Annotated in this window: 46 protein-coding genes (2 of these 46 only partly in view); 34 read left to right on the top strand and 12 right to left on the bottom strand. The window is 38.7% G+C overall.

Annotated elements, in window-relative coordinates:
* Window positions 1–188: the 5' end (the start) of a CAP domain-containing protein gene (locus tag CWD91_RS02805; RefSeq protein WP_103439408.1), read on the bottom strand. Its footprint begins 289 nt before the window's first position; the window shows 188 of its 477 coding nt (coding positions 1–188); its start codon is at window positions 186–188; its stop codon lies beyond the left edge, outside the window.
* Window positions 189–538: 350 nt separating this feature from the next.
* Between CWD91_RS02805 and CWD91_RS02810 the strand changes: the two genes are divergently transcribed.
* Both CWD91_RS02810 and CWD91_RS02815 read left to right on the top strand, forming a co-directional pair.
* Complete coding sequence (locus CWD91_RS02810) at window positions 539–6,049, top strand: alpha-2-macroglobulin family protein (RefSeq protein ID WP_103439409.1); 5,511 nt, start codon at window positions 539–541, stop codon at window positions 6,047–6,049.
* Window positions 6,050–6,130: 81 nt separating this feature from the next.
* Window positions 6,131–6,664 (top strand): DUF5004 domain-containing protein, encoded by a 534-nt coding sequence (locus CWD91_RS02815; protein WP_103439410.1) that lies wholly within the window; start codon window positions 6,131–6,133, stop codon window positions 6,662–6,664.
* A gap of 69 nt (window positions 6,665–6,733) precedes the next feature.
* Here CWD91_RS02815 and CWD91_RS02820 read toward each other — a convergent pair whose 3' ends face one another.
* A complete protein-coding gene (locus tag CWD91_RS02820; protein WP_103439411.1) occupies window positions 6,734–7,282 on the bottom strand; it encodes a CvpA family protein in 549 nt (182 codons plus the stop codon).
* 98 nt (window positions 7,283–7,380) lie between these two features.
* Here CWD91_RS02820 and CWD91_RS02825 point away from each other — a divergent pair, with 98 nt between their 5' ends.
* From CWD91_RS02825 to CWD91_RS02840, 4 genes are all read left to right on the top strand, one after another.
* On the top strand, window positions 7,381–7,737 hold the full coding sequence (locus tag CWD91_RS02825; protein ID WP_103439412.1) for a hypothetical protein: 357 nt from the start codon (window positions 7,381–7,383) through the stop codon (window positions 7,735–7,737).
* A gap of 2 nt (window positions 7,738–7,739) precedes the next feature.
* Complete coding sequence (locus tag CWD91_RS02830) at window positions 7,740–8,018, top strand: antibiotic biosynthesis monooxygenase (RefSeq protein ID WP_239985623.1); 279 nt, start codon at window positions 7,740–7,742, stop codon at window positions 8,016–8,018.
* A gap of 9 nt (window positions 8,019–8,027) precedes the next feature.
* Window positions 8,028–10,418: a penicillin-binding protein 1C gene (gene pbpC, locus CWD91_RS02835; protein ID WP_103439413.1), complete on the top strand. Its 2,391-nt coding sequence runs from the start codon at window positions 8,028–8,030 to the stop codon at window positions 10,416–10,418.
* Between the two features lie 96 nt (window positions 10,419–10,514).
* Window positions 10,515–12,182, top strand: a complete 1,668-nt coding sequence (locus CWD91_RS02840) for a glycerol-3-phosphate dehydrogenase/oxidase (protein WP_103439414.1) — start codon at window positions 10,515–10,517, stop codon at window positions 12,180–12,182.
* A gap of 53 nt (window positions 12,183–12,235) precedes the next feature.
* On the opposite strand, the gene CWD91_RS02845 is transcribed toward CWD91_RS02840, so the two are convergent.
* Window positions 12,236–13,237: an NAD(P)H-dependent glycerol-3-phosphate dehydrogenase gene (locus CWD91_RS02845; RefSeq protein WP_103439415.1), complete on the bottom strand. Its 1,002-nt coding sequence runs from the start codon at window positions 13,235–13,237 to the stop codon at window positions 12,236–12,238.
* Between the two features lie 463 nt (window positions 13,238–13,700).
* On the opposite strand from CWD91_RS02845, the gene CWD91_RS02850 reads away from it, so the two are divergent.
* The 3 genes from CWD91_RS02850 (at window position 13,701) to CWD91_RS02860 (ending at window position 17,471) form a co-directional block, all read left to right on the top strand.
* Window positions 13,701–14,627, top strand: coding sequence for a nicotinic acid mononucleotide adenyltransferase (locus CWD91_RS02850; protein ID WP_103439416.1), 927 nt, complete (start codon window positions 13,701–13,703; stop codon window positions 14,625–14,627).
* 211 nt (window positions 14,628–14,838) lie between these two features.
* Window positions 14,839–15,810 (top strand): phytanoyl-CoA dioxygenase family protein, encoded by a 972-nt coding sequence (locus CWD91_RS02855; protein WP_103439417.1) that lies wholly within the window; start codon window positions 14,839–14,841, stop codon window positions 15,808–15,810.
* Between the two features lie 83 nt (window positions 15,811–15,893).
* On the top strand, window positions 15,894–17,471 hold the full coding sequence (locus CWD91_RS02860; RefSeq protein ID WP_103439418.1) for a SulP family inorganic anion transporter: 1,578 nt from the start codon (window positions 15,894–15,896) through the stop codon (window positions 17,469–17,471).
* Between the two features lie 107 nt (window positions 17,472–17,578).
* On the opposite strand, the gene CWD91_RS02865 is transcribed toward CWD91_RS02860, so the two are convergent.
* Together CWD91_RS02865 and CWD91_RS02870 are read right to left on the bottom strand one after the other, a co-directional pair.
* Window positions 17,579–18,058 (bottom strand): c-type cytochrome, encoded by a 480-nt coding sequence (locus CWD91_RS02865; RefSeq protein ID WP_103439419.1) that lies wholly within the window; start codon window positions 18,056–18,058, stop codon window positions 17,579–17,581.
* A gap of 46 nt (window positions 18,059–18,104) precedes the next feature.
* A complete protein-coding gene (locus CWD91_RS02870; RefSeq protein ID WP_103439420.1) occupies window positions 18,105–19,067 on the bottom strand; it encodes a YheT family hydrolase in 963 nt (320 codons plus the stop codon).
* 268 nt (window positions 19,068–19,335) lie between these two features.
* Here CWD91_RS02870 and CWD91_RS02875 point away from each other — a divergent pair, with 268 nt between their 5' ends.
* The 3 genes from CWD91_RS02875 (at window position 19,336) to CWD91_RS02885 (ending at window position 23,523) form a co-directional block, all read left to right on the top strand.
* Entirely contained in the window at window positions 19,336–20,718 is a 1,383-nt protein-coding gene (locus CWD91_RS02875; protein ID WP_103439421.1) for a 3-keto-disaccharide hydrolase, read from the top strand.
* A 27-nt stretch (window positions 20,719–20,745) separates the two neighbouring features.
* Entirely contained in the window at window positions 20,746–22,104 is a 1,359-nt protein-coding gene (locus CWD91_RS02880; RefSeq protein WP_103439422.1) for a Gfo/Idh/MocA family protein, read from the top strand.
* Between the two features lie 369 nt (window positions 22,105–22,473).
* Complete coding sequence (locus CWD91_RS02885) at window positions 22,474–23,523, top strand: substrate-binding domain-containing protein (protein WP_103439423.1); 1,050 nt, start codon at window positions 22,474–22,476, stop codon at window positions 23,521–23,523.
* An 89-nt stretch (window positions 23,524–23,612) separates the two neighbouring features.
* Here CWD91_RS02885 and CWD91_RS02890 read toward each other — a convergent pair whose 3' ends face one another.
* On the bottom strand, window positions 23,613–24,587 hold the full coding sequence (locus CWD91_RS02890) for an NAD(P)H-dependent flavin oxidoreductase (RefSeq protein WP_103439424.1): 975 nt from the start codon (window positions 24,585–24,587) through the stop codon (window positions 23,613–23,615).
* Between the two features lie 137 nt (window positions 24,588–24,724).
* Between CWD91_RS02890 and CWD91_RS02895 the strand changes: the two genes are divergently transcribed.
* A complete protein-coding gene (locus tag CWD91_RS02895; RefSeq protein ID WP_103439425.1) occupies window positions 24,725–25,201 on the top strand; it encodes an acyl-CoA thioesterase in 477 nt (158 codons plus the stop codon).
* On the opposite strand, the gene CWD91_RS02900 is transcribed toward CWD91_RS02895, so the two are convergent.
* Entirely contained in the window at window positions 25,185–26,078 is an 894-nt protein-coding gene (locus CWD91_RS02900; protein WP_103439426.1) for a DMT family transporter, read from the bottom strand. The genes CWD91_RS02895 and CWD91_RS02900 overlap by 17 nt on opposite strands.
* Entirely contained in the window at window positions 26,075–26,428 is a 354-nt protein-coding gene (locus tag CWD91_RS02905; RefSeq protein WP_103439427.1) for an arsenate reductase family protein, read from the bottom strand. Before CWD91_RS02905 ends, CWD91_RS02900 begins: the two co-directional genes overlap by 4 nt.
* Window positions 26,429–26,541: 113 nt before the next feature.
* Between CWD91_RS02905 and CWD91_RS02910 the strand changes: the two genes are divergently transcribed.
* Window positions 26,542–27,006 carry a DinB family protein gene (locus CWD91_RS02910; RefSeq protein WP_103439428.1) on the top strand — a complete coding sequence of 155 codons (465 nt, stop codon included), beginning with the start codon at window positions 26,542–26,544 and terminating at the stop codon, window positions 27,004–27,006.
* Here CWD91_RS02910 and CWD91_RS02915 read toward each other — a convergent pair.
* Window positions 27,003–27,746 (bottom strand): DUF3298 and DUF4163 domain-containing protein, encoded by a 744-nt coding sequence (locus tag CWD91_RS02915; RefSeq protein ID WP_103439429.1) that lies wholly within the window; start codon window positions 27,744–27,746, stop codon window positions 27,003–27,005. The genes CWD91_RS02910 and CWD91_RS02915 overlap by 4 nt on opposite strands.
* A gap of 89 nt (window positions 27,747–27,835) precedes the next feature.
* On the opposite strand from CWD91_RS02915, the gene CWD91_RS02920 reads away from it, so the two are divergent.
* The 4 genes from CWD91_RS02920 to CWD91_RS02935 all read left to right on the top strand — a co-directional run bounded on the left by CWD91_RS02920 (window position 27,836) and on the right by CWD91_RS02935 (window position 33,703).
* Window positions 27,836–28,990, top strand: coding sequence for a cystathionine gamma-synthase (locus CWD91_RS02920; protein ID WP_103439430.1), 1,155 nt, complete (start codon window positions 27,836–27,838; stop codon window positions 28,988–28,990).
* Between the two features lie 104 nt (window positions 28,991–29,094).
* Complete coding sequence (gene gdhA / locus CWD91_RS02925) at window positions 29,095–30,438, top strand: NADP-specific glutamate dehydrogenase (RefSeq protein ID WP_103439431.1); 1,344 nt, start codon at window positions 29,095–29,097, stop codon at window positions 30,436–30,438.
* A gap of 135 nt (window positions 30,439–30,573) precedes the next feature.
* Window positions 30,574–31,293 carry a DNA repair protein RecO gene (gene recO / locus CWD91_RS02930; protein ID WP_103439432.1) on the top strand — a complete coding sequence of 240 codons (720 nt, stop codon included), beginning with the start codon at window positions 30,574–30,576 and terminating at the stop codon, window positions 31,291–31,293.
* Window positions 31,277–33,703, top strand: a complete 2,427-nt coding sequence (locus CWD91_RS02935; protein ID WP_103439433.1) for a TonB-dependent receptor — start codon at window positions 31,277–31,279, stop codon at window positions 33,701–33,703. The genes recO and CWD91_RS02935 overlap by 17 nt, the downstream gene beginning before the upstream one ends.
* 61 nt (window positions 33,704–33,764) lie before the next feature.
* On the opposite strand, the gene CWD91_RS02940 is transcribed toward CWD91_RS02935, so the two are convergent.
* Window positions 33,765–34,118, bottom strand: a complete 354-nt coding sequence (locus CWD91_RS02940; protein ID WP_103439434.1) for a hypothetical protein — start codon at window positions 34,116–34,118, stop codon at window positions 33,765–33,767.
* A 292-nt stretch (window positions 34,119–34,410) separates the two neighbouring features.
* Here CWD91_RS02940 and CWD91_RS02945 point away from each other — a divergent pair, with 292 nt between their 5' ends.
* The 5 genes from CWD91_RS02945 (at window position 34,411) to CWD91_RS02965 (ending at window position 40,612) form a co-directional block, all read left to right on the top strand.
* The gene (locus tag CWD91_RS02945; RefSeq protein WP_103439435.1) at window positions 34,411–35,358 is read left to right on the top strand and encodes a DUF4382 domain-containing protein; all 948 of its coding nucleotides are present in this window, start codon (window positions 34,411–34,413) and stop codon (window positions 35,356–35,358) included.
* 125 nt (window positions 35,359–35,483) lie between these two features.
* Entirely contained in the window at window positions 35,484–38,885 is a 3,402-nt protein-coding gene (ileS, locus tag CWD91_RS02950) for an isoleucine--tRNA ligase (protein WP_103439436.1), read from the top strand.
* Window positions 38,886–38,889: 4 nt separating this feature from the next.
* On the top strand, window positions 38,890–39,273 hold the full coding sequence (locus tag CWD91_RS02955) for a TraR/DksA family transcriptional regulator (RefSeq protein WP_031445713.1): 384 nt from the start codon (window positions 38,890–38,892) through the stop codon (window positions 39,271–39,273).
* A 34-nt stretch (window positions 39,274–39,307) separates the two neighbouring features.
* Window positions 39,308–39,928, top strand: coding sequence for a hypothetical protein (locus CWD91_RS02960; RefSeq protein WP_103439437.1), 621 nt, complete (start codon window positions 39,308–39,310; stop codon window positions 39,926–39,928).
* Between the two features lie 33 nt (window positions 39,929–39,961).
* Window positions 39,962–40,612, top strand: a complete 651-nt coding sequence (locus CWD91_RS02965) for a lipoprotein signal peptidase (protein WP_103439438.1) — start codon at window positions 39,962–39,964, stop codon at window positions 40,610–40,612.
* Here CWD91_RS02965 and CWD91_RS02970 read toward each other — a convergent pair.
* Complete coding sequence (locus CWD91_RS02970; protein ID WP_103439439.1) at window positions 40,584–41,144, bottom strand: 5-formyltetrahydrofolate cyclo-ligase; 561 nt, start codon at window positions 41,142–41,144, stop codon at window positions 40,584–40,586. The genes CWD91_RS02965 and CWD91_RS02970 overlap by 29 nt on opposite strands.
* 575 nt (window positions 41,145–41,719) lie before the next feature.
* Between CWD91_RS02970 and uvrC the strand changes: the two genes are divergently transcribed.
* The 10 genes from uvrC to CWD91_RS03020 all read left to right on the top strand — a co-directional run bounded on the left by uvrC (window position 41,720) and on the right by CWD91_RS03020 (window position 56,308).
* The gene (uvrC, locus tag CWD91_RS02975; RefSeq protein WP_103439878.1) at window positions 41,720–43,507 is read left to right on the top strand and encodes an excinuclease ABC subunit UvrC; all 1,788 of its coding nucleotides are present in this window, start codon (window positions 41,720–41,722) and stop codon (window positions 43,505–43,507) included.
* A gap of 17 nt (window positions 43,508–43,524) precedes the next feature.
* Window positions 43,525–45,783 (top strand): patatin-like phospholipase family protein, encoded by a 2,259-nt coding sequence (locus CWD91_RS02980; protein ID WP_103439440.1) that lies wholly within the window; start codon window positions 43,525–43,527, stop codon window positions 45,781–45,783.
* A gap of 263 nt (window positions 45,784–46,046) precedes the next feature.
* Window positions 46,047–47,189 (top strand): 4-hydroxyphenylpyruvate dioxygenase, encoded by a 1,143-nt coding sequence (hppD, locus tag CWD91_RS02985; protein WP_103439441.1) that lies wholly within the window; start codon window positions 46,047–46,049, stop codon window positions 47,187–47,189.
* Between the two features lie 427 nt (window positions 47,190–47,616).
* On the top strand, window positions 47,617–48,444 hold the full coding sequence (locus tag CWD91_RS02990; RefSeq protein ID WP_103439442.1) for a DUF3108 domain-containing protein: 828 nt from the start codon (window positions 47,617–47,619) through the stop codon (window positions 48,442–48,444).
* Between the two features lies 1 nt (window position 48,445).
* Window positions 48,446–49,405 carry a tryptophan 2,3-dioxygenase family protein gene (locus CWD91_RS02995; protein ID WP_103439443.1) on the top strand — a complete coding sequence of 320 codons (960 nt, stop codon included), beginning with the start codon at window positions 48,446–48,448 and terminating at the stop codon, window positions 49,403–49,405.
* 7 nt (window positions 49,406–49,412) lie between these two features.
* Window positions 49,413–50,678, top strand: a complete 1,266-nt coding sequence (locus CWD91_RS03000; RefSeq protein WP_103439444.1) for a peptidoglycan DD-metalloendopeptidase family protein — start codon at window positions 49,413–49,415, stop codon at window positions 50,676–50,678.
* 4 nt (window positions 50,679–50,682) lie between these two features.
* The gene (gene pgi, locus CWD91_RS03005) at window positions 50,683–52,320 is read left to right on the top strand and encodes a glucose-6-phosphate isomerase (protein ID WP_103439445.1); all 1,638 of its coding nucleotides are present in this window, start codon (window positions 50,683–50,685) and stop codon (window positions 52,318–52,320) included.
* A gap of 171 nt (window positions 52,321–52,491) precedes the next feature.
* Window positions 52,492–55,062 (top strand): TonB-dependent receptor, encoded by a 2,571-nt coding sequence (locus tag CWD91_RS03010; protein WP_103439446.1) that lies wholly within the window; start codon window positions 52,492–52,494, stop codon window positions 55,060–55,062.
* A 91-nt stretch (window positions 55,063–55,153) separates the two neighbouring features.
* Window positions 55,154–55,612 carry a hypothetical protein gene (locus CWD91_RS03015; protein WP_103439447.1) on the top strand — a complete coding sequence of 153 codons (459 nt, stop codon included), beginning with the start codon at window positions 55,154–55,156 and terminating at the stop codon, window positions 55,610–55,612.
* A gap of 102 nt (window positions 55,613–55,714) precedes the next feature.
* The gene (locus CWD91_RS03020; protein ID WP_103439448.1) at window positions 55,715–56,308 is read left to right on the top strand and encodes a 3-keto-disaccharide hydrolase; all 594 of its coding nucleotides are present in this window, start codon (window positions 55,715–55,717) and stop codon (window positions 56,306–56,308) included.
* A 4-nt stretch (window positions 56,309–56,312) separates the two neighbouring features.
* Here the strand turns inward: CWD91_RS03020 and CWD91_RS03025 are convergent, their stop codons facing one another.
* Window positions 56,313–57,356, bottom strand: a complete 1,044-nt coding sequence (locus CWD91_RS03025) for an endonuclease/exonuclease/phosphatase family protein (RefSeq protein WP_103439449.1) — start codon at window positions 57,354–57,356, stop codon at window positions 56,313–56,315.
* Between the two features lie 123 nt (window positions 57,357–57,479).
* On the opposite strand from CWD91_RS03025, the gene CWD91_RS03030 reads away from it, so the two are divergent.
* Window positions 57,480–57,671, top strand: partial view of a TonB-dependent receptor gene (locus tag CWD91_RS03030; RefSeq protein WP_103439450.1) — the start only. Its footprint extends 2,550 nt past the window's final position; 192 of the gene's 2,742 nt are visible here — the first part of the coding sequence; its start codon is at window positions 57,480–57,482; the stop codon falls past the right edge of the window.

Consider the following 57,671-nt stretch of genomic DNA (forward strand, 5'->3'; position numbering starts at 1 on the left):
GCACTATAGTCCAAATCTGTATACCCCAAGGATATACGGTGGTCGTTGACGATACCAAGTAATTCCTGCTCCACTTCAACGGCGTTTTCTGCCACGGGACCAATTGCCGACTCTATAGGCTCTGTGCTACAGGAGACTACTACAAATGTGAACAATAGCATTATAAAATAATGCACTTTCGTTTTCATACAGTGTTCTAATTGTAAGTAGGAAGAAAAGGAAGAATGGGGAATTCTTGTATTCTCGTAATTGGCTTCTCGAGACCAACATTGTAATATTAAAAAAATTATTGAGTAAGGAGCATCATTAAGTGATTTATTCGACGAAATGCATAGTTAACTAAAATCTTGTAATACAAGGATTACTTATAGAACGATTTTCCGCTAGCAATAAATACCAATATGGTTGGCAGTAAGTGGAAAAATTGTCTACAATTGTAATGATATCGCAAATTATCCTATAAGGACCTTTATTCGATTAAAAAATATTCCCCAAAAGGAAAACCTTTTATCTTTACAGTACTAAATCGGTTCCTTTCATGAAATTAATTGTCCGTACCCTATTATTTCTTTTCATTTTTAGTTGCAACTCCAAAAAAGACACTGCCAAAACTCCAATAGATAACTTAAATCTTTATCAGGATTTTATAACAGAAGTGTCCCATGGGATAATTTCTGTAAAAGCTGATGTACGGGTAGTTTTGAATAGGCCCGTTGATTCGTGGGAAAGTGGACAGGTACTGGGTAGCGATTTGTTACAGGTAATTCCAAAGACCAAAGGTAAGGTCGTTGCATTGGATCGAAGAACTATAGCTTTTATACCCGAAGTCAGTTTTCAACAAGATAGCACCTACGGTTTTACTTTGGACCTAGGGGCAATTATTCCCGAGGCCCCAAAGGATTTGCAGCATTTTAATTTCAGCGTAAAAACATTGAAACAACAGTTCAGTGTATATGCCCAGACCGTACAATCCTACTCCAAGGATTACCAATATATTGAGGGGCAACTCAAAAGTGCGGACCAATTGAGTTTAAAAAATGCCAAACAGTTGTTGGTGGTAAAACAGAAAGGGAAAAATGTTCCCGTAAAATTCGATTCCTCCATTGCGGAAGGCACACAATTTCATTTTAAAATTGATAGTATCCAGCGATTTACGGAGGATACGGAATTGGAGGTTGTTTGGGAGGGTAAGGTTTTAAATATAGATAGTTCAGGAAAGAATTTTATAAAGATTCCGGGGAAGAGCAATTTTAGTATTCTGGAAGTCAACGTGGAAACCGGGGATAAGCAAATTATAAACATTAATTTTTCAGATCCTTTAAAAAAAGGACAGAACTTTAAGGGTCTTGTGGTGCTGGAAGGCGATAACAACCCTAAATACAATGTTGTTGGGAATACCTTAAAAGTATATCCTTCCAAGGAGGTGACTGGCACAATTCAGCTCGAGGTATTTGATGGTATAGAAAGTATTGATGGCTACAAGTTAAAAACGAAGCTTGCGGAGATGGTAGCTTTCGAACAAATAAAACCGGAAGTCAGGCTATTATCCAACGGGACAATTTTACCATCCTCCAATAACTTAAAAATAAATTTTGAAGCCGTAAATCTGAAGTCGGTCAACGTAACCGTTCTTAAAATATTTGAAACTAATGTTTTGCAGTTTTTACAAGGAAATAATCTTAACGGGAACTATAACTTAAAAACAGTAGCTAGGCCTATTGCAACAAAGAAATTGGACTTGGAAAGCAACCTTAGTGGTAATAGTGGGAAATGGTCGGCACATGCCCTAGATTTAAAATCGCTCATTACTCCCGAAGCAGGTGCCATGTACAGGGTAGAGCTTAGTTTTAAGCCATCGTATAGCCTTTTTAAATGTGAAGACACCAATTTTGACCAGGAAACAACATCTGACGATGATTTTGATCAAGAATCAGAAAACAGCTCATGGGACGGAGTAGAATCCTATTACGAAGACTACTATTTTAATTACGATTGGAACCAACGTGATAATCCCTGCCATACCACCTATTATTACGATAAAACAGTTGGGGCCAATATTTTGGCTTCGGACTTAGGAGTAACCGTAAAACAAGGGGTTAACAAAAGCTATTTTGTAGCGGTCAATGATATTTTGAGTACCAATCCCATAGCTGGAGCCAAGGTAACCTTCTACAATTATCAGCAACAGGTTATTGGGCAGGTCATAACCGAGGTGGATGGCACCTCTATCTTTGACTCGGATAATATGGCATACTTTGCGATTGCGGAGAGCAATGGTCAAAAAACCTACGTTAAACTAAATGACGGCAATGCCTTGTCCGTAAGTAAGTTTAATGTTGATGGCGTTGCTCTGCAAAAGGGAATCAAAGGTTTTATTTTCGGTGAAAGAGGAGTTTGGCGACCAGGGGATAAGCTTTTTGTTTCTTTTCTATTGAACGATAATGCCAATAAACTTCCAGCAGGACATCCGGTAAAGTTGGAATTAATGGACCCCTACAACAAAGTGGTTCTTCGCGAAGTAAAGAACACTTCCCTGAACAATTTTTACAATTTTGTTTTAAGGACAGATGAAAATGCACCTACCGGTAATTGGCTGGCCAAGGTTTCTGTAGGCGGGGCATCCTTTACCAAAACCGTTAAGATAGAAACGATCAAACCTAATCGATTGAAGATTAAAACTGAGTTTGAAGATGAGGTGTTGTCCGGTGGTAAACCTATCAAAGGTTCGTTGCAGGTAGCTTGGCTCCATGGGGCACCGGCAAAAAACCTCAAAGCTGATATTACGGCAAAGTTTAATGTACAGACAACAACTTTTAAGAATTTTCCAAGTTATGTATTTGATGACCCAACAAGGGCCTTTTCCACTGAAGACCAAGTAGTTTTTAATAGCGCTGTTAATGCCGATGGCAAGGCGTCCTTTTCGCTTAGTCCACAAATAAATAGTCTGGCTCCAGGAATGCTAACAACGGCATTTATGACCAAAGTATATGAAAATGGGGGTGATTTCAGTACAGACGTCTTCACAAAACAGTTTTCGCCATTCAAAACTTATATAGGCTTAAATGTGCCCAAAGGTGATAAGATTAGGGGAATGTTGCTTACAGATCAATCCCATAAATTTGAAGTTGTTTCGGTGGATGAAAAGGGCAATGCCAAAGCGGCCAATAATCTAAAGGTTACCATATATAAAGTTAACTGGAGATGGTGGTGGGAGACTTCATCGGACAATCTATCCAATTTTAGCAACAGTGAGTATCAGGAAAAGGTATTTGAACAAAACATCAGCACTAATACAAGTGGTAAGGCTTCCTTTAATTTTGAATTAAAATATCCTGAATGGGGCCGATATTTGGTTAGGGTGGAGGATCCAATGGGTGGACATGCCACTGGTAAAACAATCTATGTGGATTGGCCGGGATGGGCAGGGAAGTCAATGAAAAATGACCCTTCTGCCGCTACAATGTTAATGTTCTCCACGGACAAGGAAGATTATAAAGTTGGAGAAACGGCCACCGTTACCTTTCCAGGTTCCGTAGGCGGCAGGGCATTGGTTACCATTGAAAATGGCAGTGAGGTACTCCATTCACTCTGGGTGGAATCGGAAAAAGGGGAAACAAAATTTGAAATCCCGATAACTGAGTTGTATACCCCAAATGTTTACATTAACATTAGTCTTTTGCAGCCTCATGCCTCAACTTTAAACGATTCCCCAATTCGGATGTATGGGGTAGTTCCTATATCGGTGGAAGATCCTACAACCAAACTGCTCCCGGAAATATCTATGCCGGATGTTTTGAGGCCGGAAGAAAATATAACGGTCAAGGTAAATGAGAAAAAAGGTAGGGCCATGACCTATAGTATTGCCATAGTGGATGAAGGATTGCTAGATCTAACTCGTTATAAAACTCCAAATCCTTGGGATTCTTTTTATGCACGTGAGGCTTTGGGGGTAAAGAGTTGGGATGTGTACGATGATGTAATAGGAGCCTATGGGGGAAGAATAAATCAGGTCTTCGCTATTGGTGGGGATGGGGAATTGGCCGGAGCTAAAAATAAAAAGGCAAATCGTTTTGAACCCATGGTGGTTTATCTAGGTCCATTTGTCCTAAAGGAGGGGGAAACAAAATCACATAAAATAGACATACCCAAATATGTTGGATCTGTACGCACTATGGTCATAGCAGGAAATTCTGGAGATGCTGCTTATGGTGTCGCAGAAAAATCAACGCCTGTGCGCAAGCCCCTGATGGTATTGGCGTCCTTGCCAAGGAAAATTACCCCAGGGGAGAGTGTAACACTGCCCGTTACTGTCTTTGCCATGGAAAATAAAGTAAAAGAAGTGACTCTGAAAATTAAACCAGATCCGTCCTTTAGCATAGAAGGTAATGCCATACAAAGCGTTTCATTTTCCCAGCCAGATGAAAAAATGGCTTATTTTCAATTGAAGGTAGCCGACTATAGTGGTGTAGGTAGGGTAGTGGTCGAAGCTTCAGGGAATGGTGAAAGGGCCTCTTTTGAAATACCTATAGATGTGGTTAACCCAAATCCTTTAACCACAGTGACCGAGGAGGTTGTTTTGGAGGGCAATAGTAACAGGACCCTAGATTTTAAAACTTTTGGGATTACAGGAAGTAACCAGGCAGAGGTTGAACTTTCTACCCTTCCACCATTGAATTTTAATGGAAGGATGCAATATTTAATCCAATATCCACATGGATGTTTGGAGCAGACCACCTCCACTGCCTTTCCCCAATTGTTTATGGCAGATATCTTTGATATTAGTTCGACTAGGAAAAAGGAGATTCAACAAAATGTGGAAAATGCCATAAAAAGAATTGGCAGTTATCAAATGCCTAGCGGTGGATTCTCCTATTGGCCAGGACAAAATAATGCCGATGATTGGAGTTCTTCCTATGTGGGTCACTTTTTATTGGAAGCGGAGAAAAAGGGATACGTTATGCCTTTAGGGTTTAAGTCGAATTGGATAACTTATCAGCAAAATATAGCTCGACAATGGCGGGCAGGGGCTTCCTTTTCAGATTTGGCGCAGGCATATCGCTTATATACCCTGGCCCTTTCCGGAAATGCTGATATTGCTTCAATGAATAGACTAAGGGAAACTCCCAATTTGTCCGCTAATGGGAAATTCCGCCTTGCGGCCACATATGCACTTATTGGTCAAGAGAGTGTTGCCCAACAGTTGATCAAATCTTCAAATCTTGATTTTGTGGCCACTAAAAATGATTATTATACCTATGGGTCCCCTGAACGGAACAGGGCCATGGCTTTGGAAACTTATGTGCTTTTAAAGGATAAGATGAAAGCTCAGGAAATGGCCAAGAACTTGGCGCAGCGATTAAGCAACGATGAATGGATGAGCACCCAAAGTACTTCCTATTGTCTTTTGGCCTTGGCTAAGTTTGCCAATTTAGTTGGAGGTAAGGGGATTAAGGCCAGTATATCGCTTAATGGAGGAGATAGTACTGTTGATACACAAAAAACCTTGGCCAATATAGGATTGGCAATTAAAACTGGGACCAATTCCATCAACATAAAAAATGAGGGTGCCAATTTGATTTACGTCAGCATCATTAATAGTGGTATACTTCCTGTTGGAGAGGAGAAGGAGATACAACGAAATTTAATCGCCAATGTGGTTTTTAAAGGACGGAATGGCACTAAATTGGACGCTTCCTCCATAATGCAGGGTACGGATTTTGTTGCTGAGGTATCACTTACCAATACCAAGGCAGAATTGATCAAAAATGTGGCATTGTCAGAAATATTCCCCAGTGGTTGGGAAATAGTAAATACACGATTCACAGATTTTGGGGATTTTGCTGAAAATGAGGTGACCTATACGGATTTACGGGATGATAGGGCGAATTTTTATTTTGATATGAAAAAGAACGAAACAAAAATATTTAGGGTATTGTTGAATGCATCTTATTTGGGTAGGTATTATCTGCCCGGGATACAAGCTGAAGCCATGTACGACAATGATTACGTTGTACGCACTAAGGGTCAATGGGTAGAGGTTGTGCAGTAGTTGTATTCATAGGAGACAAAAATAAATATCAATATCGCGCAACCATTTTGTCTTTTTTGCATTCTTATTAAAAAAATAGAAATGATGAAAAAAGGATTTTGTTTTATGCTCATTGTAACTATGGCACTGAGCACTTTATTTGTGGGTTGTAGTACGGATAATACCATTGAATGTCCTGCTGATTTTGAGGGAGCACTGGCCGAGGAGGAAAACAGTTTAATCGGAACTTGGCAGCTAACGGCAATACTTGCGGAAAAAGAAGTGGATATAACCAATGATAACGAAGAAAACCCCAAAAAAGATATTTTTGTTCAATATTCGGCCTGCGAGAAGGATTCCGACTATACCTTCGGTCCAGGTCGGGCCTATGAATTTTCACAAGGGGAAAATGCTTCAACTTGCAGTAATAAAATTAAAATTGCAGGGACTTGGAAGCTTTCGAGTGGTACTCTAGGTTTAATTGGCAATTGTTCGGCCCAGAATTTGAATATTGTTTTCAATACCGATAAATCGGCTTTTTCCGTTACTTCCAATTATAATATTACAGATGTTAAAGGATTAACCATACAAACGGATGTAAAATTCACCTATACCAAAGTGGGTGCAACCCAATAATTGGTTTTAAGGTAGAGAACTATACCATCCTATGGTCACCACATTTTTTTGTATCATAGGATGTTATATTTATCCACCAACCTTAATATAGGTGTCTTGTTCCTTATTCTTAGGTGGTTCTACTTCAAGCGCTTTGTTTTCCTTAAGTACCTTGCTAAAAACAAAGGCACCAATTTCCATTACAGGGCTATAAAGTTTGGACTCGTCAATTAATTCTTGCTTAACAAACCCCAATTGGTTATTGCTTCTGTCGAAAAAAATCAATAATGCACCGAGTATGACCGCTACTTTGAGAGCACCGAAAATTCCTCCCGCTATTTTGTTTAGCAATCCCAGCATGGCAAAATCAGCGATCTTAGTCAACAATTTCCCAGCCATATTCACTACCAGGACAATAATGATAAAGGTGATCAAAAACGAAGCAGTGTTCATATATCGTTCGTTCCACTCCATATTTTTAGAAAGATATTCCCCTACAATATAGGAAAAGTGAATGGCACCATATAAACCGGTCACAAGGGCTACTAGAGATGCCAATTCAACGAATAGACCATTTCTAATTCCTTTGTATAGACCGTAAAGCAATAATAGTCCTAAAATAATATCCAATACACCCATTCCGAAAAGTCTTTTGACAAATATAAAACTTTGATTTGTACCTTTGGATAATTCTACAAAGCTTGGATAACTTAGTCCGGCATTAGAACTAAATTACTATGTCTAGAGATACACAATTAAAAGATAGATGGGAGATTTTGGTTAAGAAACTATCGTCACAATTTGCAGATAGCGATCCCTTGGAATTGGATGCAATTATATATTTGGTGGGTGTTCAGGAATTGGGACAGATTCATAAAACCTACAAGAAAGATGAAAAGTTAAATCTAATGCATATTGCAATATGTAGGTTGTTGGAACCCTATGGGTATTATGAGTTCGATTTTTTTGATGAAGATGGCTGGCCACATTATACCATTAAGGAAGAATTGCCACCCCTAAAGGCTGGTGAACAATCCGTATTGATGAAAGAGGCCTTGGTAAGCTACTTTTTGGAAAGGGATTACATTTCTTAAATATGGAACCTCCAAAACCCTGTTATGCCATAATTTTTACTTCGACCAGAATGGAAGATGATCACAGTTATGATGGAATTGCCGAGCAGATGGAGTTATTGGATAAAAGGCTGGGGTTTCTAGGCTTTGAAAGTGCCAGAGCCCAAATAGGGGTCACCTCAAGATATTGGGATAATTTGGGGGCTATTACAGATCCGAAAAGAATTGCGAATAATTTATTTGCCCAAAAAAAGGGAGGGAAGAGTGGTGCAAATGGCATAAAGTCCGAATTTGTTCGGTAGAAAGGGAATATGAATTTGGGAACGGATAAGAATCCAGTTAAGCGAGTTACAGTTTTAAAATGGCTGAAAGGGCTAATCGGAAAGCATCCTAAAAAGTTACTGATTCTTATACTGTTATTGACGGCCTATTATTTCTGTTTGCCCAGACAACTATTCAACACCCCACAGGCAACTGTTGTTGAGAGTAGATCAGGAAAGCTTTTGGGAGCGCTTATTGCCGAGGATGGGCAATGGAGGTTTCCTGTTGTTGATAGCGTACCCTATAAATTTGAGACTTGTATTTTAAATTTTGAGGACGCCCATTTTTATCATCATCCTGGTTTTAATCCTGTTTCCATAAGTAAGGCGTTCATAGCAAATATTCTTGCCGGGGAAACGGTGAGGGGTGGGAGTACACTTACCCAGCAAGTGATTCGATTGTCCCGTAACCATAAAAAACGGTCTTATTGGGAAAAAGTCAAGGAATTGGTTTTGGCCACTAGGCTGGAATTTCGCTATTCCAAAAAAGACATTTTAAAATTGTATGCAAGCCATGCCCCTTTTGGCGGAAATGTGGTTGGACTGGAGGTAGCGGCTTGGCGTTATTTTGGCATGCAACCAAGTCAGTTATCATGGGCGGAAGCAGCTACTTTGGCCGTACTGCCCAATGCCCCAAGCTTGATATATCCTGGAAAAAATCAAATTAAATTACGGAATAAGAGAAACAAACTACTTCAAAAATTGTTACTAAACCATCATATTGATAGCACTACGTACCAATTATCGCTGCTGGAAGAATTGCCTAATAAGCCATTTTCACTACCTGATACAGCACCTCATTTAGTACAGTATTTGGCAAAAAAAGGCAAAGGGAAAAGAATTTTGACCCATTTGGATGAAAATCTTCAGACCAATATAAATGCTATTGTGAAAAAGCATTATAATACCTTGAAACAGAATCAGGTCTATAATGCGGCTGTACTGGTAATGGACGTACAAACCCGCAAGGTACTTGCATATATAGGCAACACACCAACGGATAATGAACATGAGAAGGATGTGGATATGGTGCAGGCCAATCGCAGTACTGGCAGTGTTTTAAAACCGTTATTGTTTACTGCCATGATGGATGCGGGAGAATTGTTGCCCAACATGCTGGTACCTGATGTTCCTACCCAAATAGCGGGTTATACACCTGAAAATTTCAATGAAAGTTATAGTGGTGCCATACAGGCAGACAAGGCATTGGCAAAGTCACTCAATATTCCGGCTGTACGCTTGTTGCAATCCTATGGTCTTGAAAAATTTAGGGATCAGTTAGATCTATTTAACCTAAGGGGGCTTAACAGGTCTGCCGATCATTACGGACTTATACTGATACTTGGAGGAGCAGAAACTAATCTATGGGATTTGTGCAAGACTTATGCCTCCTTGGCATCAACGGTAAACCATTTTAACGAAACTTCCAGTGAGTATTACACAAAAGAATTTGTAGAGCCAATAATAAGTGCGGATTCAATAGCCGATTTTGGGGCGAAATCCACCGTAAAAACTATTTTTGATGCGGCCAGTATCTACCTCACTTTTGAGGCGATGAAAAAAGTTAACCGACCTGAGGGAAGCGAATCTTGGGAGTTTTTTGATTCCTCCAAGCAGATAGCATGGAAAACAGGTACAAGTTTTGGTAATAAGGATGCATGGGCCATTGGAATTACCAAAGACCATGTGGTAGGGGTATGGACTGGCAATGCGGATGGAGAAGGAAGACCAAATGTTTCTGGACTCACTAGTGCGGCCCCAATTTTATTCGATGTTTTTAATGTTTTGCCACAATCTGCCTGGTTTCAAAAACCTGAGGATGAGTTTACCGAAATTAGAGTATGCTCCAAAAGCGGTTTCTTGGCTACCGAAATATGCCCCAGTGAGGTTATCTCTATCCCCAACAAACAAAATTATGTAAAAGCCTGTGCCTATCATCAACTGGTACATTTAGATCCTCAAAAACAGTATAGGGTTAATTCCTCTTGCGCGAGCCTGTCCGAAATGCGGAGCGAGTCTTGGTTCGTGCTACCTCCATTAATGGAATTCTACTATAAAAAGAGTCATCCAACCTATAAATCTCTGCCGGTTTTCTTAGAGGGTTGCAAAGAAACCAACACTGCGGTTATGGAGTTTATTTATCCAAGGAACGGAAGTAGAATAACACTGCCCAAAAATTTTGAAGGAAAAAAGAACGAATTAATAGTGAAGTTGGCCCATTCAAAACCTGAAACTCCTGTGTATTGGTATTTGGATGAGAAATTTGTTGGGGAAACCACAAACTTTCATGAAAAAGGATTGATACCTGAACCGGGAAATCATAGGATTATCGCTGTGGATGCTTTGGGCAATGAAGTTGTTATAACGATAACGTTGGAGTAACATTTGTCCTTTGATTTAGGAGTATAATCAGTTACCTTTAAGGGCATTAGTTGAAGTAAGATAAATCCACCTCATAACTAACCGATATATATTAAGATGACAAAAAATATTCGATTTTCTAATTTGGACAGAAAAAAAACCGTTGCCAAACTAACGGAAGAATCATTTGATCTTGTTGTGATCGGTGGCGGAATTACGGGAGGAGGGATTGCCTTGGATGCTGCATCCAGAGGTCTAAAGGTGGCCTTGGTTGAAAAAAATGATTTTGCATCAGGAACCAGTAGCAAGTCAACAAAATTGATACACGGTGGCCTGCGTTATCTAAAGCAATTTGATTTCTGGCTGGTAAAAGAGGTTGGTTCCGAAAGGGCCATAGTTCATAAATTGGCGCCACATTTGGTGTTGCCAGAGAAAATGTTATTGCCCTTAATAGAAAATGGATCTTATGGCAAATGGCTCACCTCCATAGGTTTAAAAGTCTATGATATTTTGGCACAGGTTACAGGGGATGACAAACGTAAAATGCTGGAGAAAAAAGAAGCCCTGAAATTGGAGCCTTTGTTGCCCAAAAAAATATTGAAGGGAGCAGGGTATTATGCGGAATATAGGACGGATGATGCGAGACTGACCATGGAGACCATTAAGACTAGTTTGCACCATGGAGCCATAGCTATTAACTACGTTGAAGTGAAGGACTTTATTTATGATGAGGGCATAGTGGCAGGGGTAAAAGTGAAAGACACAGTCTCGGATACGGAATTTTCAATAAAGTCGAAATATGTAATTAGCGCCGCAGGGCCTTGGGTAGATGAACTCAGGGGGATTAATAATTCAAAAAAGGGAAAGCGTCTACATCTTACCAAAGGAGTGCATTTGGTTTTTCCCTACGATAAATTGCCTATAAAGCAATCGGTGTATTTTGATATTCCGGATGGTAGAATGATGTTTGCAATTCCAAGGGGCAAGATTACCTATATAGGTACAACGGATACAAATTTCAACGAGAATAAGGACGACGTAAAAACGGATGTCGCCGATGCCATTTATTTAATATCTGCCGTGAATAATATGTTTCCAAAGATTAATTTGGAAATGGAAGATATTATATCTTCTTGGGCAGGACTACGCCCGCTCATACACGAAGAAGGCAAATCCGCCTCTGAATTATCACGAAAGGATGAGATTTTTACTTCAGAATCTGGGCTTATCAGTATTGCCGGGGGCAAGCTTACGGGTTATCGTAAAATGGCGGAGAGAGTGGTGAACAGGGTCGGAAAAAAATTGGAGGAGGATTATGGGAGTTTAGTAAAACCTTCAGATACCGAGCATATTCCATTATGTGGTAACGAATTTAAAAAGTATAAATACGTCAAGAAATATATTGCAGAAATTCATGAGAGATTAACCCCTGAAGGATTTTCACAATATGATGCCTGGTATTTGGTTACCAATTACGGGAAACAAACTGAAACTATTTTGGAATACTATGCCAAACAAAAAGATGATGATCATGAATTGGGCATGGCCAAAGCCGAATTAAAGTTTACCATTGAAAATGAAATGGTGCAAACTCCCATGGATTTCTTTATTCGAAGGACTGGAAGGTTATACTTTGATATTGACAGTATTAGAAAATTGATGGAACCCATATTGGCCGAATTCAAAACTATATTTAAACTGGAGGATGAGATCATTAACTCCTATAGGGCAACCTTGGAGGAAGAATTGGAAGAGCACTCCAATTTTTCACTGGACAGAATTTAGAGAGTGCCATTATATTAATATTCGCTTGATCGTACAGAGGTAACATTTATAAGTTAATCCAGTTTTTCGGTCAGGTCCTTGAATACTTTTTTCGGACTTTTATTTTCATAAAGGACCTCGTAAACAGCGTTTAAAATAGGAGTTTTCGATTTTTTCTTGTGTTTTGAAACTATTAAATGGGCACTATTGGTGGCATAATAGCCTTCGGCCACCATTTTCATTTCCATCATGGCGCTTTTTACGGTATACCCTTTGCCTATCATATTGCCAAACATACGGTTACGGCTAAAAACGGAGTAGCCGGTTACCAAAAGATCTCCTAAATAGGCAGAATCATTTATGTTGCGTTTCATTTTATGTACCCGTTTTATAAACCGTTTCATTTCTCTGATGGAGTTGCTCATGAGTACACTTTGAAAATTATCACCGTAGCCCAATCCGTGAGCGATACCTGCAGCAATGGCATAAATATTCTTAAGCATGGCTGCATATTCCGTCCCGATAATATCGTCGGATATTTTAGTTTTTATATAATCGCTGCTCAAGTGTTTGGCCACCAATTTGGCTTTTTCGGTATCTGCGCAGGCAATGGTTAAATAGGACAATCGTTCCAAAGCAACTTCTTCGGCATGGCAAGGCCCGGTAATGACCCCTATGTTTTCGAAGGGAATATTATAATTAACATGAAAATGTTCCCCAACAATTAAACTGGTTTCCGGTACAATGCCTTTAATGGCCGAAAAAATTATTTTGTCCTTAATGTCAACCGTCAGTTGCTTCAATTCGTTTTCCAAGAAAGCAGAGGGAATAGCAAATATTAGTACATCGGCATCGGTAACGGCTTCGTTAATGTCGTTTGTAAGGTTTAATTGCTCTGTATGAAACTCTACAGAACTGAGGTAATTGGGATTGTGTTTTTGTGTTCTAATGTGTTCAATGGCATCCGTATTTCGCATATACCAATTTACCACATCGGCATTCTCTGTCAACATCTTAACAATGGCAGTTGCCCAGCTACCACCTCCCAACATAGCAAATTTTACATTGTTTTTCATCTATTTTAAAATTTTGTATTAACCTGGAAATGAACTTAATAAAAATTATCTGCCATAATCAACCAATTCTCTTTCGCATAAAACATTAAACAATTAGGTTGGTAAGCTAATAAATAATTTTTTTTATCAATTCATTCTTTACATCTTCTTGTTGTATTTTTTGTGCCATAATTTAGGCGTCAGATTACTAAAAAAGTATCCATGGCCTGTATATTTTCTTTAACAATTTGGAAGAGTGTATTGTTTAATAAAATCCATGGCAATGTAGGACTGTTTTTTGGAGATTCAAAACAAGAATTCGAGACAAGTGGCATTATGATTTAAGTTTTGCTGTGCAGTCAGATATTCAGCTCCTTAGGTATTGTTATATTTTGGCATAAGGCAATGAATTGATTATCAACAAGTAGCATTACTGGCACAATGATTGTTTTTACAGTATATAGTAACAGCAATCTTTAAAAAAATGAGAACTATTAAACTACTACTCACGTCTTTAACCCTTGGCATTCTAGCAAGCGGTTGTTACACGGAAGTTATTATCGAGGATGAATATATAGAGGACCCTATTTTAAATATTAATGCAGTATTACAATCCTATGACCTTTGGTACGTGGATATAAATGAGACCACTGGCAATGGGGAAGTTCCTTTTTTGCAAGGAGCGTTTACCGTCTCCTTTATTGGTAAAACTTTTTATGCCAATAACAATTTAGTGGGAATTGGAAAAACAGGGAACGGCCTTGGATTGGATGTTGGCTATTTCAATATAGTCAATGAAAGTTTGCAAATAAACCATGTTGTTGACGGTTATTGGAATTTGGAGGTATTTGTAGTTGATAATAATACCATTGAATTATATGATGTCAATAGCCGAACATCGTATTTTTTGGAGGGTTATCAAATAAATAACTTTGATTACAACATGGTATTTTATGACAATTTACAATACCTACTTCAGGAATATGATATTTGGGAAAAGATAGCCACAAGTGAAGAGGGAGTCGTAAACGATTTTGATTCGGAAAATTACCTGCAGTTCTATAATGAAGGAAATAAAACTATGTTTAATTCCTCCGTAGACCCCAACGGGATGCATTTCAACGATATTTTATGGGATTATCAAGGGGAGTATTCCCTGTTTAATGTTTATAACGATGAAACGCTTAAAACTTTAACACTGGATTATGAATTCATGGACAATGATTACTTTGAGTTGTACGTTATTAATGATAGTACAATAGAGCTCTATCATTCCTCTAGTGGAACGGTTTATAAGTTTAGGGGAAAGGGACTTATTACCTATTTGAAATCTGGAAAATCCCAATTGGATAAGAAAAGGGAGAAAACCGAGTTGGGGACCATGAAAGTGGCCAGAAAAAGAAAGATATAATTATTGACGTAAGGTTTTACGGTACCGATATAAAGAAGTTTTTGGTTGGTTATTTAGTTAAAGACCGCCTTGGAGTAATTACCCAGGGCGGTTTTTTGTTTGCCATAATTAAAGAGTTATTCCGCCAATAATTGGCTGTTCAACAAAAGGGCTATTTTCAATTTAATTTCTTAAATTAAGGTGTTGTTCGTGGCTATAAAAAATCCAGCGTATGAGATCCAAATATAATAAGGTAACCAACAAAAACCCACATGCAGAGATTCCGGGGAATCCTTCCACTTCCACTACCAGTAAAATAGTCTTGAACGACCGAAGTAACGGAATACCATTGCGAATCCTGAGTGAGGAGGATTGGCAATTTTGGTTGTACAACGGGTATATTGTGGTCAAAAATGCTATTACTAAGTCCCAAGCACAGGAAACCGCCCACTTTTTATGGGAATTTGAAGAGAAAGACCCCAAGAATCCCAACAGTTGGTATACGCCTCCAAGGGCAGAAATGCAAATGAAGGAATTAACGGGTACAGGAATGGTGGAGGTGTATAACCATCAGTATCTATGGAACAATAGGCAACAGGAAAAAATTTACGATGCTTTTGTGGATATTTGGGGGACGGAAAAACTTTGGGTAACAATCGATAGGGCCAACCTAAATTTCCCTATTCGGCCAGGATTCGAGCAAAAGGGGTTTATACATTGGGACTACGACCCGGAAACCAGACCTCAGAATGTACAGGGCGTATTAGCTTTGGCAGACCAGACCGATGAAAATATGGGTGGATTTCAATGTATTCCCTGGCTCTACCGGAATTATGATTCATGGAAACTTGATCAGCCGGAGGATAGGGACCGTTTTAAACCAGATGTTAGCGATTTACAAGATAAAATCGTAAAGGTGAAGATGGAAACGGGCGATCTTTTAATTTTTAATAGTACACAACCGCATGGGATAAGGCCAAATCATTCAAAAAACAAAGTGCGAATTGCCCAATATATCTCAATGATGCCGGCTGAAGAGGATAATGTGCCCCTTAAAACTTGGCGCATCAATTCTTGGAAAAATAGATTGGCACCAGAGGGATATGCTTTTCCAGGTGACCCCAGAAATTGGGAACAGACCAAGTACAAATCGGCCAAATTAAATGATTTGGGCAAGAAATTATTAGGGCTTCAATCTTGGTAATTTGTTGTAAATGTCACATTTAGGCATATCGAAGCCTATAAAACAAGAAAATCCCCTACTTTTGCGCCCTTAAAAACAAAGACGTGAAGAAGTATTTGAATCTATTCGATTTTAAGCAGAAAGTAGATTATAAGACGGAGATTTTATCCGGTTTAACCGTAGCCCTAGCTTTGGTTCCTGAAGCAATAGCTTTTGCCTTGATCCCTGGGTTTTCACCACTAACAGGATTATATGCAGCCTTTGTATTGGCCTTGGTAACTTCTATTTTAGGGGGTAGGCCAGGAATGATTTCCGGTGCTACAGGGGCCGTGGCAGTTATATTTATCGGGCTAATATTGGAATTAAAGAATACCTTTCCCGGTATCACTCCGGAAACCATTTTGAATTATGTTTTTGCCACCGTTATCATTGCAGGGCTTTTACAAATTATGGCAGGAGTTTTAAGATTGGGTAAATTCATACGCCTGGTTCCACATCCTGTAATGTTTGGGTTTGTAAACGGACTGGCCATTATTATTTTTATGGCCCAGTTCCCCAATTTCTATGTGAAGGGCACCACGGATCTGTTATCCGGTTCGGCATTTTGGACTATGCTGGGTTTAACGCTTTTAACCATGTTGATCATTTGGGGCCTTCCAAAATTAACCAAGGCCGTGCCCTCTTCCTTATTGGCAATCGTAGTGGTATCTGGCTTGGTTTTAGGTTTTGGTATAGAAACACTCACAGTGGCCGATACCATGGCTGAAGGGCAGAGTATTAGTGGCGGATTTCCACCTTTATCCATTCCGAATATTCCTTTTACCCTGGAAACCTTTAAAATAATCTTTCCTTTTGCGGCTATTGTTGCAGGAGTTGGTTTAATAGAGAGTTTGCTTACCTTGAATATTATAGACGAAATTACCGACACGCGCGGAAGTGGCAACAAAGAGTGCATAGCTCAAGGAACTGCAAATATTTTCTCAGGATTTCTATCCGGTATGGGCGGATGTGCTATGATCGGACAAAGTTTGATCAATACTTCAGCTGGCGCTAGAGCCCGTTTATCGGGGATTACGGCTGCCGTAATGTTATTGGTATTTATAATGTTTGGATCTAAATTAATTGAACAATTGCCAATGGCCGCTTTGGTTGGACTTATGTTTATGGTGGCAATTGGAACATTTGAGTGGGCAAGTTTTAAGACTTTTAGAAAAATGCCTTCTTCCGATGTGGTAGTAATGGTTTTGGTTACCTTGATTACAGCCATTACCCATAATTTGGCCATCGCCGTTTTGTTTGGGGTAATTATTTCTGCATTGGCCTATTCTTGGGAAAATGCCAAACGAATTAGGGCTAGAAAGACCATCGATGAAAATGGGGTAAAACATTACGAAATATACGGGCCATTGTTTTTTGGTTCTACTACCGCTTTTGCTGAGAAGTTTGACATACAGAACGATCCCAAAGAGGTGATTATCGATTTTAAGGAAAGTAGGGTGGCAGATATGTCGGGAATTGAGGCCTTGAACAAATTAACCGAACGTTACGCCAAGGTGGGTAAAAAAGTGCATCTAAAACATTTAAGTCGTGACTGTATAAGGTTGTTGGAGAATGCCGACGAAATTATAGATGTTAATGTAATTGAGGATCCGACCTATAAAGTTGTAGTGGATAAGGTGTAGAATTATCCTCAATCTGTATTACACTTAGCAATATTACACAAAAAGAAAAGCGTTTATAGCAACCCAAAAGTTGCTGCAAACGCTTTTTGATATTTAGTAGTTGAGTACTATAAAGTCCTTAAATACTCCGCTACCGCACGGGCATCATCTTCGGAAAGATTCTGGTTTAGCATAATCGCATTGTTATATTCCTTTAACAAGGCTTTGGCTATAGGATCTTCCTTGAGCATACCATCAGGGTTTAGAATCATATTCATTACCCATTCTGGACTTCTTCTCTCAAAAACACCTTTTAAGGCAGGACCAATTAAACGTTGCTCCGCCATATGGCAAGCCACGCAAATAGTGCTAAATGTTTTTTGCCCTTTTGCAGCCAGTTCGGTATCTATTGCATCAGCAAATTTTACGGATTTAATAGGTCCAACACCTTTATTGTCCATATCTACTGGTACTCCTTCACTTACGGGCTCCGCTTTAACTTCTTTTTTGGCTCGGTTCATTTCAAAACCTTCCTTCTTTTCTTCTTTTTTTTCACCGCAGCTAAGAATCAATCCAGCTATGGCCAAAGGGATAAATAATTTTTTCATCGTTAGTTATAATATATTATTTCACGAATATAGCAAATAGATTATTTTAATGTAATTCTTCAACGAATTTTAATGCTCTTTTTTCAGTATAAGTGATATTTTTTTGGTCATAAAACCCTACATGACCCCCGTACAATGGCTGTTCAAATTGTACGGATTTATTTTGCTCGGCTTCCTTGGACGGGTAACATTCTTCACCCAAAAAGGAATCATTTTTGGCGTTGATAATTAATGTAGGGGTCGTAATCGCAGGGATAAATTGTAGAGAGCTCGACTTTTGGTAATAATCAATGGCATTTTTAAATCCATGTGCCCTGCTGGTATAAATGTCATCAAAATCTTTTAAGGTGTTTATTTTTGCAATATCCGCATTGCTTATCATCTTTGGGAACAGCAATTGTTTTGCCCGCAGTTTGGCTATAAGGCGCTTTTTAAAACGTTGGGCATACATTATATTTTTCGGTTTTAAAAGTTCTATCAAGGAACTGTGTAAATTAACGGGGACAGATACGGCGATCGCCCCTTTTATTTCTTCGGGAAGCGATCTTCCTTCTCCCAAGTACTTTAAGGCCATATTGCCACCTAAGCTAAATCCTTTTATATATATACGGTTATATTTTTTTTCTTTTAGAATGTGGTTTATTACTGCTTCCAAATCTTCAGTTGCTCCGGAATGATAGGATCTGTAAAGTCGATTGGTTTCACCACTACATCCTCTGTAATTAACAGCACAGGCATCTATGCCAGAGGCATTCATCAGCTTGGCGCTACCTGTAATATAAGGGCGTTGGGCATTGCCTTCCAAACCGTGCAAAAGTATGACTACCTCAGAGGATGGGCGGTCCGTATAGCTCCAATCCAAGTCCATAAAATCCCCATCGCCAAGTTCTACCCGTTCGCGTTCTTGGTTAAGGCCAATTACCTTGCGTATCATCCCTGAATAAATAGTGGAGAAATGACCACTTCTAAATGGAAATGGGGGGTTGTAATTAGAGGGAATTATAGGCATTTGGGATGTTCTATAAATGAATATTGATTTTTAAAAGGGTATAACAATGTAAGATAATCCGTCAAGTTTTAAAAATGATAATGGCTGGTCTTTATACGGAAGGTATTATGTTGCTCTAAAGTATTGAATTTGTCATTAATTATCATTTAATTCTATTCTATTCACGATTAATGTAAGCAATTTATACATATTAGTTAATTTGTCAGTTGGAGTTTCAGCATATTTTTATATTTTCGTTAACGTTAACGAAAATTAATTATCTAAAATTATGGCTAATAGAAAATCAACCAACCTGTGCTTGGTATTGCTACTTCATTTTACGTTCTTCTTTACCTCCGCCCAGGATGGTTGGGAAACGCTATTCAATGGAAAGGACTTTTCCAATTTTGAACAATTGAATGGGAATGCAAAATATAAGATTGAAAAAGGGGAAATGATCGGTACTTCCAGATTGAACACCCCCAATAGTTTTATGGCTACAAAAAAGGCCTATGGCGATTTCATTCTGGAATTTGATGTATTTGTAGAAAATGGGCTTAATTCAGGAGTACAATTTAGAAGTTTGAGTCTTGCCGAATACATGGACGGAAGGGTACATGGATACCAATGTGAAATTGAAACCAGTGACAGGAAATGGGCAGGTGGGGTCTATGATGAGGCCAGAAGAGGTTGGCTTTATCCCCTTTCCAGAAACATCAAAGGGCAAAATGCTTTTAAGCCCGGCGAATGGAACTATTACAGAATAGAGGCCATTGGTCAAAACATTAGGACCTGGGTGAATGGAATCCAATGCGCCAACCTAGTGGATGATCATACTGCAAAGGGATTTATTGCATTTCAGGTGCATTCCATCCATGACGAAAGTTTGGAAGGCAAAATAGTAAAATGGAAGAATATTAGGATCAAGACCTCCGATTTGGAGAAGGAGCGTAATCAGGTAGCCGCATATGCCCCTGAAATAAGCTATTTGCAAAATCAGCTCACCTCGGATGAGATTAGAAAGGGCTGGAGATTATTATGGGACGGCAAAACATCGGAAGGATGGCGAGGTGCCAAACTGAATGCGTTTCCGGAGAAAGGCTGGAATATGGAAGACGGCGCGCTAAGTGTGCTGTCATCTGATGGGGCCGAATCCAGGAACGGTGGGGACATTGTAACCACATCGGCTTTTAGCAATTTTGAGTTAAGTATTGATTTTAAGTTGACAAAAGGAGCCAATAGCGGCATTAAATATTTTGTTGACCCAGGTCTTAATATGGGTGAAGGTTCGGCCATAGGTCTGGAGTTTCAGGTGTTGGATGATAAGGAACATCCAGATGCTAAAATGGGAAAAAATGGCAATAGGACTGTAGGGTCTTTATACGATTTGATTCGGGCAGAGAACTTTGAAAATTCCAGAGGGAAGAACTTTAATGGGGTAGATAAGTGGAACAATGCCCGTATCGTTGTTAGGGGCGGCCATGTTGAACATTGGCTTAATAATGTGAAGGTGGTTGAATACGACCGGTTTAGCCAGACATTCAAAGCCCTTGTGGAAAAAAGTAAATACGAGAAGTGGGAAAATTTTGGTACGATTCCGGCCGGTAGGATCCTTTTGCAGGACCATGGTGACCATGTTTCCTTTAGAAGTATAAAAGTTCGGGAGTTTTAAATTTGGTTTAATTTTAAAATATTGATTATGAGCGAAGGACGCAGAAATTTTATCAAAAAAACGGCATTGGCCTCGGGTGGTATCGTCTTGGGCGTTAATTCCATGAGTGCCAAAAGCTATAATAAGATCATAGGTGCCAACGATCGGGTAAGGGTAGGCATTGCAGGGTTTTCCAATAGGGCCAAAGGGGCGTTGATTCCGGCATTTTTAGGGCATCACAAGAAACAGAACTTCGAAATTGTAGGGGTTTCTGACATCTGGAACCGTAGAAGGGACGAAGGAGCCGCTTACCTGAAGGAGAAAACCGGGGAGAAGATGAAGGTTTGGAGAAACCATGATGAAATGTATGAGGAAAATAAAATAGATGCGGTCATAATTTCCACTCCAGATTTCCAACATGCCCTGCACACAGTACAAGCTGCCAATGCCAAAAAGGATATATACGTGGAAAAACCATTTGCCGAAACCATGGACGATGCAAGGGTAGGCAAAAAAGCAGTTCAGGAATCGGGAATCGTGTTTCAAATTGGTTCCCAAAGACGAAGTGGCAGTAACTACCATGCGGCCAACGACTATATTAAATCCGGTAAATTTGGGGATATAGTAATGGTTGAAATGAGTTGGAACGTTAACCAGCCGGATAGATGGCGCTTGCCTCAATTGACCAGTGAAATTAAGGAGTCGGATACCGACTGGAAACGTTATCTAATGAACAGACCTTATGAGGTCTGGGATCCTAGAAAGTATTTGGAATATAGATTGTTTTGGCCTTTTTCTTCTGGGATTCCCGGACAATGGATGTCCCATCAGATTGATACGGTACACTGGTTTACAGGATTGAACCATCCAAGAAGTGTTGCCGCCAATGGTGGAATTTATCTATGGAAAGATGGAAGAAAGAATTACGATACCATGACGGCAGTATTTGATTACGGCCCATTGGACGATATGTCCAAAGGTTTCCAAGTGGTATATTCCTCAAGGTTTACAAATTCTGCAGGGGGAACCAAGGAAATCTATTATTCCAATGGCGGAGAATTAAACCTGGATACCAATAAGGTTAGTCCAAACGGAGGATTGAAGGCTTCCCATGCCAATAAAATGGGCATGGAGGCGAATCAATTACAGGAATTTGATTTGTCAGAAAGTGCAACACAGGTCGTTACCTCTGCCGATACGGGCGCTGATAATATGACTTCATTGCATATGCTGAATTGGATGGAATGTGTAAGGAGTAGAAAGGAAACTAATGGACCAATTGACGCGGCCTACAATCATTCTATTGCCAACATTATGACCACAGCAGCCCTTAGGACAGGATTGAAAGCCACTTTCGATGATAAGGCTCAAGATGTTTTTGCAGGAGACAAAGTGTTCAAGTATTAATAACAAGATCTGGAATAGTAAAAAAAATAAATATGGGTCCTTTTGATCAATGTCCAGAAATTTTCATGTAATGGAAATATCAGAAAGGTCCATTTTATGAGGATATCCTTTAAGTTGGACCAGGTCAGTTTGTAAACGGATAAAGAAGATAGTATTTTTATGGTATTAAATGTTAGTGATTTGTGGCCGGTTAAATGGATTGGTGTGCAAGACCGAAACTGTTATACTTCCTAATATTAGGCACCTTCGTTGATGGAAATGAAAATACACTTAGGTAAAATACTTTTGGGCAGGCATTGGATAGATACAAATCGTAATTTTACCGTTATTTTTTGCACTTTTATTATTAATCTCTGATATCCCCTGTATATGGATAACCTTATTGGAATTAAGCAAATTGCCAAGTTGGCCAATGTTTCCATTGGAACCGTAGATAGGGTGTTGCATAATAGGGACGGAGTTTCTAAGGCAACGCGTGAAAAGATTAAGGCTATAATAAAGGAAACGGGATATAAGAAAAATACAGTTGCCAGCCGACTTAATTTGGCGGCACGTAAGAAATTGAAAATTGCCGTACTCATACCTGAGGTTTCAAAGAATTGGAGCTATTGGGATCTTCCTAAAAAAGGTATAGACAAGGCGGTGGAGGAATTGAGTGAAATGGGCATATTGGTTACCTACTATTACTTTACGGATCCCTTTTCCTTTATAAAAATGGGCGATGTCATTTTGAACAAAAAATATGACGCCTTGGTTACCGTTCCGTTTTTTATGGTTGAAAGCAATAATCTTTTGAGTAAGGCCAAAGACAATAATATTCCCATAGTTTTTTTGGATACCGAAGTAAAACTGGATTATCCATCATTTTTTATTCGCCAGGATTCAAATATTGCAGGTAAAGTGGCCGGTAGGCTCTTGCATGGGCTTGTTGGTAACGAAGGACTTTATTTTGTTGTCAATATTGTGACCGAAAGGGGCTTACATGCCAATAATCAACAAAGGGAAAATGGTTTCAGGGAATTTTTTAGGACAAATTTCAAGGATAGTCAAATTTCCATAATGACCATTAACCATCCTGTGGATAGACCTTTTGAAATCAATGCCGAAATAGAAAGTTGGTTTAAAGATCAGAGGCCAAAGGGCATTTTTGTTACCAATGCAAGGTCTTACCTAATACCTGATATTCTTAAGGCCAATAATGTTTCCAATGTGTCGGTAGTTGGTTTCGATTTACACGAAGACAACATTAAATGTCTAAAGAACAAGGAAATAAATTTTTTGATAAATCAAAAACCGGAATTCCAAGGCTATACAGCCATTAAGGGGATGTTCAAATATCTTACCGAACAGGATTCTTCGGATTTGAATATGGATGTTCCAGTTGAAATCATTGTGCCGGAAAATTGCATATCCAATTAGACCAAATCACTTGGTATGATTTGGGTTGACCAAAAGAATGGTTTTAGGATTATTCATATGAATAATAAAATCAATTGTTGAAACAATTCTCACTTTGGATAGATTTCCAGGATCTTTATCTGTTCTTCAATGGCCGATTTAAATTCAGATTTGAGGTTTGCCACCAAGGCTGAAACCGGTTCAACGTTATCTATGGTTGTGACTCCCTGACCAGCCGACCATATTGTTTTCCAAGCTTTGGCTTCCGTGTTCAACTCCTTGCCAAAATCTATCTTCCTGTCTTTTTTTAAATCTTCTTCCGTGATTCCGGCTGCCTTTAAACTAGCGCCCAAAAAGTTGGCGTGTACTCCGGATATTGCCGAGGTATAGACCACATCGCTTGCTCCGGAGTCGATGATCATTTTACGATATTCCTCAGGCGCCCTGCTCTCTTTGGTATTTATAAAGCGAGTGCCCATATAGGCTAAATCCGCCCCCATTTGTAATGCTGAGGCTATATCCCTTCCCGTGCTGATACAGCCAGAAAGCAATATAGTTTTGTTGTAAAATTTCTTTATCTCGGCAATTAAGGACATTGGGTTTATAGTGCCGGCGTGTCCTCCAGCACCAGCGGCAACCAAAATTAATCCGTCCACTCCGGCTTCTGCCGCTTTTTCCGCATGTCTTTTTTTAATAATATCATGAAATACAAGTCCACCATAGCTATGGATGGCATCGACCACCTGGGCCACAGCGCCCAAGGAGGTAATAATTAAAGGAACTTTATGTTTTATGCAAATTTTTAAATCGGCTTCCAATCGTGGATTGGTTGGGTGGACAATTAGATTTACGCCATAAGGCGCGGCCTTTTTTCCAGTTTCCGCTTCATATCTCTTTAATTCGGTTTTAATCTCCATCAACCATTCCTCAAAGCCTTCAGTGGTACGTTGATTTAATGCAGGGAAAGTCCCCACTATTCCATTCTTGCAGCATTCAATGACCAATTGTGGGCCAGATATCAGAAACATGGGCGCTGCTACCGCAGGAAGTGAAAGATCTGTTATAAAGGCTGCTTTGTTGCTCATTTCGGTAAAGGATTTAAAGAATTAAAAATAATCGGATACGCCAAAATTGGAAACAAAAATATCTATTGTTTATAAAAAATAGTACTTTTGAAATTATTATGCATGCATAATAATTTCAAAAGTACAAAAATAAAAGAATGTATATAAAAGAATTTGAAATTCGCTGGAGCGACGTGGATGCCAATCGTCATATGGCTAATTCAGCCTATTTAAATTTCATGAGCCATACAAGGATGTCCTTCTTATTGGAACTTGGATTTAACCAAAAGACCATGTCACAGAACAATATTGGACCAGTGGTTTTCCATGAACATGTCTATTATTTTAAGGAAGCCTTTTTAGGAAAGCCTGTAAAGGTTTCCTTGGATCTGGTGGGTTTGAGTGCTGATGGTATGTTCTTTGAATTTCATCATAATTTTTACGATGGAAATGGAAAAAATTTTGCCCACTGTCAGATTATGGGAGCATGGATCGATCTTAAGAAAAGAAGTTTGACAGGTTTAGGAACGGAGTTGTTGGAGGCCTTTAACAAGGTTCCGAAGGGAGACGGGTTTAAAGTACTTACCAAGGAGGATACCCGTAAGTTTTCTGTACGCCCTAAGGACTTGGCCTAACTTGTTTACTTACCAGGTACACCCCGATCAATACCAAAACTATTGCAAGTAATTTAATTAAAGTTAGGTTGTCTTTTCCAGCAGCAATGGCAAAGATGATGCCTATCAATGGTTGTAGGTACATAAAAACACCTACGGTAGAAGCTTTTAATTGGGTCAAGGCAAAAACATTGAACAAATAGGTTAAAAAGGTTGTCCCAACGATTACAAAGGCGATGGCTCCAATAGCTTCCACAGGAAGCTGGCCCCATTGTATCTCCGTAAATTCGGAATATGTTATTGGAAGTGTTATGATAAGCCCTATTCCGAACATCCATTTCATGAGGGTAAAGGGATGATATTTTTCCAGTAATTTCTTTACCAAAATAAGGTATAGTCCGTAGGAAGTGGCATTGACAATAAATAGCAGGTTTCCCAAAGGTATATTGGTGGCATCCTGTCTAATTTCAGCCCCGAATAAAATCAAAGCCAATGCCCCTACTAGACCCAAGAAAACACCAATGCCCCTCTGAACGGTAATTTTTTCCTTGATAAACAGTGCTGATAAAACTACAACTAGAATGGGTGTAATGGTGATGAGCACGGCGCTATTTATAGGCGTGGAAAGGTCTAAGCCTTTAAAGAACGATAGCATATTGATGCCCATACCGAAGAAGGCACACACAAACAATCTGCCCCAATCCCGTCGTTCCAATTTTTCCTTAGGGCCAAAAAATGAAATTCCCCAAAAGAGCAATGTCGCCCCAAAAAGCCTAAGGAAAATAAATCCGAAGGGTTTAACAAAGGTAGGCATAACACCCTTGGCGATAGTGTGGTTTATGCCGTATATGGTAGTGGCCCCCAAGGCAGCCAAGATGGCCAGGGTTCGTCTGCTCACGAATTCAATTTTGCTTTGGCGGCAGCCACAACAGCTTTGCTATTACCAACAAAAATATGATCGTCGATGAGGATAACCGGTCGTTTCAAAAAGGTATAATGTTCTAGAATTAACGCTTTAAAGTCGGATTCCGTTAAGTTTTGTTCCTTCAGATTTCGCTCTTTATAAAGTCGGGCACGCTTGCTGAACAAGCTCTCATAACCTCCGGACAAATTAGCCATATTTTCCAATTGTTCCGGTGTAATGGCTTCGGTTTTTATGTCTTGAAGTGTAAAATCGTTGAGGGGTTCCAATTCTTTCAAAATCCTTTGGCAGGTATCACAAGTACTCAGGTGAAATATCTTTTTCATTTTTGTAAATCTGTTCCTCTGTATATTATTTAGACTACAAAGAAACCCAATTACATTGAATTGTACTATTTTTAGCGACAATTGTAAAAATTAATAACAGAAAACATACAGCCTTGGAAAACGCATTCAACATTACCCTGCAGAACAGGAAAATACTTTATAAATTTTTAAAAGAAACTCCAAAAGAGTTATTGCTGCAAATTCCTAATGGATTCCGTAACAACATATGGTGGAATATTGCACATGTGGTGGTTACCCAACAACTTTTGATCTACAAGCTTAGCGGGCAACCTATGCGTTTGGATGATGCCCTGGTAGAAAAGTTTAAAAAGGGTACCGTGCCCGATGGCACAGCAACTGATGAAGAATTGCAACTAGTGGAAGAATTATTATTGCCTACCATAACATGGATGCAGGAAGACTATGAGAAAGGAATATTTATAGGGTATAATGAATACACAACCAGCGCAAACGTTACATTAAGCACGGTTGAAGATGCCGTTATGTTCAATATTTTTCATGAAGGTATACACCTTGGATCTATTTTAGCACTTTTAAAGGTTGTGGCTAAAGATTAAGATGGAACTTTAATTTTTAAATAGGGTTTTATTTCCTCCAATGACAATGTTAATGTTATTGGGCCGTCCGCATATGAGGCCACCTCATACTGCTCATAGAGCAGTTGTAAGCCTTCCTGTGTAAAACCAATATTTTGGGGAAGGTAAAATTCGTCGTTCTCAAACATAAAGCCTGTGGCATTGACCGATCCTGTGGCCGGAATCTTTTCTTGCTCCCTAAATTTGCCCTCAGCAAAATTTTGAAATTCCAAGGGATCCTTAAACATTTCCAAAGTTTCCAATTCCAACCCTTTTGCCTTGTCAAAATTTAAGAATCGGGTCGAGGAAAAACCATGGGCCCCACCTGTAAAGGAGTAGGAATTAATTTGAACCGTCAATATATTTTTGTCTTCATAGGTCACTTTTCCTTCAATATCCGCTTCCCATCCCACCGGTTCATCAGGATAGATTTTTTTTAATTCCAAATATCCATTTTTAAAAGATAAAATGGCCTCTTCAATGTTGGTAGCCTCAATTTCATCATCGTATATAAGCATGGCAATCACCTCTTCTTGGAGTGAGTTATTTATAGTAGCGCTTATTGGACTTTCATCCAATGCCTTAGGAATACGGATACTTGCCTTTGGGCAATTGCTGCAATTTTCTGAAGTAAATTCAATGGGTTCAAAGGTAATCCGTTCGTCATTTTTACAATTCCATAAAAATAAAACGATAAATATAAGGGTCAATTTAATCTTCATAAAAGCAGTGTTATTAGTACGGTGTAAAGCTACAAGATCATTGTAATCCCCGAAAGATAAAGGTACATTTGTGTATAGATATTTACATCATGGGTAAAAAAGAATTAAAATTCAATAGCAAAACTATTCATGGAGGACAGTTCCCGGACGAGGCATATGGAGCGGTAATGCCCCCGATCTACCAAACTTCGACTTACGCTCAGAGTACACCAGGAGGTCATAAGGGGTATGAGTATTCCAGAAGTGCCAATCCAACGAGGACGGCCTTGGAGAATTCCTTGGCCAGTATTGAAAATGGAAAATATGGTTTGGCTTTTGGCAGTGGATTGGCGGCCATTGATGCTGTAATTAAGCTATTGAATCCAGGGGACGAGGTTATTTCTACAAGTGATCTTTATGGAGGTAGCTATCGTATTTTTAAGAAGATATTTGAAAAATACGGTATCGTTTTCCACTTTGTTGGAATGCAGGATACCAATGAAATAAGCAAATACATTAATCTAAGGACCAAACTAATTTGGGTAGAGACCCCTACCAACCCAATGATGAATATCATTGATATAAAAAAGGTTTCCCAACTAGCCAAAGAACATAAAATACTTTTGGCGGTGGACAATACCTTTGCAACGCCGTATTTACAGCTTCCATTAGATTTGGGCGCCGACATTGTAATGCATTCAGCCACTAAATACCTAGGTGGGCATAGCGATGTAGTCTTAGGGGCCTTGGTTGTAAAAGATAAGGCCCTGGCGGACGAATTGTATTTTATACAAAATGCAAGCGGTGCCATTTGTGGGCCAATGGATAGCTTTTTGGTACTAAGAGGAATAAAAACCCTGCATGTAAGGATGCAACGCCATTGCGAAAATGGCAAGGCAGTGGCCGAATTCTTGGCAAATCACCCGAAAATTGAAAAAGTATATTGGCCAGGATTTCCAACTCACCCCAATTATGAAGTAGCAAAAGGTCAAATGAAAGATTTTGGAGGAATGATTTCCTTTGTCCCAAAGGGGAGTAATTATGACGATGCCATAAAAATTGTTGAAAAATTACAAATTTTTACACTTGCCGAATCCTTAGGGGGAGTAGAGAGTTTGGCAGGTCATCCGGCGAGCATGACCCATGCCAGTATACCTAAGAAAGAAAGGGAAAAAAGTGGGGTAGTAGATGCTTTAATAAGACTTAGTGTAGGTATTGAGGATAAGGATGATTTAATTGATGACCTGCGACAGGCTATTGAATAAATAATTTATCAAATTTTTAAAAAAATAGGGTTTAAATTATAGAAATAATATAATTTTGCCTTCAAACTCAATATTTATCAACAATTAGCAATTAATCAGATTTTATGGAAGACAAAATAGATGCCTTTATGGAGGAGGTAAAAGGTCGCAATAGCCACGAGCCAGAATTCATACAAGCTGTGCAAGAAGTAGCAGAAACAGTTATACCCTACATTAGTAATCATCAGATTTATAATGGAAAGAATATTTTATTAAGGATGGTGGAACCGGAAAGGTTAATTTCATTTAGGGTTTCATGGGTGGATGATGATGGTGAAATACATGTAAACAGGGGTTATAGAATTCAAATGAATTCGGCTATTGGCCCATATAAGGGAGGACTTAGGTTCCATCCTACCGTAAACGCAAGTGTTTTAAAATTCTTGGCTTTTGAACAGGTTTTTAAAAATAGCTTAACCACGCTGCCAATGGGCGGTGGAAAGGGAGGGTCAGATTTTGATCCGAAAGGAAAATCGGATGATGAGGTAATGCGTTTTTGCCATGCCTTTATGACGGAACTTTGTAGGCACATTGGACCCAACACGGACGTACCTGCCGGCGATATTGGCGTTGGCGCAAGAGAGATAGGTTTTCTGTTCGGGATGTATAAAAAAATCAGAAATGAGTTTACCGGGGTGTTAACCGGTAAAGGTCTTTCATGGGGTGGGTCTAAAATAAGACCCGAGGCTACAGGTTATGGCACCGTATACTTCGCCCAAAGCATGTTGCAATCCAAAAAGAAGGATGTTAAGGGTAAAACCGTCGTAATCTCAGGTTCTGGAAACGTGGCGCAATATGCTGCCGAAAAAGTAATCCAATTGGGAGGAAAAGTAGTTACGCTTTCCGATTCCAGTGGCTATATTTACGATAAGGCAGGTATTGATGCGGAAAGGCTGGCCTTCGTAATGGATATTAAAAACAATAAGCGGGGAAGAATATCAGATTATATTAAAAAGTATAAATCTGCGGAATTCCACGAAGGTAAGACACCTTGGAATGTTCCCTGTGAAATCGCCTTACCTTGCGCCACACAAAATGAGTTGGACGGCAAAGATGCCAAGATGTTGCTAAAAAATGGTTGTATTTGTGTTGCCGAAGGAGCTAATATGCCTTCTACCCCAGAAGCAATTCACGCTTTCCACGAAGCAAAAATACTATTCGCCCCGGGAAAGGCATCCAATGCAGGGGGTGTGGCCACTTCTGGTTTGGAAATGTCACAGAATTCACTTCGTATAAGTTGGACTAGGGAAGAGGTAGATGAGCGATTGCAAAAAATAATGAAGGATATTCATGATTCTTGCATAGAATATGGAATGGACGAAGATGGCTATTGCAATTATGTAAAAGGTGCAAATATTGCCGGTTTCGTTAAAGTTGCTGATGCCATGTTGGCACAGGGAGTTATATAACGTTTTACAAGTCGGTATTAACTCCTGGAATCTTAACAGGATAGATTGGATTTTAAAGCAGTTTCCGAGACCCGTAAGGTTTTTAAAGCCTTACGGGTCTCTTTGTACTATCTTTGTTCCAAGATTTAGATCAGAATGCAGGTTACCACTAAAGCCATTGTTTTAACGTCAATTAAATATGGGGATACCAGTTTAATCGTTAAAATATTTACCTTATCGGACGGAATAAAATCTTATCTGTTGAGAGGCGTACTTGCCTCAAAAAAGGGGAAGCTAAAAACGGCCTATTTTCAGCCTTTGCTACAATTGGATTTGGTAGCCTCCCATAAGAACAAGGGAACCTTGGAAAGGGTTATTGAAGCTAGGGTTTGTTATCACTATCAGACCCTGCACACCGATATTTCCAAAAATGCCATTACTTTTTTTTTGGCAGAAATGCTGGGCAACAGCATACATGAGGAAGAGCGCAATGAAGGCCTGTTCAACTTTATTGAGGCTTCCCTGCAGTGGTTGGACACCCACGATGAATTTGCTAATTTTCACCTCTACTTTTTATTGTCCTTGACCAAGTATTTTGGGTTTTATCCGGACACCAATAATAAGGATTTATTATACTTTGATCTTTTGGAAGGGGAGTTTGTAAAAAGCCCATCCCTAAATCCCATCCTTAGCGGGGAGAATTTAAAATACTTTAAGGCGCTTTTGGGCATAAATTTTGATACCATACATACTATTAAACTTAACAAAAAGAACCGTCAGGAGCTCTTAAAATCCCTTGTCCTTTATTTTGAATTACATTTGCAGGGATTTAGAAAACCAAAGTCATTGGCAGTTTTAAATGAAGTTTTTAGCTAATATGCAAAAGATAGTTTTCATAATTGTTCTCTTTTTATATCAGGGGCTAATGGGACAGGATATTGTTATTTTGGACGAGGTGGATCATCAACCAATTCCCAATGTAATAGTTTACAATTGGGATAAATCCAAGACAACCCTTTCCGACTTTGATGGCAAATGTGACCTTTCCAAATTTGATCGTGGCGAACGGATTACTTTTACTCACATTGGTTACCAAAATTATAGAAGTACAAAGGCTCATGTACTAAGAAAAGGAAAACTCTATTTGGTATTGAATGCCGAGCAGTTGGATGAAGTAGTGATGTCCATTTCGAAGTGGGAACAACAGAAAAAGGATATACCTCAGAAAATAGCGCTAATAAACGCCAAAACTATCGATTTCACTGCTCCTCAAACTTCGGCTGATCTACTTGAAAACAGTGGAAAAGTATTTGTGCAGAAAAGCCAACTTGGAGGCGGAAGCCCAATGATCAGGGGATTTGCGACAAATAGACTTTTGCTTTCCGTTGATGGGGTTCGCATGAACAATGCTATATTTAGGGGGGGTAACATACAAAATGTAATTTCCATTGATCCCTTTTCAATTAAAAGTACAGAAGTAATTTTTGGGCCTGGTTCTGTAATCTATGGTTCCGATGCCATAGGTGGAGTTATGAATTTTTATACTTTTAATCCACAATTTTCCAAGACGGATAGTTTATATTTTTCCGGCAAGGCAAACTATAGGTATTCCTCAGCTAATAACGAGAATACCTTTCATTTCGATTTCAATTTGGGCAAAAAGGAATGGGCTTTTTTGAGCAGTGTAACCTATAACGACTTTGACGATCTTAAAATGGGTTCCCATGGTCCTACATCCTACTTAAGAAATAATTATGTGGTAAGGGAGAACGGACAGGATGAGCTTCGGAAAAATAAAAATTCCCAAAAACAGCTGCCCACAGGATATGATCAAATTAATTTAATGCAAAAAGTGGTTTTTAAACCGAATAATAATTGGAATATTAACTTAAGTGCCTATTATTCCGAAACCTCTGATTACTCCAGATATGACAGACTTATCAGGCCATCCAGTGACGGTCTTGGCCTACGCTCTGCGGAGTGGTTTTATGGGCCTCAAAAATGGTTCATGGGGAACCTTCAATTTTATAAAAATGGTAAGGGAAAATTTTATGATGGGCTAAAAATATCTACCGCTTATCAATATTTTGAGGAAAGTAGGAACGACAGGGGTTTTCAGAACCCCATAAGGTATATGACCAAGGAGAATGTAGATGCTATTTCCACGAACATCGATTTTGAAAACAAACGTATAGGAAATCTTAGACTTTACTATGGAGCGGAGTACGTAATTAATAAAATTGGCTCCAGTGGAAATCAGTTGAACGTAGAGACCCTTGATTTGTCGCCTTCAGCATCAAGATATCCTGACAATTCTACTTGGCAGACCCTTGCAGGCTATATAAGCGGTGAGTTAAGGGCCAAGCCCAACTTTACGTTCTTATCTGGACTGCGTTACAGTCATGTATGGATTGATGCCGTTTTTGACCAGACTTATTATGCCTTCCCTTTTAATGATGCCGATCTAAGCACAGGGGCATTAACCGGGAGTATAGGCTTTAGTTGGTTTCCAAAAGCGGATTTGCAGGTGACTTTCAATGGGTCTACCGGGTTTAGAGCCCCAAATATTGATGATGTAGGTAAGATATTTGATTCCGAACCGGGGTCTGTGGTCGTTCCAAATCCCAAATTGGAACCCGAATATGCCTATAATTTAGATGTGGGAATCCAGAAAAATTTCAATGATAAATTAATGCTAAAGGGAGCTACCTTTTATACTTATTTGGTAGATGCCCTGGTCCGAAGGGATTTTCAATTTAATGGAAACAATGAAATAGATTATAACGGCGAGTTAAGTAAAGTCCAAGCCATACAGAACGCGGCTAAAGCTTATGTATACGGTTTTGAATTTGGATTGGATGCCTTTTTAACGGAAAGCCTTTCAGTGAATTCGAATCTTACCCTTACCAAAGGTATAGAGGAAGAGCAGGATGGCACGGATACTTCTGGTAGACATGTGGCTCCCACCTTTGGGGATTTTCATATAATATGGAAGATTCAAAAATTGAAAACCGACCTCTTTGTCAACTTTAATGGAGAAATCAGCTATGATGACATGGCAATGTCAGAAAAAACCAAGGACTATATATATGCGGTCGATCCAAATGGTTCTCCCTACTCACCGTCATGGTACACTTTAAACCTTCGTTCACAATATCAATTTTCGCAGGCTTTAAAGGTTACTGTAAATCTTGAAAATATTACCGATCAGAGGTATCGTTCCTATTCTTCCGGAATCGTTGCCCCAGGAATTAATTTGGTTTTGGGATTGGGATATACCTTTTAAATAAATAAAAGCTCGGTATTTTAATACCGAGCTTAAGTTTAAAGGTAAATAGGAATATCCATTATTCCTCGATTTCCTCTTTTACTTCCTTGGCAGCAGCCTTAGTTTTGTCAGCAGCCTTATTAGCGGCATCTTTTACGTCGTCACTAACTTTCTTGGCGGCGTCCCCTGCCTTATCCAAAGCTTCGGAACCAGCTTCTTTCATATCCTCGCCCATTTCTTTGGCGGCATCCATGGCTTTGGTTGCAACTCCTTTGGCATCCTCACCAACTTTTTTCATATCCTCACCCACATCTTTTAACGCTTCATTTGTTTCTTCCATAGCATCCTTGGCTTCATCCTTGGTCTCTCTACAGGAAATAAATGAAATGCTCAGGGCAATCATCAAAATAGAACTTAAAATTAATTTTTTCATGTGCTTAGTTTTTAGAGTTCAAATAGCTCGTGACATATATACGATAGAATTGGTGTTTCAGCCTATATGGGAGCTATAGGGAAATTAGGAGAAGGGATAAATTGTAATAGCTAAATATTGGGATTTTCAGAATTTCTGATGTCAAAACCGTAAATAAAATGTAAGAAAATTAATCATTTAGACTTCTGTGAATCAGGAGTCTAAATGGAAATGGATTTTTACTGTATTTTTTTTTGGTAGGGTAATAGTGGCCTTAAGTGTTATATAGGCAAATGTTTAAAACTAAATTATTATGAAGAATTATTTAAAGATTTCAGGATTTGCTTTAATAGCGTTGGTAGGGATGATGTCATGTGATAAAAACGATGATTCTGCAATGGAGGGGGAATCGTATAATACAACTTTTGAAGTCACGGATGCACCCATAGATAACGCTGAAGTAGAGGCTGTTTTTGTTACCATTGCCAATGTTTCGGTAGACGGAAAGTCATTGGAAGGTTTTAATGCAACAACTATAAACTTAGCGGCATTGGTCAATGGTAAGACAGAAGCTTTAGGCAACTTGGACTTGCAGGCTAAATCGTATACAAGTATCGTTTTCGAATTGGATTTTGATAAGGATGTGAATGGTGATGCCCCAGGTTGTTACGTGGAAAAGGCTAACGGAGAAAAAGATGCCTTGGTTGCCTCATCCAACAAAATTACTGTAAATGATTCCTTTGAGGTGCTGGCAAATGCCACCAATGTTATCGTAGTGGATTTTGACCTTAGAAAAACCATTAAGGAAGAGAAGGACGGATTGTCAAGTGACTTTAATTTTGTAACCATGGGCGAGCTTTCGACAGGGATTAGAACTGTAAATGCAGAATTGACAGGCAAAATTTCAGGAAGTGTGAACGACGCTAACAACACGTCAGACAAGATTATTGTTTACGCCTATGAAAAAGGTACTTTCAATGCCGATGTTGAAACCAAGGGAAAAGGGGACAGTGGAGTAACTTTTGCCAATGCAGTAACCAGTGCGGAAGCAAAAGGTCTTAACGGTTCCTATAGTTTGGATTTCTTGGAAGAAGGGGAGTACGAATTAATTTTTGCTTCTTATAAGGAAGGTGAGGGTAATGGCTTTTCTTTCAACGCTTTGTTGAATGTGGAGTCGACCACAGGGATTAATTTGGATGCTATCACGATAAGTTCGACCATCCAAATAAGTGCAAATGTTACCGTAACCGGGACAAAATAATTTGATCTATTAATATAAATTATAAAAAGCCCCTTTTCGAGGGGCTTTTTGCTTGTAACAGAATCATTTTACGCTAAAAATCATTAGTTTTGCAAACTTAAAATGTAGCATTAGAAGCTGTTATTATGAAGTTTGCAGAATACAAGGGTTTAGATTTACCGAAAGTTGCGGAGGAGGTATTACACTATTGGAAAGAGAACAATGTTTTTGAGAAAAGTGTAAGCAGTAGGGAAGGCAAAGATAGTTTTGTTTTTTACGAAGGACCACCTTCAGCAAATGGATTGCCTGGTATTCACCATGTAATGGCACGAACCATAAAAGATATTTTTCCGCGCTATAAGACCATGAAAGGTTTTCAAGTGAAGCGCAAGGCCGGATGGGATACCCATGGACTTCCAATAGAGTTGGGGGTTGAAAAGGAATTGGGTATCACTAAAGAAGATATTGGCACCAAAATATCCGTTGAAGAATACAACGCTGCCTGTAAGAAGGCGGTAATGCGGTATACCGATGTTTGGAACGCCATGACCGAAAGAGTTGGCTATTGGGTAGACATGGAGGATCCCTATATTACCTACAAATCCAAGTATATGGAATCTGTTTGGTGGTTACTTAAACAGATATATGAAAAGGGGCTTATTTATAAGGGGTATACCATTCAACCCTATTCCCCAAAGGCGGGTACTGGATTAAGTTCCCACGAGCTAAATCAGCCGGGCACCTATCAAGATGTTACGGATACTACTGTAGTGGCTCAGTTTAAGACCATTAAAGAAACGCTTCCACAAAATTTTGGGGACGCCAAAGGTGATGTGTTCTTTCTGGCATGGACGACGACTCCATGGACATTACCATCGAATACAGCACTTACTGTGGGTTCCAAGATCGAATATGTTCTTGTAAAAACCTTCAATCAATATACTTTTGAACCAATGCACGTTGTGCTTGCCAAATCCTTGGTGGGAAAACAATTTAGCGGTAAGTTTTTTGAAGTGGAAAGTGATACCGATTTTGAGAATTATACTTCCACGGACAAGAAAATTCCTTATCAAATTATTACCAGCACAAAAGGACAGGACCTGGTAGGGGTTAAATATGAACAACTACTTAATTATGTACTTCCGTACCAAAATCCAGAAAATGCCTTTAGGATCATAACAGGTGATTTTGTTACCACAGAAGATGGTACCGGTATTGTACATACCGCACCTACTTTTGGGGCAGATGATGCCTTGGTGGCAAAATTGGCGGAACCTGAAATACCACCCATGTTGGTTATGGATGAAAATAACAATCCAGTTCCTTTGGTAGATCTTCAGGGGAGATTTAGACCCGAAATGGGAGAGTTTGCCGGTAAATATGTAAAGAACGAGTACTACGACGATGGTGAGGCTCCGGAGCGGTCGGTGGATGTAGAGATTGCCATTAAGCTGAAAGAAGAAAACAGGGCCTTTAAGGTGGAAAAATACGTTCACAGTTATCCTAACTGCTGGCGAACGGATAAGCCTATACTTTATTACCCCTTGGACTCCTGGTTTATTAAGGTTACCGATGTAAAAGATAGGATGTTCCAATTAAATCAATCAATCAATTGGAAACCTAAAGCTACTGGGGAAGGAAGATTTGGCAATTGGTTGGCAAATGCCAATGATTGGAATCTTTCACGCTCACGTTATTGGGGAATTCCGTTGCCTATATGGCGCACTGATGATGGTAAGGAAGAGCTGATGATAGGTTCTGTTGCCGAACTAAAGGAGGAAATGAAAAAGGCGGTGTCTGCAGGAGTTTTGGAGGATGATATCTTTGATGAATTTGTTGTAGGCGATATGACTGAGGGCAATTACGATAAAATAGACCTACACAAGAATATCGTAGATCAAATAATTTTGGTGTCTGCCTCTGGAAAACCAATGAGGAGGGAAAGCGATTTGATAGATGTTTGGTTCGATAGTGGTTCTATGCCCTATGCCCAATGGCACTACCCTTTTGAGAATAAGGATTTAATTGATGAAGGAAAGACTTTCCCCGCCGATTTTATAGCCGAAGGTGTAGATCAAACCCGAGGTTGGTTTTATACATTGCATGCCATATCCACTATGGTATTCGATTCAGTTGCCTATAAAAATGTAGTTTCCAATGGTCTGGTATTGGATAAGGAAGGTAAGAAAATGTCCAAACGCCTTGGCAATGCGGCAGATCCTTTTGAAACTATGGATGAATTTGGGGCCGATGCCACTCGTTGGTATATGATATCCAACGCAAACCCATGGGACAATCTCAAGTTTGATCTAGAGGGCATTGCAGAGGTAAAAAGAAAGTTTTTTGGTACCTTGTACAACACCTATTCATTTTTTGCGCTGTATACCAATATAGATGGCTTTAATTATAGCGAAGATGAAATACCATTAAATGAAAGACCGGAAATAGATCAATGGATTTTATCCGAACTACATTCCTTGATCAAAGTTGTGGATGAGGCATATGGTGAATATGAACCCACTAGGGCCACTAGGGCCATATCGGATTATGTTCAGGAGAACCTTAGTAATTGGTATGTGCGGTTGAGTAGAAGGCGTTTCTGGAAAGGTGACTATCAAAAAGATAAAATATCGGCCTACCAAACGCTGTATACTTGTTTAACCACTGTGGCAAAACTTTCCGCACCGGTTGCGCCATTTTATATGGATAGATTATACAAAGATTTAACGATTACAACGCAGAAAGAGCCTTTTGAAAGTGTACATTTGGCCGATTTTCCCATATATGATGCCTCATTGGTAAATAGGGAATTGGAAAGTAAAATGGCAAAGGCCCAGACCATATCATCCTTGGTCTTGTCCATTCGCCAGAAGGAGAAGATCAAAGTGCGCCAACCATTGCAAAAAATTATGATTCCGGTATTGGACCATAGACAAAGGTTGGAAATTGAAGCTGTTGCCGATTTGATAAAGTCCGAAGTGAACGTGAAGGAGATAGAATTGTTGGATGACGCTTCTGGAATTTTGGTAAAACAAATTAAGCCAAATTTTAAAACCTTGGGGCCAAAGTTTGGAAAGGATATGAAGTTGATTGCCAGTGCCATAGCCCAGTTAAATCAGGATGATATCCAAAAAATTGAACAGGAAAGCGAAATTTTACTCCATTTTGATAATAAAAGTATTACTTTACAGTTACAGGATGTAGAAGTTTCCTCTCAAGATATAGAAGGTTGGTTGGTAGCAAGTTCAGGACCACTTACGGTAGCCCTGGATATTTCTATCAATGAGGATCTAAGAAAGGAAGGTATTGCTAGGGAACTAGTCAATAGAATTCAAAACCTGAGAAAGGAATCAGGATTTGAAGTGACAGATAAAATAGATATTAAATTATTGAAAAATGGATTTGTCCAGGAAGCGGTAGAAAGTAATATTGCATATATTAAAACCGAAACCTTGGCAGCAGAACTTAACTTTGAAGAGAGCTTGGATATGGGAATAGAAATAGCTTTCGATGAAGTTAATACCAGATTGTTTATAGTAAAACACTAAGATTATGGCCGAAGAATTAAAAGTAAGGTACGCGGATAAGGATTTAAACGAGTTTAAAGTCCTGATCGAAGAGAAAATTGAAAAAGCAAAAAGTCACTTGGAACTTTTAAAGAGTTCTTATATGAATGATGGTAACAACGGTACGGATGATACTTCACCAACGTTCAAGGCTTTTGAGGAAGGCTCTGAAACAATGAGCAAGGAAGCAAATACCCAATTGGCCATTCGTCAGGAGAAATTTATTAGAGATCTAAAAAACGCCTTGTTGCGCATAGAGAACAAAACCTATGGCATATGCCGTGTTACAGGAAAGCTGATCAGTAAAGAGCGACTTAAGTTAGTACCGCATGCAACGCTGAGCATTGAAGCAAAAAATATGCAATCCTAAAATTTAAAAACGCCTAACAGGGCGTTTTTTTATTATGAGACTAATTGTAGTTCTTGTCTTCCTATTGGGTACTTGTTTTTTATCTGCCCAAAAAATGGTTGTTAAAACCATTGAGGATTCCAGTTTTCCGTATATTCAGATCGATACCAAGAATTGTTATTCCGTTGTTTTGGAAACAGTGGATATTCCCAAGATAACCGTGGTGGGGACATTGGATGGCGAGTATGTACAAAATTTATTGGTAAATGTAAACCAAGAAGGAAGTACAGTATTGGTCAGTGCGGGATTTCAGCCCAATTTTATTTTGCCAAACGACAAGTTAAGTGCACATAAGGTGGTCTCCGTCTCACTAAAAATTTCAATCCCAAAATACCTCAATGTCCTGTTGCACGGTACCAGTAGCAATGTTAAGGTAACCGGGGAATATTCAGGTCTAAAGATCACCTTGTCCGATGGCGGATGCACCTTTGAGGGAGGGGGAGAAAATGTTTCCATAACGACCCAAAGTGGAAATATTAATCTTATTACCAAAAATGCACGTATTATGGTATCTACAAAATATGGCCAAATTAATCGGGAACCAATGTCTTCTGGAGATGATCATTTTACGCTTAATTCTGTGAGCGGAAATATCAACATAAGGAAAACCGAATAATATGTTTATTTTTGCCGAACCTATTTTCAAGAAATGAGTTTAAAAAAATCCCTAATTATCATAGTAGTAATTCTGGCCATCGACCAGATAAGTAAAGTTTATATTAAAACTCACTTTGTTTTAGGTGAATCGGTGGATGTTTTTAGTTGGTTCAAGATTTTGTTTATAGAGAACGAAGGTGCTGCATGGGGGACTAAACTTAGTGATTTACTGCCGATATCCGATGTTGTAGGGAAACTGGTACTGACCATATTTCGATTGTTCGCTATTGTCGGAATTGGATATTGGTTGTTTGATACGATAAAAAAGAATTCTTCCAAAACCTTAATCCTGGCCGTATCGCTCATATTCGCCGGGGCATTGGGCAATATTTTGGATTCTGTATTTTACGGAATGATCTTTAACGATAGCTATTCCCAAGTGGCGACAGCCTTCTCTTCGGAACCTTATGGCAGTATATTTCACGGAAAGGTAGTGGATATGCTTTATTTTCCCATGATAGACTCAGTGTGGCCGGAGTGGGTGCCCATGGTGGGCGGAAATAATTTTCGTTTTTTCGAACCTGTCTTTAATATTGCTGATACGGCGATAAGTACTGGAGTGGGGATTTTAATTGTTTTTAATAAAAAAGCTTTTGGGGAAAGTTCCGAGGAAGTTAAAACGAATATATCCGATCAGGAGTAACGCAATAGTTTAAGGGTATATCGTACGGATTTATATCCGTTATCTTTTCCTCTGCCTCAAAAAGGGAAAGGCCTACCTTAATAACATCGGTTCTGCACTTTTGCAATAGCACATCGTAAAAACCCTTTCCATAACCAACTCTGTGGCCCTCAAGGTCAAAAGCCATTAAAGGGAGAAATACGACTTCTATTTTCTCAGGAGGCACTTCAATTCCATCCACTGGTTCCGGGATGTTCAAGTGATTTTTTTTGATAGGGGTATTATCGGTAAGTAAAAAGTTGATTAGATTTTGGTCATCCAACATTTTAGGAAGTAGAATGTTTTTGTCCTTACCCTGCAAAATAGACATTATATAGCTGGTGTCGACTTCTTTTTTTTCAGTAATGGAAAGGAATAAATGATAGTAGGAATAATTCCAAATAGGTAATTTAAGTAGCTGGTTGGCCAATGATAAACTTAAATCTGATATTAATTGTGGAGTAAGATTTTTACGGCGTTCAGAGTAGATTAAACGCAAATCTTTTTTCAACATATCTGGGGGTTATACTTTAGGCTTTCGGGGGATAGATACGTCAGGATAACTATTCCTTGGAAGCCACTGCATAATAAATTTTGAAAAAAAGCATAAGTATTAAGTATGTTCCCAAAGTTATTATATAGTTGTCCATGCGTTAAATAATTTTAATTTGTCTAAATATAGGTAAAAAAATAATAAATCATCCACCAAGGGTATCATTTTATCGATGAAATACATGTTTTTTAACAATTATTTTGGTTTTTGAATTATTAGCCATGCTAATTTTTTAACTTTTTAAAGTTAATTACCTGAAAAACAATTAGTTGCAAAATAGTGTACGATAACGATTATTTTGGGTCAAAGTGCATTTAATCGATAATAATTTTTGCCTTGTCGAGTTTAATTGGATTTTTTATAAAAAGTAGATCTGTAATTTCAGAATTGTGTATCCCGGGGTTACATTAATTATCTCCCAATTTATTCTATGAAATTCTGATGAAGGGAGTTAAAAAGCTATAATTTTTGTGTCCTTTGGGAAAAACACAGTAATTTTCCTAAGTCAAGTAAAAAAGAAAACCTCCTTAAAATACATGTCCCAAATTCCTATAGAAGTTCAATTGAGTTCGCTTCCTACCAATCCCGGGGTATATCAATTTTATGACATGGAAGATAAGATTCTATATGTGGGCAAAGCTAAGAACTTAAAAAAAAGGGTTAGCTCATATTTTAGTAAGAATCACGAGATAGGAAAAACCCGGGTACTTGTAAAGAAAATAAGGTCTATTAGACATATCGTGGTACCTACCGAGTCCGATGCGCTATTATTGGAAAATAATCTAATAAAGAAATACCGACCAAGGTATAATGTATTGCTTAAGGACGATAAAACATTTCCATGGGTTTGCATCAAAAATGAAAAGTTTCCCAGAATCTTTCCTACCAGAAAATTTATCAAGGATGGGTCGGAATATTTTGGGCCGTATACCAGCATGAAAACCGTTCATACGCTATTGGACCTGATCAAAAGTGTATATCCTTTACGCACATGTAACTATGATCTTTCTTCAGAAAAAGTAGCGGCAGGTAAGTATAAGGTTTGTTTGGAGTATCATTTGGGAAATTGTAAGGGTCCCTGTGAAGGTTTCCAGTTGGAGGAGGATTACAATAGGCAGATACAGGAGATACGGGAAATCATTAAAGGTAATTTTAAATCATCCCTTCACTATTTCAAAACGCAGATGACTTCTTTGGCACAGGATATGAAGTTTGAGGAAGCTCAATTAATAAAGGATAAGATAGAAGTTTTGGAAAATTATCAAGTAAAGACCACTATAGTAAATCCTAAGATCAATAATGTTGATGTGTTTACTATTATTTCCGATGAGGTTTTTGCCTACGTTAATTTCCTGCAACTTTCCCATGGTTCTATCATACGTTCCCATACCATGGAAATAAAAAAGAAATTGGATGAAACGGATAGTGATTTGCTACAATTGGCGATAGTAGAAATTAGACAGCGATTCAATTCACAATCAAATGAGATATATGTCCCTTTCGCTGTTGCCTTGGAAGCGCATCTAAAAGTCATTGTTCCCAAATTGGGAGATAAAAAAAAGATATTGGAACTTTCAGAACGCAATGCCAAATTTTTTAGACAGGACAGGTTTAAGCAAATAATGATTATAGATCCGGACAGACATACCAATAGAATAATGGGGCAAATGAAAAAGGATTTGCGACTGTCTGCGGAACCAAGATATATTGAGTGTTTTGATAATTCCAACATCCAAGGAAGCAATCCGGTTGCGGCCTGTGTAGTTTTTAAGGACGGGAAACCTTCCAAAAAGGAGTATAGGCATTATAATATTAAAACTGTTGAAGGCCCAGATGACTTTGCTTCAATGGAGGAGGTTGTTTATAGGCGTTATAAGCGACTATTGGAGGAGCAACAGCCTTTGCCCCAACTTATTGTCATAGATGGAGGAAAGGGTCAACTGTCATCCGCGCTAAAAAGTTTGGATATGTTGGGATTAAGAGGAAAGATAGCCATAATAGGAATTGCGAAAAGATTGGAGGAAATTTACTTCCCAGAAGATCCTATTCCTTTATATTTGGATAAAAAGTCCGAATCGTTGAAAATAATTCAACAACTGCGAAATGAAGCCCACAGATTTGGGATTACGTTTCACAGAAACAAACGAAGCAAGGCAGCCATTAATTCAGAATTGGAAAGCATAGAAGGCATAGGGGAAAAAACTGTGGAGGAATTGCTGAAAAATTATAAATCGGTTAAAAGGATAAAGGAAGCCAGTTTGGAGAATTTGGCCCAAACCATTGGAATGTCAAAAGCCAAGAAAATCTACGAAAATTTTCATTAAAGAGCTATCTTAACTACATGCTAAAGTCACTGTACATATTTTGTTTACTAATTTTTCCACAACTATTCCATGCACAGGTACAGACGGAAAGGAAGGATGTGAAAGTAGGACTGGTCCTGAGTGGTGGTGGAGCAAAAGGTTTGGCCCATATTGGAGCCTTAAAAGTAATTGAAGAGGCTGGGGTAAAAATTGACTATATAGCGGGTACCAGTATGGGGGCCATTGTTGGTGCACTATACGCATCAGGGTATTCCGCCAAGGAGTTGGATTCCATTTTCAAAAGCACGGATTTCCAGGCATTAATACAGGACAATGTGCCCAGAAGCGCCAAAACATTTTATGAGAAAGAGGATTCGGAAAGATATGCGTTGACACTTCCGTTCAACAATTTTAAAATCACCATTCCACAGGCCATATCGGGAGGGCAAAGTATCTATAACGAGTTTGTAAGATTATTATACCATGTCAAGGACATTAATGATTTTAGTAAACTTCAAATCCCATTTGTATGCGTTGCCACAGATGTAGAAACTGGGGACGAGGTACTGTTAAATAAAGGGTATTTGCCTGAGGCCATTTTGGCCAGCGGTACATTTCCGTCACTTTTTAGACCCGTGGAGATAAACGGGAGAGTATTGATAGATGGTGGAGTGGTAAATAATTATCCAATCGGGGAATTAAAGAAAATGGGCGCCGATATTATTATAGGTGTAGATGTACAGCATGGATTGTCGGACAGGGAATCTTTGTTGAGCGCTACGGAAATTCTGCTACAGATCAACAATTATAGAACGGTACGTGACATGGAAAAAAAATCGGCCCAAACCGATATTTATATCACCCCTGATATCAAAGGCTACTCTGTGATAGATTTTGACATGGGAAAAATAATAATAGATAAAGGGGAGGAAGCAGCCAAATTACATATTCCGGAATTGCTGAAGGTTGCCTCGCAGCACTATGCACAAAGACCAAAGGTATCGGCGGCGAATATAAAAGATACCTTATTGATCAATGATCTGGTGATAAACGGGAACTATAACTATTCCAGGGCCTATATCAAGGGTAAATTAAGATTTAATGTAGACGACAAGGTTACCTTTGAGAAACTTCAACAGGGTATAAACAATTTGTCCGCTACTGGGAACTTCAGGTCCATTAAGTACGAATTGCTCAACAACGGTCCTGGGGTAGGTTTGTTGTTGAATGTCAGAGAGAATCCAGATAAAATGTTCATTCGTTTAGGGGTGCATTTTGATGATCTCTACAAAAGTGCAGGAATAATAAACCTAACCCGAAAGAATTTTCTAATGGATGATGATGTGGCCTCAGTCGATTTGATTATTGGTGACAATCTTAGGTACAATTTGGAATATTATGTGGATAAAGGTTTTTATTGGAGTTTCGGGATTAATTCCAGGTTCGATGATTTTAATAAGGAAATCGATTTTGATTTGATAAAATCCAATTTTGATGTCGAAAATAATTCCAATATTAGAAAAATAAACTTAAGCGCAACGGATTTAACCAATCAAGTTTATGTGCAAACTGTTATTGAGGAAGAATTTTCTTTTACACTTGGTTTGGAACATAAATTATTGAAATTTAGCACTAAAACTTTAGGGCAGTTGGATACCATTTCCAACCCGATTACCACGGGAAATAACAGAACTTATTTTGAGAAAAGCCACTATTACAGTTCCTATGGGCAACTTACCTATGACACATATGATGATGTTTATTTTCCTACCAAGGGTTTGTTTTTTGATGGAGACTTTCATTTTTATGTGCTATCCTCCGATTTTAACGATAATTTTAAGGAGTTTTCCATCGGTAAAGCCAGAATGGGAGGGGCATTTTCCCTGGCAAGAAATTTATACTTAAATCTGGAAACCGAGGGAGGTTTTAAATGGGGCATATCACCTGTTACATCTCTAGATTTTGTGTTAGGCGGTTATGGAAACCATTTAATAAACAATTTTACCCCGTTTTACGGATATGATTTTTTAAGTTTAGTGGGAAACAGCTATGTTAAAGCGTATGCCAGAATCGATTATGAGTTTGTTTCCAAGAACCATATGTTGTTTGCAGCAAATTTTGCCAATGTGGGCGATGACCTGTTTAGAACGGCAGATTGGTTTAAAGCACCGGAGTATTCCGGTTATGCACTTGGCTATGGCCTTGAATCTTTTATAGGGCCCATTCAGGTATTCTATTCCTATTCCCCGGAAATTAAGCAGAATCACATCTTTTTTAGTATTGGTTATTGGTTTTAGGAGTTGCTTAGACAGCCATTTAGGGAAATTAAAAAGGAATGCCCTTAACAGTTAATGCCAAGATTTATTACGATATTTGTTAAACAGGATTTTGATCATGCTGCAATTTAGGATTGATATTACTGCCCATCTTAGGGCCATGTGGTGATTTGCCGCAACATATTGGTTATCTGAGCATTGGCTCGTAGGATAACGGCAACTTTCATTTTTTTAGCTGAGGATTTGGCTACGTACGTTACAATTCAATTCAAAAATTTATTACTATGGCAACAACGGATAAATCATCTTTAAAATTAACAAAGGAAAACTTGGAGGCTGAAGATTTTCTTCCGCTTTTGGGTACCGATTTTGTAGAACTATATGTGGGAAATGCCAAGCAGGCCGCTTATTACTATATGGCGGCATGGGGTTTTCAGCCCTTGGCTTATTCCGGTTTGGAAACGGGGCTCAAAGATCGGGTTTCCTACGTAGTACAACAAGATAAAATAAGATTGGTATTAACCTCTCCCTTAAAATCTGGAGGGGATATCAATAGACATATAGACGCGCATGGAGATGGAGTAAAGGTTATAGCATTGTGGGTAGATGATGCTAGGGAGAGTTATGTGGAAACAATGAAACGTGGGGCAGAAAGTTATTTTGAGCCCAGGGCCAAAAGAGATGCTGATGGAGAGGTCGTCCTATCCGGAATCCATACCTATGGAGAAACGGTACATGTCTTTGTGGAGCGCAAAAACTATAAGGGCACTTTCATGCCTGGATATCGGCCATGGAAGCCCTTTTATAAACCAACGGATGTAGGACTTAAGTATATAGACCATATGGTGGGCAATGTGGGCTGGAACGAAATGAACAAATGGTGCCAGTTCTACGCAAAGGTTATGGGATTTGCCCAGTTGGTCTCCTTTGACGATAAGGATATTTCAACGGAGTATACGGCTCTAATGAGCAAAGTAATGAGTAATGGTAACGGAAGAATTAAATTTCCAATAAATGAACCTGCGGACGGAAGAAAAAAATCACAAATAGAAGAGTATATAGAATTTTATAATGGAGCCGGGGTACAGCATATGGCAATGGCCACGGACAATATTATAGAAACGGTTACCGCGCTTAAGAATAGAGGGGTGGAGTTCCTTACCGTACCCTCCAGTTATTATGAAGATGTGTTGGATAGGGTGGGCACTATAGATGAGGATTTAGTGCCCTTGAGTGAGCTTGGGATACTTATAGATAGGGATGATGAGGGGTATTTGCTGCAGATCTTTACCAAGCCCATTTTGGATAGGCCTACCATGTTTATCGAAATAATTCAGAGGAAGGGTGCAAAATCCTTTGGAAAGGGAAATTTTAAGGCATTGTTTGAAGCAATAGAGCGGGAACAAGAGTCGCGAGGAACGTTATAAAAAGGGCTTTTTCTTAACTTTTTGCCAATTTTGGGCAGCTAATTATTAAATAGTGTTAATAGAATCGTTAAAGTAAGTTAAATCTTATTTTTAAAGTAAATCTTGTATTAAATTTGTTCTTGTAAGGGGTGGTTCCCTTACAACTTTAAGTATTGGTTTTTCATAATTTAAAGTTTGGTTGGTTATTTAGGAAAAGCCCAGTTTTGCGACTGGGCTTTTTTTTGTGGGTTTATTTTTGGAACAAATTTTGTTTAAGTAATATCAAATAAAAGAATAGTAAAATCGTTTTTATTAATTTTACAACACTAAAGAGGTGTTATTTAGACTTTTGCAAAATATCAACCTTGCCAATTACGTTAAATATATCCTCTTATGTTGATGGGCGAAAAGTATTTCTTGCCCTTTTGTAATAGATCAAATTAAACAGATGAAAAAGATTTGCATTGTACTGGTTTTAATTTTTGGATTTACTATTAATTCCCAAGTTCAGCAGCTGGAAAATGAGGGGGGGGCACATATGCCTGAAGATTCAGAAAGTACGTCTGCTTTTAAAATAGGAGAATGGTTAAAATTTAGAATCCATTATGGATTTCTGAATGCCAGTTACGCTACACTACAGGTAAAATCCCATAATTTGGACGGAGTTCCTGTCTATCATGTGGTAGGCAACGGTAAAACAACTGGTTTCGCCAGTATATTTTTTAAGGTGGACGACACCTATGAAAGCTATTTTGATAAGCGGGATGGAAGGCCTTATAAATTTATTAGAAAAATTGATGAAGGTGGATATACCAAAGATATTGAAGTAAATTTTGACCACAACAAGGATATTGCGGTGCTAAACGATAAAAAAAAGGATAAAAAGTTTAATTTTACCATCCAAGAGGGCATACAGGATTTAGTTTCGGCCTTTTATTTTCTCCGAAACAACTACAAAGTTGAAGAATTGGTTGAAGGAGAGTCCATCGAATTAAACTTGCTTTATGATGATGACGGAGTATTTAAGTTTAAGCTTAAATATTTGGGAATGGAGGTTTTAAAGACAAAATATGGCAAGGTCGAATGTTTAAGGTTTAGGCCGTATGTGCAATCTGGAAGGGTATTCAAGGAACAGGAAAGTTTGTCGCTTTGGGTATCCAATGATAATAATAGAATTCCTGTTAGAATACAGGCCGATTTGAGTGTTGGGTCTATAAAGGCCGATTTGGATGGCTACAACGGACTCAAACATCAATTTAAAATAATAATGGATTAAAATGAATAAAGAGCATATTGATTCCCAGATTTCCAAACTAGAAGAAAAATACAAGGATTCTGGGCAAGACCTAAGCTCTTATTTGGATGGCCTTCTATATCAGCGCTATCTCACCTATTGGGATTACATTCATTTGGATACCTTGTTAAGTATCCAAGTGCCCAGGACACATTTCCCGGACGAGGAGATATTTATAATGTACCATCAGATTACCGAATTGTATTTTAAGCTTATCCTCCACGAACAAAAGCAAATAGTGGATGATAAGACCCAGGATGTGGATTTTTTTATTGAAAAAGCTAACCGTATCAATAGTTACTACCAAGTTTTGATCTCTTCGTTTAGTGTTATGATCAAGGGGATGCAACGCGAGCAATTTATGCAGTACAGAATGGCATTGCTCCCGGCAAGTGGATTTCAATCTGCCCAATATAGGATGATTGAGCTGTATGCAACACCATTGGAGAACCTGGTGTACTTCTCGGAAAGGCATAATTTTTCATCCAAAAATAGCATTGAGGATTTATACGAACATATATATTGGAAAAAAGGAGCTACCGATGTTGTTACAGGTGAGAAAACCTTGACTCTAAAGCAATTTGAATACCGTTATACGCCAAGATTGATACGAATTGCCAACCAAGTGAATAACAGTACTATATATCACAAATACCAACAATTGCCACAGCAGAGTAAGGATAATAAAACCCTGGTTGAAGCGTTAAAAGCTTTGGACATCAATGCCAACGTAAATTGGCCCTTGATGCATATGGGGTCGGCATATCGTTACTTGACAAAGGACAATGCACAGATCGATGCCACAGGAGGGACAAATTGGAAGGAATATTTGCCTCCAAATTTCCAGAAAGTTGTATTTTTTCCGGAACTGTATACAAAACAAGAGTTAAATAATTGGGGAAAACAGTGGGTAGACCATATCTTTAACCCAGAAAAAGTATAGAATAACAATGCAAAAATATTGGGGCCTAGTTTTAAGTTTAGTTTTTATAATTTCATGTAAGGAGGACAAACCTGTATCGCACGAAATAGCAGAGGTGGTAACTATAGAAAAACCTGTCGTTGTTAAAGAGTTTGGGTTTGATATGAACGATTTTGAGGTTCTGCGCGATACCGTAAAAAACGGCGACAGTTTTGGAGAGTTAATGTTAAAAAATAGTGTTGATTATCCTAAAATTGCCAGGGTTTCCGAGCACTTCAGGGATACTTTCGATGTCCGTAAAATAGTTGTAGGAAAACCTTATCTAATTTTAAAATCCAAGGATACGGCTAATCATGCCCAGGTTTTTATTTATCAGAATGATCCCATTAACTATACCGTGGTCGATTTTAGGGATAGTGTAATGGCCTATAAGAAAAAGCAAAAGGTTAAATATGTGGAGCGCGAAGCTTCAGGTGTTATTGAATCTTCTTTGTCCGAAGCTATTTTGCAACAGGGCATAGACTACAACGTTACCAATAATTTATCCGAAATTTATGCTTGGACCATTGATTTTTTCAGACTTCAGAAGGGAGATAGGTTTAAGGTAATCTACAAGGAAAAGTATATCAACGACACCATTTATGCAGGTGCCAGCGGAATTGAGGCCGCTTATTTTGAACATAATGGTGAGCCCTTTTATGCCTTTAATTTTGTTGCTGATTCTACAAAAAACATTAATGATTATTATGACGATCAAGCCAAAAACCTAAGACGTACGTTTTTGCAATCCCCAGTTCAATTCAGTAGAATATCCTCTAGGTATAATTTAAATAGAAGAATTGCCTATTATGGTTATAAGGTTAGGCCGCATAAGGGAACGGATTATGCAGCTCCTATTGGGACTCCAATTTTAGCTACCGCCAATGGTACCGTTACAGAATCCACAAGAAAAGGTGGCAACGGTAAGTATGTAAAGATCCAGCACAATGGTACTTATAGCACCCAGTATCTCCATATGAGGAAACAGAATGTGAAGAAAGGTGATTTTGTGAAGCAGGGAGATGTAATAGGTGAGATCGGAATGACAGGCAATACCGGTGGTCCCCATGTATGTTATAGATTTTGGAAAAATGGCCATCAAGTAGATCCCCTTAGGGAAAAATTACCGGCAGCCGAGCCTATAGCAGATAGCCTAAAAATAGAGTACTTGGATTTTGTGGGACCAAGAAAAAGTCAATTGGATTGTATAGAATATATAGAATTGCCAGAAGAAGATTTGCTAACACTCAATTAATAAAATGGCCTTACAGAACACTGACCCAACCAAAACCGACGCCTGGAAAAAACTTGTAGAACATTTTAAAAAGAATTCCAGTACAACTTTAAAAGACTTGTTTGCTCAAGATTCCGATCGGGCAAAAAAGCACAGTATTCGTTGGAACGACTTTCTGGTCGACTATTCAAAGAATAGGATTACCCAAGAAACCTTGGAACTTCTTTTGCAATTGGCCAATGAAGTAGGATTAAAGGACGCAATCCGAAAGCAGTTTGAAGGAGAAATAATAAATAATACTGAGGGGAGGGAAGTTCTTCACACAGCCCTTAGGGCAAAAGAATCAGATATAATCAAAGTTGATGGGGTTAACATTGTTCCAGAGATTTATGATGTAAAACAAAAAATAAAGTCATTCACGGATTCAGTTATTTCTGGATCTAAAAAGGGCTATACCGGAAAGACCTTTACCGATGTGGTGAATATAGGTATTGGGGGTTCGGATCTAGGACCTGCCATGGTGGTGGAAGCTTTAAAATTTTATGGTAACCATTTAAAAATGCATTTTGTCAGCAATGTGGATGGGGATCATGTTTATGAAACCCTAAAAGGGTTAGATCCCGAAACAACATTGTTCGTCGTGGTTTCCAAGACGTTTACCACTCAGGAAACCTTGAGCAATGCTACAACTATAAAGAAATGGTTCCTTAAGCACGCAACCCAAAAGGATGTAGCCAAGCATTTCGCTGCAGTGTCTACCAATACCGAGAAAATATCCGAATTTGGAATTGTTCCGGAGAATGTATTTCCTATGTGGGACTGGGTCGGAGGTAGGTTTTCTTTATGGAGCGCCGTTGGACTTTCCATTGCATTGGCAGTAGGCTACAAGAATTTTGATAATATGTTGGTTGGGGCCAATGAAATGGATGACCATTTTAAGAAGGCCAATTTTTCTGAGAATATTCCTGTTATTTTAGCACTTATTAGTATTTGGTACAATAATTTTTATGGAGCAGAGACCGAGGCTATTATTCCTTATACCCAATATTTAAGTAGGTTTTCCGCCTATTTGCAACAGGGTATCATGGAGAGCAATGGAAAAAGTGTGGATAGGAACGGTAATAAGGTAACCTATGAAACAGGTACCATAATCTGGGGTGAGCCAGGAACAAATTCACAGCATGCCTTTTTTCAATTGATCCATCAAGGCACCAAATTGATTCCAACCGATTTTATTGGTTTTAAGGATTCTTTGCATGGAGATAAAGACCACCACAATAAATTAATGGCCAACTTTTTCGCTCAAACGGAGGCGCTTATGAATGGCAAGACTTCTGAAGAGGTTAGGAAAGAGTTGGAGGATAAAAAGGTGCCGGAAAAAGAAATTGCGGGAATTTTGCCATTCAAGGTCTTTGAGGGGAACAAACCTACCAATACCCTTTTTATTAATAAACTGACACCCAAGAGCCTGGGGTCGCTTATAGCACTATATGAGCATAAAATATACGTACAAGGGATCGTATGGAATATTTATAGTTACGATCAATGGGGTGTAGAGTTGGGTAAACAGTTGGCTACTGCCATTTTGAACGACATTGAGGGTTCGGAAATTGCGAATCATGATGCTTCTACGTTAAATCTTTTGGATTTATTTAAGAAATAAAAGACATTTTTGCCAATGCCTAACAAATGGCAATAACAACCTGTTTTTCAGGAGTTTTTAGGTTTATAATGTTAAATTTGCACCGACTAATTTAACATTATGGTAATATATTGTTGTAAAAATTAAATCACTTTTGCAGCAATTATTTAAAACTAATTAACTCTAAGAAAAATGAAAAAAATGTACTTTGTTATTGCCGCAGTTTTATTAACGGCAGTTGGGTTTGCCCAAGGAACTATTACCGGTTCTGTAGTGGATGGTGATTTTGGAGACCCCCTACCAGGAGCTAATATTTTGGTTCAAGGAACTACAAATGGGGTTGCCGCAGACTTTGATGGTAACTTTACCATAGACGTTGCCCAAAGTTCGGGAACTTTGGTAATCTCCTATATTGGATTTATTAGTAAGAAAGTAAATTTTACTTCAGTAGGTAATATAGGGGCCATTTCCCTAAATCCAGATGCTCAGGAATTGGAAGGAGTGGTAATTGTTGGTTCAGGGATTATAGATTTAGCGGACGATAGACAAACACCAATCGCCGTTTCTACAATAAAGGCCAACGAAATAAGGGAAAAAACCGGGAATTGGGATCTACCAGAGGTTTTAAAGTCTACCCCTTCTGTGCAAAATGTAAAAGGTGGTGGGTTTGGAGATGGTCAAATGTTCTTAAGAGGATTTGATCAGACCAATACGGCCTTCTTATTAAACGGACAGCCAATTAACGGAATGGAAGATGGTAAAATGTACTGGTCCAACTGGTCCGGTGTTTTGGATATTGCCAATGCAATTCAGGTGCAAAGGGGATTGGGGTCTTCCAAATTGGCAATTTCTTCTGTTGGAGGAACGGTGAATATAGTAACCAAAACATTGGATAAACGTGAAGGAGGTTTTGTCCAATCTATGATCGGCAATGATAATTATATCAAGACGACAGGATATTATTCTACAGGTTTAATGGAAAATGGCTTGTCTGTAGCTGCAATGCTGGGGCACTGGCAAGGTGATGGTTATGTTGATAATACAGGAGGTCAAGGACAAACCTATTTCCTGTCCTTTGGATATGTACCCAACGAGAATAATATTTTCAACTTTATTTTAACAGGAGCTCCACAATGGCATGCTGCCGCCGGTTCCGACAATCTAAGGACTTTTTTGGATAATGGAAGAAAATATAATTCCTGGAATACTGCCAATGTAAATAGCCCTAATACATTGAATGGTGGAGCCTACCCTGGAGGTAGAAATATCTATCACAAACCAGTGGCCAATTTAAGTTGGGATTTGACTTTTAATGACACCTCCTCTTTATCTACAGTTTTGTACGGGTCTGTCGGTAGGGGTAGTTTTGCCCAATTAATTACGGATAGGAATACTGGCGATGCCCTTTACGCAAGAGGTTCAAATAACAATCATAACTGGTCAGGTCTAGTTTCCAATTTCAACAAAAAGATTAACGAAAATCTGGATTTTAATTTTGGTGCAGATGTGCGTCTATATAAAGGAATCCACTTTAGGGATGTAAGGGAGTTTATTGGGGTTAATTCAGTATCTGCTTCCAGTAATTATAACGGAGGTGCCTATGAACTGACCAATGCCTATGGAGGTATTAATCCTTGGAATATTACTTTTAACCCAAATGATGATCATTCACAAAGATTTGGTTATGACTATGAGGAAGTAATTAACTATGCTGGGGTATTTGGCCAGTTGGAGTATTCCAAAGATGCTTTTTCCGCTTTCTTTCAAGGATCGGCATCTACCCAAAGCCATGTTAGAACGGAATTTTTAAATGCAGCGAACGAAGGACAGGCAGACGAATCTGAAAAGGTCAACAACCCAGGTTTTAACGTTAAGGCAGGTACCGCATATAGTCTGTCTGAACAGAACATTGTATTTGTAAATGCAGGTTATTACTCACGTCAGCCTTATCACAGCGATTTATATGTTGACGATAGAAATTCCAACCAACTAAATCCTTTGAGCAAGGAAAATCAGAAAATTACAGGTCTAGAGGGGGGATATAAATTTTTGGGTGATGTTATCTCTGCCAATTTAAACGTTTACTATACCATTTGGGACAATAGAATAGTTTACAGTTCAAATGATACGGATGATGATAATATTGTGGATGAATTTACACAATCCAGCCCATTAAAGCAGGTACATTCCGGGGTGGAATTGGAAGTATTTGCTCGTCCTGCAGACGGATTGAATTTTCAAGGATTTGTGTCCGTGGGTGATTGGAAGTACGACGGAGACGTTACAACAACCACTTCGGATGAAAATGGAAATATATTGTCCACTGGTGATGCAAGTTATATTGATGGAGTAAAGATTGGTCAGGCCGCTCAATTTACTGCCGGAATCAGCGGTAATTATGAAATTTTACCAAGATTAAAAGTGGACGCCAACTGGAATTTATACGATAATCTATATGGAACCACAAATTTTGGCGACTCGGAATTTAGAAGCCAGGATAATAGGGGGGCTATTAAATTACCATCATACAATACTATTGATACTGGGTTGTCTTATAGATTATTGGTAGGGAAAGAGGATAATAGATCCATACAGTTCCGTCTGAATATAAATAACCTTCTTGATGAAGAGTATTTGGAGAGTTCTCAGGATAACAGACATGTTGAAGCTGGAGATGACGTTTGGAACGGGGTAAACACCGACAACCGGGTTAGGTTTGGTTATGGAAGAACTTGGAACGTTAGCATGCGCTATAACTTCTAATATAATTACAGTTCAAAAATTAAGGACCCCGCTTAACGGCGGGGTTTTTTTATTCCCAAAATTCATTACATTTATAAATTAAAACAAAATTATGGAAGATTACGGATTAGCACATCAATGGATACTCTCCTTACACTCTTTATTTGCCTATGTTGTATTGGCTGTTCTATTTTTGGCAGTGGCCAACGGTATTTTGGGGTGGGCGGGAAAAAAGGATTTCACCTTGAAGAAGGATTTTAGGATTAGCCTGTTTGCGCTCATTTTATCGCATTTACAACTCTTGGTGGGGCTGATGCTCTTTTTTGTTTCTTCCAACGGGCTTAACGCCATTAAAACATTGGGTATGGGCGGTTTAAACTCGGCTTCCCGATTACTGGCAGTAGAGCATCCTTTTATCAATATCATTGCGGTTGTGTTCATTACCGTTGGTTGGTCCAAACACAAAAAAGTAATGGAAGGGAAGAGAAAGTTTAAGACCATTGCCATTTTTTATGGATTGGGATTGATACTTATCCTAAGTAGAATTCCGTGGGGTCAATGGCTCAATTAAATTATTACAAGCATTCTTTGCAGCGCTCTAAACAGATTTAAGCGATGCCGGAATTGACTAATGAAAAAATTATAATCCAGTATAAATCTTATCAATTTTAAAATGAAAAATCTATTAGTTGTTGTTTTGGCTCTTATGGCCTTACCTACGGTGTCCCAAGAATTATCCCTATTTAATGGAGAAGATCTTAGTGGATGGACGGTCTACGGAACCGAAAAATGGTATGTGGAAGATGGATTGCTCGTGTCTGAAAGTGGACCGGACAAACAATACGGATATTTGGCTACAGATAAACATTATGATGATTTTGAACTTACGTTGGAATTTAAACAGGAAGCAAATGGCAACAGTGGTGTATTTATCCGATCAACCATTGATGGCACCAAGGTTAGTGGTTGGCAGGTAGAAGTTGCGCCTCCAGGGCATGATACAGGTGGGGTTTACGAGTCTTACGGTAGAGGTTGGTTAATAAAACCGGACGCAGAAAAAGATAAGGTCCTCAAGGAAGGTGAATGGAATACGATGAAAATTAAGCTTTCCGGGAACAAATTAACTTCTTGGCTCAATGGCACGGAAATGGTGAGCATTACCGATGATAAGATTGGTGAAGGTAAAGGGTCCATTGCACTTCAAATCCATGATGGAGGGGGTATAAAGGTGAAATGGAGAAATATCAAAATTGCATTACCGCAATAAGTTTCTAGTCAATTTTCTTAATTAGGTGGATATAAACCGGAAAATGGTCACTATATCCACCAATATAGTTCCCTCCTGCATAGGTGCGAAACGGATAGCCTTTAAATTGTCCTTTTTTTGTAACCAAATAGTGTGCATTAAAAACACCCGCTTTCCAAAATCGGTAATTACCGTTTATTGGGTTTACCAAGTTTTCTGTAAAATAAATCTGATCAAAAAGGTTCCATTTATCGCGATAGGCCAGTGATCCCACTCCCTTTTTATATAGCTTTTCCATGGGATTGAACAGGTCGTTGGGTTTCAACGCATCAACTTTTCCTTTAGTTTTTAATATATTCTTAAAACTATGGTCTACTGGGTCGTCATTAAAATCGCCCATACTAATAATTTTGGCCCCTGGATTAAATTTCGAAATAGAATCTATTATTTTTTTGTTTAATCTGGCTGCTGCTATTCTATTGGGTTTACTTCGGGCTTCACCTCCACTTCTGGAAGGCCAATGGTTAACAATGAAGTGTATTTCCTCGCCATCCATGAGTCCGCCAACAACCAATTGATCTCTAGTATAATCGCGGAAATCCTCATGATCAGTGAGCATTAATCGCAGGCTGCTAAATGACGAGGGAATGAAGACTGTCTTTTTATATAAAAGTGCAACATCAATTCCACGTTCATCAGGGGAATCAAAATGTATTATTCCATAGTCTTTCTCCCGCAAATTGAGATGATTGATGAGGTCCGTAATTACATGTCTATTTTCCACTTCGCACAGGCCAATAATGTCTGGGGAAGTTTGGGCTTCCAGGCTGCCTATTTCCGATAGCACCTTGGACATATTGTCGATTTTTTGAACATAACGCTCATTGGTCCAATTGTCTTTTCCCATTGGGGTTCTGTCATCATCAAAAGTCAGGGAGTCGTTGACCGTATCAAATAGGTTTTCCAAATTGTAAAAGGCCACAGTCCTTATTTTATAGGTCTTACTTTCCTGCGCTAAAGTGCCGTTAATTATAAAAAGGGACACAATAAATGTGAAGAAGATGCCCATAGATTACATAATTGATTGGAATATTGTAAGAATAATTATTAAATTTCTTGGAATAAATTAAGAATAAACTGTCAATTATTAATATCTTAATAATCATTTTGTTAAAATATTTCATCTTCATCAATGAAAAGTGGTTTGGCAATATCCTTTTTTATACTGAATGGCATCTGGGGGTATGCACAGGAACACTACCGTGTTATGGGCATTGTAAAAGATATGGTTACACAGGAAAATATTGTGTTTTCCGAAATCGAAATTTCAGGGTTTACGGCTGTAAAACCTAATCCCATCGATGGAAGATTTAACATTTCATCG

It is taken from the genome of Arenibacter hampyeongensis (genome assembly GCF_002909255.1).
Lineage (GTDB): Bacteria > Bacteroidota > Bacteroidia > Flavobacteriales > Flavobacteriaceae > Arenibacter > Arenibacter hampyeongensis.

Bases quoted from the DNA above. Each gene is read 5' to 3' on its own strand.
- CWD91_RS02815 (WP_103439410.1), top strand. From the start codon at position 6,131: ATGATGAAAAAAGGATTTTGTTTTATGCTCATTGTAACTATGGCACTG.
- ileS (WP_103439436.1), top strand. From the start codon at position 35,484: ATGAAGTTTGCAGAATACAAGGGTTTAGATTTACCGAAAGTTGCGGAG.
- CWD91_RS02855 (WP_103439417.1), top strand. From the start codon at position 14,839: ATGAGATCCAAATATAATAAGGTAACCAACAAAAACCCACATGCAGAG.
- CWD91_RS02845 (WP_103439415.1), bottom strand. From the start codon at position 13,237: ATGAAAAACAATGTAAAATTTGCTATGTTGGGAGGTGGTAGCTGGGCA.
- CWD91_RS03000 (WP_103439444.1), top strand. From the start codon at position 49,413: ATGCAAAAATATTGGGGCCTAGTTTTAAGTTTAGTTTTTATAATTTCA.
- hppD (WP_103439441.1), top strand. From the start codon at position 46,047: ATGGCAACAACGGATAAATCATCTTTAAAATTAACAAAGGAAAACTTG.
- CWD91_RS03015 (WP_103439447.1), top strand. From the start codon at position 55,154: ATGGAAGATTACGGATTAGCACATCAATGGATACTCTCCTTACACTCT.
- CWD91_RS02995 (WP_103439443.1), top strand. From the start codon at position 48,446: ATGAATAAAGAGCATATTGATTCCCAGATTTCCAAACTAGAAGAAAAA.
- CWD91_RS02990 (WP_103439442.1), top strand. From the start codon at position 47,617: ATGAAAAAGATTTGCATTGTACTGGTTTTAATTTTTGGATTTACTATT.
- CWD91_RS02915 (WP_103439429.1), bottom strand. From the start codon at position 27,746: ATGAAGATTAAATTGACCCTTATATTTATCGTTTTATTTTTATGGAAT.
- CWD91_RS02905 (WP_103439427.1), bottom strand. From the start codon at position 26,428: ATGAAAAAGATATTTCACCTGAGTACTTGTGATACCTGCCAAAGGATT.
- CWD91_RS02850 (WP_103439416.1), top strand. From the start codon at position 13,701: ATGAGAACTATTAAACTACTACTCACGTCTTTAACCCTTGGCATTCTA.
- CWD91_RS02810 (WP_103439409.1), top strand. From the start codon at position 539: ATGAAATTAATTGTCCGTACCCTATTATTTCTTTTCATTTTTAGTTGC.
- CWD91_RS02840 (WP_103439414.1), top strand. From the start codon at position 10,515: ATGACAAAAAATATTCGATTTTCTAATTTGGACAGAAAAAAAACCGTT.
- CWD91_RS02825 (WP_103439412.1), top strand. From the start codon at position 7,381: ATGTCTAGAGATACACAATTAAAAGATAGATGGGAGATTTTGGTTAAG.
- CWD91_RS02895 (WP_103439425.1), top strand. From the start codon at position 24,725: ATGTATATAAAAGAATTTGAAATTCGCTGGAGCGACGTGGATGCCAAT.
- CWD91_RS02945 (WP_103439435.1), top strand. From the start codon at position 34,411: ATGAAGAATTATTTAAAGATTTCAGGATTTGCTTTAATAGCGTTGGTA.
- CWD91_RS02830 (WP_239985623.1), top strand. From the start codon at position 7,740: ATGGAACCTCCAAAACCCTGTTATGCCATAATTTTTACTTCGACCAGA.
- CWD91_RS02865 (WP_103439419.1), bottom strand. From the start codon at position 18,058: ATGAAAAAATTATTTATCCCTTTGGCCATAGCTGGATTGATTCTTAGC.
- CWD91_RS02955 (WP_031445713.1), top strand. From the start codon at position 38,890: ATGGCCGAAGAATTAAAAGTAAGGTACGCGGATAAGGATTTAAACGAG.
- pgi (WP_103439445.1), top strand. From the start codon at position 50,683: ATGGCCTTACAGAACACTGACCCAACCAAAACCGACGCCTGGAAAAAA.
- CWD91_RS03010 (WP_103439446.1), top strand. From the start codon at position 52,492: ATGAAAAAAATGTACTTTGTTATTGCCGCAGTTTTATTAACGGCAGTT.
- CWD91_RS02940 (WP_103439434.1), bottom strand. From the start codon at position 34,118: ATGAAAAAATTAATTTTAAGTTCTATTTTGATGATTGCCCTGAGCATT.
- CWD91_RS02965 (WP_103439438.1), top strand. From the start codon at position 39,962: ATGAGTTTAAAAAAATCCCTAATTATCATAGTAGTAATTCTGGCCATC.
- CWD91_RS03020 (WP_103439448.1), top strand. From the start codon at position 55,715: ATGAAAAATCTATTAGTTGTTGTTTTGGCTCTTATGGCCTTACCTACG.
- uvrC (WP_103439878.1), top strand. From the start codon at position 41,720: ATGTCCCAAATTCCTATAGAAGTTCAATTGAGTTCGCTTCCTACCAAT.
- CWD91_RS03025 (WP_103439449.1), bottom strand. From the start codon at position 57,356: ATGGGCATCTTCTTCACATTTATTGTGTCCCTTTTTATAATTAACGGC.
- CWD91_RS02885 (WP_103439423.1), top strand. From the start codon at position 22,474: ATGGATAACCTTATTGGAATTAAGCAAATTGCCAAGTTGGCCAATGTT.
- CWD91_RS02820 (WP_103439411.1), bottom strand. From the start codon at position 7,282: ATGGGTGTATTGGATATTATTTTAGGACTATTATTGCTTTACGGTCTA.
- CWD91_RS02980 (WP_103439440.1), top strand. From the start codon at position 43,525: ATGCTAAAGTCACTGTACATATTTTGTTTACTAATTTTTCCACAACTA.
- CWD91_RS02880 (WP_103439422.1), top strand. From the start codon at position 20,746: ATGAGCGAAGGACGCAGAAATTTTATCAAAAAAACGGCATTGGCCTCG.
- CWD91_RS02890 (WP_103439424.1), bottom strand. From the start codon at position 24,587: ATGAGCAACAAAGCAGCCTTTATAACAGATCTTTCACTTCCTGCGGTA.
- CWD91_RS02875 (WP_103439421.1), top strand. From the start codon at position 19,336: ATGGCTAATAGAAAATCAACCAACCTGTGCTTGGTATTGCTACTTCAT.
- CWD91_RS02960 (WP_103439437.1), top strand. From the start codon at position 39,308: ATGAGACTAATTGTAGTTCTTGTCTTCCTATTGGGTACTTGTTTTTTA.
- pbpC (WP_103439413.1), top strand. From the start codon at position 8,028: ATGAATTTGGGAACGGATAAGAATCCAGTTAAGCGAGTTACAGTTTTA.
- CWD91_RS02920 (WP_103439430.1), top strand. From the start codon at position 27,836: ATGGGTAAAAAAGAATTAAAATTCAATAGCAAAACTATTCATGGAGGA.
- CWD91_RS02970 (WP_103439439.1), bottom strand. From the start codon at position 41,144: ATGTTGAAAAAAGATTTGCGTTTAATCTACTCTGAACGCCGTAAAAAT.
- recO (WP_103439432.1), top strand. From the start codon at position 30,574: ATGCAGGTTACCACTAAAGCCATTGTTTTAACGTCAATTAAATATGGG.
- CWD91_RS02870 (WP_103439420.1), bottom strand. From the start codon at position 19,067: ATGCCTATAATTCCCTCTAATTACAACCCCCCATTTCCATTTAGAAGT.
- CWD91_RS02935 (WP_103439433.1), top strand. From the start codon at position 31,277: ATGAAGTTTTTAGCTAATATGCAAAAGATAGTTTTCATAATTGTTCTC.
- gdhA (WP_103439431.1), top strand. From the start codon at position 29,095: ATGGAAGACAAAATAGATGCCTTTATGGAGGAGGTAAAAGGTCGCAAT.